The sequence below is a fragment of the Roseivirga pacifica genome (genome assembly GCF_900111145.1).
GTDB lineage: Bacteria > Bacteroidota > Bacteroidia > Cytophagales > Cyclobacteriaceae > Roseivirga > Roseivirga pacifica.
Genome location: NZ_FOIR01000001.1, coordinates 122843 through 180513, shown reverse-complemented (window position 1 = coordinate 180513; position 57671 = coordinate 122843). Strand labels below are relative to the sequence as shown.

The window sequence follows — 57671 nt, the reverse complement described above, 5'->3', positions numbered from 1 at the left end:
CTACATGCAGTTTTTCCATCAACAAAGTATTAGTTGCACTAAAACATGAAATATCGTCATTTCAGCAATTCATTAAAAACTGCTTGTGCGGCATATACGCGATTTTCTGCCTGATCCAGATGAATGGCGTTCGGAGAATCGAGCACAGCATCGTCCATCACCACGCCCCTTCTAACCGGTAGGCAGTGCATTATCTTTGCATTATTGGTCAAGGCCAAGTGTTCCATGCTAAATCGCCACGACTCATTTTGGCTTAAAATTTTACCATAATCCGTGTAGGAAGACCAGTTTTTAACATACACAAAATCGGCATCTTTTAGTGCCTCTTGCTGATTGTAGGTTACGTTCACTCCTTCAGAAAATTCTTGGGCCAAGTCGTAGCCCTCAGGGTGTGTTATGGTCAAATCGACATCGGCCACCTTCATCCATTCCACAAAAGAATTTGGAACGGCCTGCGGCAATGCTTTAACATGAGGTGCCCAAGTAAGCACTACTTTTGGTTTTTCGGTTTTATTCCACTTTTCCTTAATGCTCACCACATCGGCCAAGCTTTGCAACGGGTGTCGGGTAGCACTTTCTAGGCTCACAACTGGTACTCCAGCATATTTTATGAATGCGTTCAAAAGTTCTTCAGCGTAGTCTTCATCGCGATTGGCAAGACCGGGAAAGGTTCTAATTCCGAGCACATCGAAGTAGCGTCCCATTACGGCTGCGGCTTCTTTTATATGCTCGGCTTTGTTGCCATCCATTACCTTACCGTCTTCAAACTCCAGTGCCCAACCATCTTTTGAAATGTCGAGCACTACCGCCTCAGCGCCTAGGTTTCTAGCTGCCTTTAAGCTGCTCAGCCTTGTGCGCAGGCTAGGATTTAAGAATACTAAGCCAACACTCTTGCCGGCATAAGCATTCGGGTGGAACTGATTTGCTTTGAATTTTAGTGCCTGATCCACCAAACTGGGGAGGCTTTCGATGTCTTGTACTGAAGTAAATTTATTCACAATGCTAGTTTTCGTTATCCGCTAAACGGATGCTAGTGCTTCCTTTAATGCTTTAATAAATGGTGTGAGTTCTGCTTTGGTTACAGCCAGAGAAGGCAAAAGCCTTAAGGTGTTTTTATTACCTGCTGATCCGGTGAAAATATGGTAATCGAAAAGCAGTTTCTTTCTAAGTTCTGCAACTGGTTGGGCAAGCTCTATGGCCAGCATAAGTCCTTTGCCTCTCACTTCTTTTACGGCTGGAACTTTGCCCAGTTCTTCTATGAGCCACTCACCTAAATCGGCAGCGTTTTCCATTAATTTCTCCTGCTCAATTACTTCCAATACGGCTAATGCGGCCGCACAGGCTAAGTGATTTCCGCCAAAAGTTGTGCCCAACATACCATGTTTAGGCTCAATGTCTGGGGCAATTAAAACTGCTCCCACAGGGAATCCATTCCCCAGACCTTTAGCCAGGGTAATAATGTCTGGCGTTACACCACTTGACTGATGGGCAAAGAAATGACCAGTTCGGCCTGCGCCAGATTGCACCTCATCCAAAATGAGTTTTGCCCCGAAAGACTCACAAAGCGATTTGGCCGATGCCAAATATTCTGCCGTAGGCTCATAAATTCCTGCCACGCCTTGTAGGCCTTCAATAATGATGGCGGCCACCTCGTTATCCATAGCCTTTTCCAATGCTTCGGCATCATTCATTGGAACAAACACAATTTCATGGCCGGCATTGAAAGGAGCTACAATATTTGGGTTATCGGTAGCCGCTACAGCGCCTGAGGTTCTTCCATGAAAGCCCTTTTCCATAGCAATTACCTTCTTTTTGCCTGTTACAAAAGAAGCCAACTTTAGGGCGTTTTCATTTGCTTCAGCACCAGATGAACACAAAAACAGTTGATAATCATCATAGCCACTCAGCTTACCTAGCTTCTCGGCCAATGCTACTTGTAAGCTGTTTTGAACAGCATTTGAGTAGAAACCCAATTTGGTTAACTGGGCAGTAATTCTTTCGTTGTAATGCGGGTGATTATGCCCAATGGAAATCACCGCGTGGCCTCCGTAAAGGTCTAAATATTTTTCTCCCTTTTCATCCCAAAGCCAAGAGCCAGAACCCTTTACAGGTTCTATAGGATAGAGCGGGTATACATCAAATAGTTTCATTTTTACTGATTTAAAGTTTAAAAGCCCCCATCCAAAACTTCCCCCACGGGGGAAGACTTAACCGCCTGCTAGCATGAGCGCATTTTGCTGAATCTAGCAGGTGCCCCCTCTCCACGGAGAGGGGTTGGGGTGAGGCCTAAAAACGTGAAGCTTTTAACTTTAATCCTTCATCCTCATCAAAGCCAAACATGAGGTTCATATTTTGAACAGCCTGACCGCTTGCTCCTTTCAATAGGTTGTCAATTACCGACTGTACCATAAGGTAGCCGTTGTGCATTTCAAGCTGAATCACACACTTATTGGTGTTTACCACTTGCTTAAGATCCAAGCCATTGTCTGTCACAAAAGTGAATGGGTGGTCTTCGTAATATTCTTTATAAACCCGAACGGCTTCTTCCAAGGGCCACTCGCAATATTGATAGGCCGTAATCATAATACCACGGGTGAAATTGCCACGATAAGGGACAAAATTAATTGGCTGCTCAAACCACGGCTGATACACCATTAGCGTTTGACGGATTTCGTCTAAATGCTGGTGTGTAAAAGCTTTATAGGTAGAAATATTAGAGTCTCTCCAGCTAAAGTGGGTGGTTTCCGATGGGCTCATTCCTGCCCCTGTAGAGCCGGTAATGCCCGAAACGTGCACTTCTTTAAGCATGCCATTGTGTGCCAGCGGAAGCAACGCCAACTCTATGGCCGTTGCGAAACAACCCGGATTGGCGATAAAGTTTGCCGATTTGATCGCTTCCTTGTTCAACTCAGGGAGGCCGTAAACCTTCTCAGGGTCGAGTCGAAAATCGTGGCTTAAATCAATTACTTTGGTGTTTTCCGGCAGCTCGTTTTCTTCAAAAAACTTGCTCGAAGCACCATGCCCCATGCAGAGAAAGACCACATCTACAGTTTTGTCCAATTCTTTGCTAAAGCAAATATCGGTTTCGCCCAAAAGGTCTTGGTGCACCTGATTTACCGGCAAGCCAGCTTGGCTATTGCTAATAATCTGGGTAAGCTCAACCTGCGGGTGGTTTAGCAAAAGGCGAATAAGTTCTCCGCCCGTATAACCTGCACCACCAATTATTCCTGCCTTGATCATAACGTGTCGTTCAGTTGATGATAAATGGCGTTTTGGTTACCGAAAATCTTCGCAAAACCACGTACATCTTCACCTGTCCATGTATTGTTCATTTCACCATAGTGGCCAAATTTAGCTGACATCAAATCGTGCTCAGACTCAATTCCGTTGATTTGGAATCTGTATGGAAGCAGGGTGATAAATACTTTGCCCGTTACGTATTGCTGCGTACTGTCCAGCATAGCTTCCATGTCGCGCATTACAGGATCCAAGTATTGGCCTTCGTGCAACCAGTTGCCATAGAATGAAGATACTTGATCCTTCCAGTAGATTTGCCATTTGCTCAGCACGTGCTTTTCAAGCGCCTGGTGGCCTTTAATGGTTAGAATAGCGGCAGCAGCTTCAAAACCCACACGGCCTTTAATGCCGATTATGGTGTCACCAACGTGAATATCACGGCCAATTCCGAAAGGAGCGGCAAGTTTTTCAAGCGCCTGAATGGCCTCATAAGGTTGTTCAAATACCTGATCATTAATCCCTTTTAGTTCTCCTTGTTCAAAGTGAAGTGTTAGTTCTTCAGCATTGGTTTTGGTAACCTGGGTTGGCCAAGCTGCCTCTGGCAGCTGCCCATTAGAGGTGAGGGTTTCCTTACCGCCAACAGATGTTCCCCAAAGCCCTTTATTGATGGAGTATTCTGCTTTAGAGAAGTCCCACTCAATGCCTTTGTCTTTCAAAAAGTCAATCTCTTCCTGACGGCTCAATTTCAGATCGCGAATTGGTGTAATGATCTCCACATTCGGCATAAATGTTTGGAAGATCATATCGAAGCGAACTTGGTCGTTGCCGGCACCGGTACTGCCATGCGCAATGGCATTTACACCAAGTGCTTTGGCGTACTTGGCAATGGCCACGGCCTGACTCACACGCTCAGCACTTACTGATAACGGGTATGCTCCATTTTTCAATACATTACCGAAAACCAAGTACTTCACCACTTTGCTATAGTAATCTGCGGTTTCGTCTAGCGTTTTGTATGAAGCAACGCCCAAGGCTTTCGCCTTTTCCTCAATGCTTTTAATTTCTTCCGCATCGAACCCACCAGTGTTTACCAACACGGCATGCACGGTGTAGCCTTTTTCTTCGGCTAAATATTTTACGCAGAAAGAGGTGTCTAGGCCTCCGCTAAAGGCCAGCACTACTGACTTATTTTCCATTTTGCTTTTCTTTTTTTCGTTCTTCTCGCTTCAGCATGATGGCCTTTTTGAATTTTATCCATCGCTCGAAGAGTTTTAAATCTTTGTCTAGTTCTCGTTCAGTCCATTGAGTGCGCTTGGGTTTGCTGTTTTTTTCCCAAGCAGGGTTGTAGAGCATAGCCGTACAAATACAGTTGCTACGGTTTTTTGCCTTCAGAATGTCGTAATTCACGCAGGTTTGGCAGCCAGCCCAAAAGTCATCGTCTTGGGTAAGCTCTGAATAAATAACAGGTTTGTAACCCAGTTCAGAGTTGATTTTAAGCACAGCGGCTCCGGTAGTTAAACCAAAGATTTTAGCCTCAGGAAACTTCTTTCGCGATAGCTTAAAAATGGCTGCCTTAATATCTTTTGCCAATCCGTGACCACGGTACTCAGGATTTACAATTAGCCCTGAGTTGGCCACAAATTGTCCATGACTCCATACTTCTATGTAACAGAAACCTGCCCACTTGCCGTCTTTGGTTGTGGCGATTACCGCTTTACCTTCGGTAATTTTTTTGGCCACATACTCTGGAGTTCTTCGGGCAATACCGGTTCCTCTCACTCGGGCAGAGTCAGCAATTTCGTCTACAATGGTTTGAGCATAATGCACATCATCTGGTGTGGCTGCTCGTATGATAAACTGATTATTCATGTCTTGTTTGGTGTCGCAACGAAAGTGCTTGCGCATCAAAAACAGCTATGGAATAAATTTAACCAGCCGTTTTGGCTTTCGTGTTGACGAAGTATTAAACTTCTTGAAATAAAATATAAAATTGGGGTAATGAGTCCACCGCATAGGCGGACATAAAGTATGTAGGCGACTAGCGCCTATCTTGCCTAATCCTAAAAACAGCAACAACTGAGCTCATCGGGATTGATGTGCTTTGGTTATAAGATATGCTTGCTGCGTTTTTCATTTGAGGGAACAAAGGAAAGAAAAAGATTAGATTTCCAAATGCTTTTACTGAAATAATTATGCAAACGTATTGCAGCAATTTCAGCTAAAGAGAAACTGTCAAAAATCTATGCCCTGCAGAAGGACTAACCCTTTTTAAAAAAGATCATTAATAAGCGCATGCCGAAATAGCCGATAAAAGGCAGCAGCGCGGTTACGTAGGTGTAAAGCTCCCAGATTTCAGCGCTTTCCGGATCATTCACGAAGTTACCAGCCCAGTTGCCAGCCAGCATATAGGTTACAATTCCCCAAAGCAACCCTTGGGCAAAGCCTAAGTAAGCGCAGCCATAGTTGAACTTTTGAGGCACAGTACCTGTCTGGCTACTTCTTCTCACCAATAAAAAGTTGCTTGGAAACAAGGTGAGCAACACCCAAGTGAGCAAGTTGCCCCAAGGCATGCCTGCATTGCCCACAACAGGTTGGCTAAACCATGCTGGTGCAGTTGCCAAGGCTACTATAATTGTGATTTGTACTATTACAGAAATAAGAAAAAGAATATTTTTAGACTTCATTGAAAAACCCTCACCATGACATTAAACACAAAGCTAGCAAGCTTTTCAATACTCGTACTGTTTTTAGCTACATCGGCTCAAGCACAAATTAAGAAAGCCAGTAAAATTCCGGCCGTAGCCGATAAGGACTACTGGGCTTATATACCAGAGGCCAGTCAGGTAAAAGATGGCACCAAGGGCACCACGGTAAGTAATGATGCTTTTTACATGGCAAAATTCGAAGTAACCAACGCCATGTATAACGAATTTTTGATGAGCTTAACAGGTAGCGAGAAGCAAGAAAGGATGCGCAAAGTGAGTCAAACACAACTGGCTTTTCAGAACACTGAAAGGACAGCTTACGGAGAACACCCTGGCTTTGCTAACTTCCCCGTGGTTGACGTTAGCCTTGCCGATGCACAAGCTTTTGCAGCTTGGCTCACCAAAATTTACCATACTATAGAAAAGCGACCTTTTAAAAGGGTAAAGTTTAGTTTGCCGAATGAGCAACAATGGACGGTTGCTGCCAAGGGAGGTCAAAACACTGCGGTTTTTCCTTGGGGTGGCCCTTACCTCAGAAATGCCAAAGGACAAGCGCTTTGTAATTACTTGCGCTATCCGGAAACTGCCATTGTGAACTACTTGGATGAAGAAGAATACAAAGTTGACGTACAGCAAATAGCTCCGGAAATGGCTAATGCAGCCAGAATTGCCTCATACCCTGCCAACAACTACGGAATTTACGATATGGCGGGCAACGTGAGCGAACTAACGACCACGAATTTTATTGAGAGCAGAGAAGATATAACGGCTAAAGGCGGAAGCTTTGCACAAACAGGCTATTGGGCTCAAATATCAACCCGCCAGGCTTTTACCAAACCTAATTTTTATACTGGTTTTAGGCTAGTAATGGAAGTTATAGAAGAGTAAAAAACGCAGAACCTGCCAAATGGCTCTTACTTAGGAAAGTAGGAATTCAAGTTTCCATCAGAAAATTTACCCTAAGGGGAAAGACAGCATAGACTGCCTATCCCTTTAGGAAATTAAATCTTAGTTAAAGCTTGTGGAGTATCAGCCTCCAATCCATTCAGCTACGAATAGGTTGGTGTCCCTTGTTCCACCATTGTTTCTATTAGAAGAGAATACGATGTACTTACCGTCATTCGAGAAAACAGGGAAGGCATCAAAGGTTTCGTCATGTGTAATTCTCGTCAAACCGGTTCCGTCAATATTGATCATGTATAGGTTGAAAGGAAAACCGCGTTCCGATTTATGATTGCTCGCAAAAATGATCTTCTCACCAGATGGGTGGAAGAACGGTGCCCAGTTGGCTTGCCCTAAGTCCGTAATTTTCTTCGCATCAGAACCATCGGCATTGGCCACATACAGTTCCATTTGCGTTGGCATTACTAAACCTTCGGCCAAAAGGTCTTTGTATTCCTTAATTTCCTCATCGGTTTTTGGTCGCGAAGCTCTCCAAATCAACTTCTCTCCATCAGGCGAAAAGAAAGCACCACCGTCATAGCCCAAATCAGAAGTAATTTGTTTTACGTCCGTGCCATCAATATTCATGGTATAAAGCTCCAGATCACCAGTTCTCATAGAGGTAAACACCATTTTGTCGCCCTTCGGAGAAACGGTGGCCTCGGCATCATAACCTGGCTTGTTGGTCAGTTGCGCTTGGATGTTGCCCTCAAGGTCGGCCGTAAAAATGTCGAATGACTCGTAGATTGGCCAAACGTATTTGCCATCAGTTCTGCGCTCAGGTACTGGAGGGCAGTTTTCGCCACCTAGGTGAGTAGAGCCGTAAACGATGGTTTGGTTGCCCGGCAGGTAGTACGAACATGTGGTTCTTCCCAAACCAGTACTTACCATTTGTGGTCTATTATTCTTCAGGTCATCATTGCGCCAATCGGTAATAAAAATCTGATCGCAGTTTACGCCCCATTCAGCATAATCCGATTGAAATACCAAGTGCGTATCGTCAAAACTCCAATAGGCCTCCGCATTGTTTCCGCCAAAAGTAAGCTGCTTAATGTTTTTAAAGTACTTCATCTCTTCTGGGTGAAGTAGCAAAGAATCCGTTGCAGAACGGGCTTCGGTTTGCGTGGTTTGCTTGCCGTTAGAGCAGCTAAAAAGCACAGCAATAAAAAGTAGGATCAGGTATCTCATGGAATTAGCAATCAAATAATTAAAGGCGCGAATTTAATGATTATTATCTTTGAGAAGAATATCATTGCGCTTATGAAACTAACACGATCACTTTTTCTATATGCAGTTGCCGTATTTGCATTTTCCTGCACCGATTATACTACCGACAAAGAAATTAAAACCGAGCTAATGGAAGACATTGGCCATTTGGCTTCTGACGACCTCGAGGGCCGTGCTATTGGTACCGAAGGAGAACAATTAGCCGCTGAGTACCTTGCGAAACGCTTTGAAGCGAAAGGGCTTAAGCCAAAAGGAACCGAGGGCTTTTTTCAGCCATTCACGGTAAATAAACCTACCAACCCGCATGAAGAAGCCGTAATTGGCACCGATGGAGAAGGCGTTACTGGCCGCAATGTGGTTGGATATTTAGACAACAAAGCCAACAAAACGATTATTATCGGTGCTCACTTCGATCACCTGGGATATGGTAGCGAAGGCTCGTTACACCGTGGCAAAGTGGCCATACACAATGGTGCTGACGATAATGCCAGTGGAACCGCTGCGCTTATTCAGCTTGCTGGAATACTGAAAAAGAAAGATGTGGACGCCAACTTCCTTTTCATCGGATTTTCTGGGGAAGAAAACGGTCTTTGGGGATCAAACTATTATTCGAAGAACCCAACTATCGACCTTTCCAAAGCCAATTACATGATCAACATGGATATGGTTGGCCGATTGAACGAAGAAAACACGTTAGCGATTAATGGCGTGGGTACCAGTCCTGTTTGGCCCGATGCGTTGGAGCAAGTTAAGTCTGATAGCTTGAAACTCGTAACCTCTGAGTCCGGTGTTGGGCCATCTGATCACACTTCCTTCTATTTGCAAGACGTTCCTGTGCTACATTTCTTCACAGGTCAGCATGAAGATTACCACCGCCCAACTGATGATGCAGACAAAATCAACTATGAAGGCATTGTTACGGTAGTGCGTTACATCGAAAGACTAATTGAGGCAGTTGATAGCCCTGAGCAAATCGCTTTTACTAAAACCAAGCAAGACAATGCTAACTCTCCTCGCTTCACCGTCTCTTTGGGTGTAGTACCTGACTATCTTTTTGATGGTGAAGGCATGCGTATTGACGGAGTAAGCGAAGGAAAACCTGCCGCAGCTGCTGGCATGCAGAAAGGAGATATAGTTGTGAAGCTAGGCGACTCTACAATTGTTGACATGATGAGCTACATGCGTGCATTAAGTGGCTTTGAAGAAGGCGACCAAACCATGGTAGCATTTAAGCGTGGCGAAGCCGTGAAAACAGCAGAAATTAAATTCTAGTAAATTCAAGCCATGTTCTTCTTCAAAACCTTGCTGAGTTTTCTCAAAGACCGAGCCTATCGCAATCTGCTTGCAGGCTCTACTTTGGTACTGCTCGTTGGAATGGTGGTATACCATTACATTGAAGGATGGACATGGCTTGATTCTCTCTATTTTTGTATGATCACTTTGACTACCATTGGTTATGGTGATTTCTCCCCTCAAACCGACATTGGCAAAGCCTTTACTATCTTCTACATTATTATTGGTTTGGGTTTAATTCTATCCTTTATCAATACGGTGTATAACCACTTTAAAAAGGAGCGCCAAAAGGCACCATCCATTTTCCCATTCGGAAAGAATAAATCAGAGTAAGGAACTTTATTTCAGAATGAACGTTCTAGTTTCTCAATTTCAATTTTGGAACAATCATTCTAATATATAATAATGACCAAACTCAAAAACAAAGTAGCCGTAATTACCGGGGGGAGTACCGGTATTGGGCTGGCCTCGGCCAAAACATTTATTCAAGAAGGAGCCAAAGTGATCATCACTGGGCGTACTCAATCAACCTTGGACCAAGCTGTAAGCGAAATAGGTGGGGAAAACATTGAAGCGATTCAATCTGACACATCTAAGTTGGAAGAAATTGAAACACTAGCTAGCCAATTGAAAGACAAGTATGGTAAAATAGATATTCTATTTGCCAATGCTGGAGTAGCTTGGTTCGCACCAATTGAAGGTGTAGATGAAGCATTCTACAATGCTCATTTCGATATTAACGTAAAGGGCTTATTCTTTACCATACAGAAGCTTTTACCAATTATGAACGATGGTGGATCCATTGTCCTGAACGCCTCTTTGGTAGCACATAAAGGTTTTGCAAATGCCTCTATTTACTCAGCTACAAAAGCTGCAGTTAGAAGTTTTGCAAGAACCCTGTCATCGGAATTGGTACCGAGAAAGATTCGTGTTAACGTAGTAAGCCCAGGACCAATCGATACACCTATTTACGGTAAAATGGGCATGAGCGAAGAGGAACAAAAAGGCATGTCTACTTCATTTACGGAAATGGTGCCAGTTAAGCGTTTTGGCAATGCTGATGAAGTAGCTAAGGCTGCGTTATTCTTAGCGTCTGAAGATTCCTCGTTCGTTGTGGGTGAAGAAATACTTGTAGATGGTGGCTTAGGCACTATCTAGTTTGGTAATTCTGGAACGAACAGTTAATTTATTGTGGAGCCTTGAGGTGAGCGCGCTTAATTTTTCCTAATGACGTTTAATATAAGTTCCCTCAAGCTCCCTAAATTTACTGCCATGGCCAGAACAAAAGCCTTTGATGAACAGCAAGTACTCGATAAAGCATTAAACCTATTTTGGGAGAAGGGTTACAATGGCACTTCTATTCAAGATTTGGTGGATAGGCTTGGCATTAACCGTGCGAGTATTTATGATACTTGGGGCAATAAACATCAATTGTATCTGGCCTCTTTAGCGCGCTACCGGCAACATGCATCGCATTGGCTGTTAGCCCAAATACGCAGCGATAAACCCGCTCGCGAAATCATTCAGTCATTTCTCTACAACACTATCGAACAGGGGGTAAACGATGAGAAAAGAAAGGGTTGCTTTGTGGTTAACTCTTGCACCGAGCTTGCCAATCAGGACATAGATGTGCGTGGCATGGTAAAGGAGAATCGTGAGACTATGGAGAAGGTGTTCTCCGCTATAATTCAAGAAGGGCAAGAAACTGGCGAATTTAACACAGCGGCCGACAGCCTGACCTTAGCCAAATATCTTTATAATACCGTTACGGGTTTGCGTGTTTCTATGCAGGGAGACACCACCATTGAGGAGCTGAAAGCTGTTGCTGACATTTCACTCTCCACTCTTCTGAATACTTCTAATCAAACGAATTCATAAGAATCGCCTCAAAAGCGAACTTTTCGAATTCAATTTCATTTAGTTTAGTAGATAGAAATTTTACGCTTTGCAATACGACTTAATAATAATAGGTGGCGGCCCAATTGGGCTTAACTGCGCCATCGAGGCCAAAAAGGCTGGCCTGAATTACATTGTACTTGAGAAAGGGGTGTTGGTTAACTCTTTATACAATTTCCCAACCAACATGACATTCTTTTCCACTTCGAATTTATTGGAAATTGGTGGTGTGCCATTCATCGCACATAGTGATAAGCCTACCAGAAAAGAAGCACTAGAGTATTTCAGGAGGGTTCAGGAGAGCTGGGACCTGAACATAAAGTTGTATACCGAAGTAAAAGCCATGCAGTCGAATGGAGATGGTTATACTTTGGCAACCTCAAAAGGCACATTCGAAACCAAAAACGTAATTGTTTCAACTGGTTTTTACGATACTCCTCGCATGCTTAATATTCCTGGTGAGGATTTGCCAAAAGTGAAGCATTTCTACGATGATCCACATCCGTATGTTGACCAGAAAGTACTGGTGATTGGCGCGGCTAACTCTGCCTGCGATGTAGCGCTAGAAACATACTACAAAGGAGCCGAGGTAACCATGGCTGTGCGCGAAGCAGAGATTTACCCTAAAGTGAAATACTGGATTCGACCAAATATTGAAAACCGTATTAAGGAGGGATCCATCAATGCCTATTTTAATACGACCGTTGCCGAAATAAGGGAAGGAGAAGTGGTGCTAAATACCCCAAAAGGTGAAGTAGTCCTCGAAAACGATTTTGTTTTGGCCATGACAGGCTACAAACCAAATTATGCCTTGTTCGAAAAACTAGGTTTGCCAATAAGTAAGGATGAAAACAAAGCGCCTATTCACAATGAAGCGACTTTAGAAACTCCTTTGAATGGCGTATATGTCGCTGGTGTGATCAATTCGGGACTTCAAACCAGTAAGTTATTTATTGAAAACACAAGGGTACATTCCGAAATGATTATTAACGCCATTACTGCGGCTGTTCCGGATAAGGCTTAAGGTAAGTAAGGCTCAAAAATGAGCCCTACCTTTCACCTAAACCTAGCTAATCACAACTTGCTATGATGCTTTGGGCTACCTTAATGGCCAAGGCTTTACTGGCCTCGTCATTCTCACCACCAACATCTACATTTATTCTAAATCTCACCTTGCCATACTGTACAACTAATGCACCCATAGAGACAGGGCTAATTTTTGTTCGTGTCGCATCCCAAATAGCAATATCACCCACTTTTTCATCAATGTTTTGATAATTAAGTTTGGCAAAAACTCCAGTAAATCCCTGCGACATGTCGTACTGCTCTTCAGTAATTTCGCCAGCATCTAGCTTAGCTTTTAAGCCCTCTCTCAATTGAATCATTAATTTTTCACGTTCTTCATCTGTTAGTATTTTGTAAGTCGTTTTAAAATTCTCAATAGGATCCTCAGCTTTAATAATCTCCATACTATACAGTGAAATGGAGTTCATAAGTGGAAGCTCCATTCCTTGAAAACTGCCTTTTCTCCCAGTGTCCCAGGCATAATCCCTGCTATTCCATTCGGTACGCTTATTATTATCACTACCGTTTACTTCCAGCTCTTTTCCTTCCGTATCTACAAGGTTAAGTACCATTTGCTCGGTCAATAATTTACTCGGGAAATTGATTCTTTCCTCAAGGCACTTGCCGTTTGACACTGTAACAACATGACCAATAGCTGCATTTTCTGTACGGCCACCGCATGTCGATACGGCCAAGAGTATTGCTAATTGAACTGCCTTTATCATATTAATTACCGTTTGGCGCGTATTGAGACATGTTAAAAACTTGGTAACCTTCGGTGTTGAAAGTATAGCTTAGCGCAGGGTTCACTTCATGTGTGGTCATTGTCATGGCCATGTTGTCTTTTTTGTCAATCATGTGCATTTCGAGTACCATTCCACCTTCGGCACGTGCAAAGGGATTACCGCTCATGGTTGCCCCTTTACCCTGCATTCCCTTATACATGTTGCCCATTTGATTGGCTAATTGGCTTAGGGTAGGCGCTACCCAAAACGTCATTTTTCTGTTTGCGGTCTCATCTTCCAGTACATACTCATTGCATTCATAGCCAGCAACTTGCTTGGTTTTACCAGTTTGTTTTAACTGGGCTGATGACATCCAGTCCTCTTCTGTGGCCTCGTCCATACCTATGGCCTCATTCATATTGAAGCCGGTGGCCATTTTTGAGCCTTCGTTTTCCATAAAGTTGATGCTCTGCTCACCATCAATAATCATTAGGTTGAAAGCTTCGCCTAGACCACCCTCTTCATCCATAAACTTCATTCCGATGTAATCATTTTGGCTAAAGAAGTATTCGTAGAAAATGGTACCTACTTCTTTGTTCTTCTTCAAATCGTAAAATTTGAATTGGCTCTTCATGCTGCTGTTGAATTGATAACTCGGCTTAATGGCTATCTCTTGCCCACCAGTTCCTAATCCTATGAGTTCAGAGATGTCCACGGTTTCTGTGCTGTCATTCACCTCGGAATTGGCGCCTTTCTTCTTTTTCTTTTTTCGCTTGAAAAGCCCCTCAATCTTATCAAGACCTCCGTCAATGGTTTTATCAATCTTATCGTCTAAACGTTTTTCAGATTTTTCCTTTGCCTTACGTTTTACTTCGTCTTTCTTTTTTTCCTGTGCCAGAGCTGTGCTACAAATCACTACAGCCAAAAGCAGGTATATGATCTTTTTCATAATTATGAGTTTTGGTTAATCTTATTTAAGTCGTTTTACCAGCTCTACTCTGCGGTTTTTTGCTCGTCCATCTTCCGAGGTATTATTGCTTACAGGGGCATAGGGCCCCACGCCTGAACTTTCGAGTTGAGCTCTGTTTACACCAAATTCGCTGGTTAGCCTTTTGACCACAGCAGCCGACCTATTCTGGGAAAGTGTGAGGTTCGAAGCCACTGCACCAATATCATCCGTATGGCCTACTACATAGAGGTTTACAGATGGGTTCTTCTTTAGGTAGTTGGCAATTTCTTTTAGCACGCTATCCGACTCTGGCTTGATTTGCGCACTACCGGTGTCGAATGTGATGCCATACACAGAAATCATCCCTTCCTCATTTAGAGCAGATTCAAGGGTGTTTAAATCAACTTTTTGCTCCATTTCTTCGGCTTCCACTACATGAATTTCGTAACCCTGTTCGCCCAAACCGTAGCCAAAAACCATGGCTACATAGTAGGCCTTTCCATCTTTACTAAAGTTTGCAGCATGGTAAGCAAAGCGTTCTCCGTAATACACCGGAATTTGAAAACGTGCAGGTTCTAGTGCTTTCCAGAAAAGACCTATATCTCCGCATTCATCTCCATAGCAGCTAAAAATAGTTTCCGCCTCACTAGTTTGTAGTGCCTTTTTAAAGTTGGTAAACACTTCATAAACCGATGCTTTATCGGTTGGCATGGTATAGAATATTCTAAAAATCCGGCCTTCGGTTTTCTTGTCTTTGGAACTGGTATATGTTGAGTTAACAGAGCTCGTCACTAGCCGATATGGCTCAAACGATGTTTCTTCATATTGATAAATTGTGGCTCCTTCAAAGGCGGGAAAGAGCGGGTGATCTTTCTCTTCCTGAGCATTTAAAAAAGGACTACAGAGCAATAGGCAGATTAATAGGAATGATCTCATGCGTTTGGTTTTTCAGACCTTTATACCATTTACTAAACACATGTGAACAGTGAAAAGAAAAAGCCCCTTGCGGGGCTACTCTCAACTACCAATCAACTACTCGGAACAAGCGAAAACCTATAGCTTCCGCCTGTTCCAAATGCGTTTCCACCAGAGTCTTCAAGGTCGAAAACCAAGTCAACTTTAGTCTCAGAAATTATCTCGAGCCTTATAAAGACGCCATCGCTGCGTTCTATCAAGTTTGGGTCGTCAGGGTCGGGAAAGGTAAAAGTTCCCGAGGCTGGCCAAACATCACTATAACCGCTCGGTACGCCTACAGCAGTAAAGTTCCTTCTGTCTGTAAAGCTCAGCTCGAAATCGGCCCAAAAAACTGAAGCATCCAGCCCCTGAAATACTACACTACTTCCTGGGGCTATCTCCCAAGTTTTTGCCAATGCTTCAACTACTAGCTCTTGTGCTGTAGGTTCTTCATCACCACCTCCATTGCATGCCCAAACTGCTAAAGCCAAGCCGAGCATTATAAATTTTTGATTTAATCTTCTCATTGATTTTACTTTTAAAATTGGCTATCCCTAACTCTATTGCTTAAGAATTCGCTTGGTGCCTTGGTCTTCATCAGCTATTATTCGGAGTGTATAAATGCCTTGTGGAAGAGCCGCTAGACTCAGTTCAAAGGCATGTTGATTAGTGAATGTAGCTGTGCTTTGCACTACGCCTTGGGTATTATAAATGGTTGCTTTTACATGTTGATAGACTGTAGGCAGTTCTACCTGGAATATGTCTTGTGCTGGGTTAGGAAAAACAGAAATCCTATCGCTTATTTCAATCTCTTCTTCGGCACTCAGTACTTGTAAACTGAAACATTGAGAACGCGCTGTACATCCATTTACGGTTACGTCTACTGCGTAATCACCAAAAACCGTTGGCTTAAAAGTGATGCCCGTGGCACCAGCAACTGCCTGCCCTGTAGCACAATCAATCCACTGATAAATGGCATTCTCTGGTTCTGCTCTAAGGGTTGGCTCGTCTTTGTTGGACTCATCGAGCGTTATGCTTGGGTTGGGCTTGTCCAGTACGTTCAAGGACACATTTACGGTAGAATCACAGCCATATTGATTGACTAAAATTGCTTGATAATCACCAGAGGTGCTTAATGATTGATCGCCCAGTGTGAATGTTTCTCCCTCGCATATATCAACAGCGTTAAGGTTTACAACATCAGGAGTGTGGAAGTTTACTTGTACCTGAACCGTAGAATCGCAGCCTGCCTGATTCTCTAAAAAGAGCTGATACATGCCTGTTTGGGTAATCTCTGTTTCACCGAACTGGTAAATAGCGCCTTCACAAAGGTCTTGTTCATCTAGCACTACAAAGTCAGGCGTATTTACTTTTACATTAACAGTTACCAATGAATCGCAACCATATTGATTGGTTAGCAATTGCTCGTAATCGCCAGATTGGGTAATGGTTTGTCCTCCGAATTGATAATCCGTTCCTTCACAAATTTCTACTGCATCTAGCACAACCAAATCGGTTTCTCTAACAATGAGATTTACTGTTACTATAGAATCTCCACCAATTTCGTTTTTCAAATCGAGCCGATACGAACCCGATTCGGTTAATGTTTGATCACCAAAAATATACTCAGTGCCTTCGCATATTTCCACATCGCCAAGGCCTACAAAATCATCATTCGAAACGATTACCGGTTGAACTATGGTAGAGTCGCAGCCATACTGATTTTGCAGCATAAGCTCGTATTCTCCGGTTTCAGTAATTGTTTGTCCACCAAAGTCTATGGAATTGCCCACCCGTAAATTGATATCTTCAAGCATTACAAAATCAGATGGGTTTATGGTAAGACTTAACACCACAGTACTATCGCAACCCAAAGCCGACTGAAAAGTGTGGGTATAGGTTCCTGATTCAGAATAATATTGACCTCCGAATTCATAGTTGCCATCGTCCAGACAAACGGATTCTGACACTTCGTAGGTTTGTGCCTCGCATGAGCCAAACGCATAAACCTCTCCTCTGCCAGCATCATTAAAATAGCTATTGCTAGTACTGGGAGCTCCTACCAAAAGCAGGTTTTCGGTGTAAGCTAGGCCCGTTCCAAAAGCAGCAGGGCCAACACCGGCAAAACCATTTTTGGGTGGAATTACCTCGCCTTTGATAGTCTGTATTTCCTGCCAATCACCATGCTCACTTCTCTCATAAGCGTAAACAACACCAGATGCATTTACGGAACTTTCGGTATATGTCTGCCCCGGTGCAGCAACAAAAGCCTTGTCTCCATTAACCAGTATATTGTCTCCATACTTGTGATTTCCGCTCAAATCGGCCGGTGCTAAGACTTTAGCTTGCGACCAAATACCATCACTTTCTACCTCAAAAACGTAGACTTTTCGGTCAGAATTCGGTCCGCCTTCCATAGTGGCAAAAACAGTATTCCCAAAAATATCTACTTGGTAACCAAGCTGGTGAAAATCATCGTAGCCTGTATGTAAAAGCGTTTGTTTGTGCTCAATTTCCGTTGCCCCTTTTAGCTTATATATATCCAATTTCCCTGCCTGAACCTCTCTGGGGCTATAGCTGGAATAGGTGTAAACGTTTACGTTGAGGGTTACATAACTGTATTCTACCGATGACTGATCCCAACCAATCACAATTGATTTGTCGTCCATGGCAATGGCAGGCCCGGCAAAACCACTAGCACTAAACTCATTTTTATGTTTGAATATATCGCCCCGGCCAATTGGCCCTCCGCTTTCATTTTCTATTGTGGTTACTGTTCCCAAATCTAAGGTTGCTCTAATGCCCCAATCAATGGTGCCGTCAACGCCATAAACATCAAACACAATCAATTCATAACCAGAATCGCTATTGACAAACAGAGCCAAATGGTCCCCCGTAAAATCCATTGAAACATTGTCAATGCCAGTTCTACTAATTTCTGGCAACATGCTATGAAATTGCCAACTATCATCGGTCTGCTTTTGGTATAAGAATGCCAATGAAGTGTCCATGTTTCCGCCATTTGGTTCCCTTGCAATCACTATAAAATCCTTGCCTATAATGGCTTGGCCTGTGGCTTCATCAAAGGTGTGTCCAGTTGGTGGCTCCAGTTTACTTACTTCGGCCCAGTTGCCATTGGTGTGTTTGAATACATAAAAGATGTCATCATATCTGCGTAAGCCGTTGTCATTGATGTATTCTGGTGCACTGGCTACCAAATAATCTCCATACATGGAAAGCTCCGAACCAAAGCCTTTAAGTCGGCTATCTTCTCCCGTACCAAGGAAAGATATGGTTTGCGTAAACTGCTGTGCCCAAACATGAGTACCAAAGCCAAGCAGTAATAAAATGAGTAGATTTTTTCTCATAGAAGTTGGTTTAGTTTTTCAAAATTTTGATCAACTGAGTACCATCCGAACCCAATGAATCATGGGTTAATACCATGAGAAAAGTAGATGTGAACAGTGGTGAAACTTTTTTAAAAAATGCCTCACGCTCTGCGTTTTGCCTTTTATATTGTTGATGGAATAGGCTTTCAAACCACTTCAATGAACATTTCACTGTTTTCTAAATCGCTCAAACTTTGGGTGTTTGTATACATGCTTTGCACTACACTTGGGGCAAGTGCACAAAGCGACAATTTGGAAAGGGCCATGGTCAACAGTCGAAAAGTTTCGGAATTGCTAGCGTCAGAAAATCTAGGTGAGGCTGAAATGCTGCTAACTGAGACACTAAAACTGAGCCTGCCCGATACGCTTATTGCAATGCTCGAAAACCAATACAGTATGGTGTTGGGATATAAGGGCGAATTTGAGGCGGCAATTGACCATAACCACCAAGCGGTGAGGCTATATGCAAAGCATTTGGGCGAGAAAAACAAACACACCATAGATGCACTTTACAATCTTGGTGAGCTTCATGGTGGTGCGGGAAATTCTGATAGTCTCTTTTACTACCTAGAAAAATCCTTGGCACTTTATTACGAAAATTCTCCCAATGCATTTGCCGATATTGGATTGATACACAACAATCTTGCGACAAATTATCGTCATCGAGAATTCCATCGCAAGGCTACTTTTCACTTCAAAAAGGCAGTGGAAAATTGGGAGCGAGTAGCCGAACAAAACCCTGATTACCTAATTGTTGGCTACGAAAATCTAGGAGCTTATTTAGATACCGATGAAAGCTTGAGTTACCTACAAAAGGCGCTTGATATGAAGATAAAGCAGGGCACAAATCCCTTTAGGTCTTACATAGAAATTGCCAGTAAACATTCTTCATTCGAAAATTACAAAGAGGCCTTACGTTTTTACCATATAGGTGTAAAACTATTAAAACCACTTGCTGGTTCTCAAAAGGAAACCGGCTTTGATTACCAGTACGACTTAGCATCCACTTACTCATTAATTGCGCAATCTCATGAGGCCATGGAACACTACGATTCAGCTCAATATTACTACCAGGCCGCTTACGATGTGCCAACAATGAAGCATCACCCAACTTGGCAAACCCGCTACCTTACTGCGCAGGCAAACATTTTCAGATACAAAGGACAACACGAAAAGGCCGTAACCGAACTTCTTAGAATTTTACCGCGTACAGCCAACCCAAACGACTATATGTTTGGCTATGTAACCTACTCCTTGTCCAAGACTTACGATGCACAAGGCGATTACGAAAATGCATTGCTGTATAATCTGTTTTCGCTGAGATACGATGCGGATGGAAACAAAAGCCTAGCGCCCGATACAATCATTCGGGTATTTAATAGAAATGAACAGTCGCTGCAAAGCAATTCTGCAACACTATTGAGCAACCACGCACTCTACTTGAAACAACTAGCCAAGCAAAAACCGAACGAGGCTGAACAAATTCTGCAAGTGGCACGCCAAAATATTGAACAAGCAGTAGCTCATTTTGAGGAGGTGGGAGAAACTGAGTACGCTTCATTATTTTACAAAAGAGGCTTCGACAGAGCCATGTCTATTCAGCAGTCTATTTTGCTGGACCTTTTAGAAACTACTGGTCAAAAGAAATTTGGCGTGAGTGCATTCAAAGTGTCTGAACAAGCCAAAATTAACAAAACGCTGCTATACTTTAATGACCAAGAAGTGCGCACACTAGCCGAATTACCAGAAGATATTTATGAACGAGATAGAGATTTAAAAAAGCGTATTGCAAGTGTAGAGAGGAGTATTTTTAAGGAAAGCCAGAAGGAAGAAGCCGATAGCACCGCACTGAGAAATGCTTATAACGAGCTTTTTCAATTGCGGAAGGATAACCAAGTTTTTGAGGTGCAGCTTAAAGAAGGGTTTCCTAAATATTACGAGTTAAAACGAAATGTAACTCCTGTAGGCCTAACCGAAATTCAGCAACAACTTGGTAAAGAAACCGCTGCCTTAGTTTATTCTCTTCACGAAGACCTCTTCTTTATCTACACAATTACGCAACAAGACATTGTTGCGCGACAATTCGAAAATGCAGCTGCTGTAAGAGCTCAAATAGCACAATATCGTGAGTTGTTGTTAAATCCGGCATCAACTCCAATGGAGTATAGTAATGCAGCATTTGCGCTTCACCAATCACTAGTTGCCCCTGTTTCAAAACAGCTACAAGAGCATAAGGATCTGCTAATCATTCCCGATAAGGAAATCAGTACTATTCCGTTTGAAACCTTAGTGACCCAGCAAAAAGTGGAGAACAGCTTTTCTGGCTTGTCATACTTACTGCACAAATTTAGTGTTCATTACGCTTATTCAGCCACTCTATGGAATAAACAACTCAGCGAACCTGAGCATATGGCAGGTCAATTTTGGGCAGGTTTTGCTCCGGAATATTCTCAAACACAAGCGGCCAATTATAACATATACAAGGAGTGGGTCTCTATACTTCCCGGGGCACAAGAAGAGGTTGAGGAACTCTCAGAACTATTGGGCGGTGACCTTTATACAGGAGAAAAAGCTACAAAGTCAGCACTTTTAGAGGCAGGTAAAAACTATAAAGTGATGCATTTAGCTATGCACAGTACTATCAATAACGATCAGCCGATGTACTCTAGTTTTCTCTTCACGCCAGAGGTTGAAAATGACGAGGAACAATTGAGTGTTTCGGAGCTTTTTCATCAAAATTTCAATGCCGAACTGGTGGTGCTCAGCGCATGCAATACTGGCTACGGCCGCTTACTCCCTGGCGAAGGAGTGCTCAGTCTCTCTCAGGCTTTTACGGCTGCAGGCTGCCCAGCAACTTTAATGAGCCTTTGGATGGTTCCTGATAAGGAAACCAAAACGCTGATGAACAATTTTTATAAGGGCATAATGGCTGAAAAATCTAAAACAGCGGCACTTCATTCGGCAAAAATTGAATACCTGAAATATGCTAACAACGACCGGATGACACATCCCTTTTACTGGGCTGGGTTTGTACTATCGGGTAACGAAAACGCCATTGCAAAGGCGGGTAATTTTAACTTGTGGTTAGTTGCGTTGGCGGTACTCGTCTTGTTAAGCGGGACTGTTTTGTGGCGAAAAAGGCAGTTGAAATAAGGGTAAGGATACAATTATCACTCAATGGATTTTATCTCATCTAGTAGTTCAGATACTTTTCTACCAAGTACTGGATCTGTAGAAAGCCGTAAAGCATTATTCAATGCAATCTTTGCTGCGCCAATGTCCTTTTTCTTTAGATGGGCGAGCGCCAAATACCACTGCTTTTCCATGGCAAACTTGTTATCAACTGCCTCATCTTTTAAGGTAATTATACCCTTTTCTATTTCATCCATTGCTAGGTAACTTACCCCTATGTAAAAAGTAAGTTCACTTTTTAGGGTATCGCTTTTTAGTACTTCAAAGTCAGTAATGGCTTTTTTGTATTGCTTATTATCATATGCTAGAAAAGCCAAGCTCAGGAGACTTTCATCATTTTCGCCCCTACGGTTTGGCGCAATAATATTGGTGTAGGCTGTAAAATTTTCCGTAAACAGTGTTGGCCCACTAGGGCTCGAACCCGTCCTAAAGAAAAGCCAGCTAGCCGTAGCTAATAGAAGCACAGCTGCTGCCACACTAAGCCACTTGCTAATGGAAATGGTTGGTGAAGTTGCAGTGTTGCTCAACTTAGCTTCTTCTTCGGCTAAAAGCATTCTTAAATTATCCTCCACTTTTTTATCTACCACGGCAAGCAAATCTTGCTGCTGTGCTAGTGCTTCGGCAAAGACAGTGTCTTGCAATAAACGCGCTTCAACTTCAGCCGTTTCCGAAGCACCCAAGCTTCCGTTCAGATAATCCTCTATAAGTTGATAGTCTCTCTCGTTCACTGTTTTTTGTCCTTTGTGTTGAGCACCTCTCTTAAGTATTGCATGCAGCGTTTTTTTTGTGTTCTGGCTACAGCTTCGCTTTTATATTCCAGCTGTTCCTGAATAGCCTCCATTGAAAATTCACGATAATAAAACATCAGAATTATCTGCTTGCAAGGTGGCCCCAATGCATCTAGAGCATTCGACAATAGTTGTTTCCTGTGGCTCTCTTCGTATGCTTTTTCCAACTCCCAATCTTTAAAAGTCTCTGCAGGCAGTTCATCTATGTCGAGCTGTACTTTTTCGTCTCTTATTGTTTTTAGCAGCAAATTCTTACCAATGGCAAAGAGGTATGTTTTTACTGAAATATTTAATTCTGTCAGCTTCCCTTTTGCCACGTTTCGGTAGAAAATAATCACCGATTCTTGAAAGACATCGACAATTTTGTCCTGATCTACCCTAAAGCGAACAGCAGCCCAGCTCAAAAACTCAGGGCGAAGCTGTCTGTAAATAGCAGATATGACTGACTGATCTCCTTTGCAGATTCGTTCAATCACCTCATTCCCATCTGACAGGTTCGCTGAAGAACCTCCGCGTGTTTCAGCCATAAATTGCTACTTCTTAATATCCTTTATTGGTAAAATGTGAACACTGATGTTACAATTTAATCTATCACCGTTAATTGTGGGTGAAAGACCTTAAAACTTTTCGAGGGAGGTTTACTGCGGTTTAACCTTAGGAGCTCAGCTCATAGCTGTAAGGATAGGGTTCTTAGCCCGAAACACCCATAGTTGCGTGGCGGGGTTCTTCGGCTAAGCGCGGATCATGTACATACTGCAGCTTGCGCATGGAAATCATTTCGAGGCTTAGGAAATCGAATTCCTCCACAATTTTACCACGCAATTCATAAATACCTTTCCCCATAAAGGGATAGCGCGCAGCTACGGGCGGAAAGTGTGTAGTGTCAATAAAGCGCCCTTCACGATCGAGCCAAGTGCCAAATTGCATGCGCTTACCTTTAGCCGTATTGGTGTTTTTTATATGCACCAAATAGCCCACCATACACACCTCGTTGTTTTTATACTGAGCCATTTCCCGTGCCTTTACTTCTTGTTCAGGTTGTTCCTTCAGTAAATCAAAAGGGTTGCAAAGCGGAAAGCCCAGCAAGTCAATCTGGTCGAAGGCATCTTCCAGCCTATCGTAGCTTAGTTTGGGTATGCGGAAGCGCTTTACTTCAGGGTCGAAGAGTAGGCGTTCTGGCTTAGATTTTTTGCTATTGCCTAGCCTGAAATGCGCCTCCCAAAGCAGCTCCTTCTTGCCCAAGCCTGTAAAACGAAAGGCATCAATGCGTATCAACAGACTCAATTGATCGAGCGAAATAGGTACGCGCTTCATAAAATTATCGAAGCTTACAAACATGCCGTTTTCGTTTCTTTCATTAAGAATAGTATTGGCCGTATGTTGCTCCAGCTCTCCAATAAAACCCATGCCCATAAAAATGGTTCGGCCGTAAATTGTGCATAGGTACTCGCTATAATTTACACATGGCGCTTGTACATCGGCACCATGCATAAATGCTTCGTGTGCATATAGCTCCACTCTATAAAAACCTCCGCCATTATTAATGGTAGCCACCATGTATTCCAGCGGGTAATAGGCCTTTAAGTACAAACTCTGATAGCTTTCTACAGCATAACTGGCCGAGTGACCTTTGGCAAATGCATAACCCGCAAAGCTTTCTATTTGTCGCCAAATATCGAGTGAAAGGGCTAGCGTATGCCCCAAGTTTTTACAGTTTTGAAAAAACTTGTCCTTCACTTTTTGAAATTCCTCGCGCGACCGGTATTTGCCCGACATACCCCTGCGCAATACATCAGCCTCGGCTAAGGTGAGGCCTGCAAAGTAGTGGGCTACTTTAATTACATCTTCTTGATAAACCATTACGCCATAGGTTTCAGGCATAATTTCGCGCAGCTTTGGATGGGCTTCGTTTCGCTTTTCGGGCTGGCGAAAACGGAGAATGTACTGGCGCATCATGCCCGACTGCGCCACTCCCGGCCGAATGACCGAACTAGCGGCTACCAAGCCCAAATACTCGTCAACGCGCAGCTTTTTGAGCAGCATACGCATGGCGGGCGATTCCACATAAAAACAGCCAATGGCCTCGCCTTCCTTCAACATACTTTTTATGCATTCATCGCGCTTAAACTTTGGAATATCGTGAATGTCGATTGGTGGATGGTTGGGGTGGTTTTTCTGCACCACTTCTAGGCAATCTTTTATTTTACCCAAACCCCGCTGACTTAGAATGTCGAACTTATACAAGCCAATATCTTCGGCCACAACCATATCGAAATGGGTGGTTGGAAAGTTTTTGGGCGGAAGATCAGTAGCCGTGTAGTAGTGGATTGGCTTTTCGGAAATCAGTATCCCGCCTGCATGTATGCTCAGGTGGCTCGGGAAACCTTCTATGTATTGCCCGTAGCGAAGTACCAATTTTTGGGTGTCGTCTAGATCCTCATACTTAGTCGATTGAATATGATCGATTTCGTGGGGAGGCAGTCCAAGCACTTTGCCCAGCTCGCGAATTACCGCTCTAAACTGAAAGGTGCTGTAAGTAGCTAGTAGCGCAACATTGCCTTGTTTGCCCATGCCTGTGCTAAACTCTTCGAAGATAAAACGAGTAATATCTTCCCTGTCCTTCCACGAAAAATCAATATCGAAATCGGGTGGATTTTGGCGGTAAAGATTGATGAATCGCTCAAAGTAAAGATCGAGTTCAATCGGATCTACATCGGTGATGCGCAGCAGGTAGGCTACCACACTATTGGCGCCACTGCCACGCCCTACATAAAAGTAGCCTTGGCTACGGGCGTAGGCACAAATTTTCCAGTTAATAAGAAAATACGACATAAAGCCCTGTTGCTTAATTACGTCAAGCTCTGTTTTAATTCGCGCCCTAATTTTATCGGAAGGTTTAGGGTAGCGATAGGGTAGCCCCTTTTCGCAAAGCGATTCAAGTAATTGGTAGTCTTGCTCGGGCGAGTCGCAATAATTTTTTAGGTTTTTATTGAGGTGCTCGCCTTCAAAATCGAAATGGATGTGGCACTGGTTCAATAAATTTTCTGCTTGTTCGAGCATGTATGGATACGCTGAATAAACATCTTTCAATTCATCAACCGGATAAATGAAGTCTCCCGGATCAGCTTCTTCGTTTTTGGACAGTTTGCTGAGTAGTGTGTTCTTGTCGATAGCGCGCAGTAAGCGGTGCGCATTAAAGTCGCGTTTTAACACCACCCGCTCGTTCGTGTTGTCATCAACTTTGCTGCGAAATGTAGCTGTTGGCAAGGCTACCAATTTACGCTTGTCCATTTGATAAGGCGGATAAATAAGCTTGATCAGGTTTTGGGGTTTTACTCCAATGTATTCGGTTTCTTTTAATTCAAAACCAGTGTATTTAGCAAAGGGATAAATCACAAAAGCATGGTTGAAATCGGGTGCCCGTGCGGGGATCTTTGTTTTGGTATGTAGAAAATTGGAGAGGTAGTCGTTCAGCTCTTTAAAGCCTTCATTATTCTGAGCAATAGCCACAAAAAGTTGGTCAGCGCCATTTCTAAAGTCAATTCCCAAAACGGGCTTTATGCCATATTTAGGAGCCATTCGCACAAAGTTGATACTGGCCGCGGTGCTATTTATATCGGTTAGGGCAAAGGTACTTGCTCCTACTTGCTGCATTAATCCAAGCAAATCGGCAGTTCTTAGAGTACCATACTTAAAGCTGTAATATGAGTGGGAGTTGAGATACATTATGACCTTTATGCTGTGAATAAACCATTTTCCTTCTGCTTCAATGGCAGTTCACGAATTAGTTGCCATGAAGACCATGGATATTCTCTTCGAAGCACAGTGACATAACTCAACTCAAAACTTTCTTCAAACGGTTTATGATTGTATTCTGCCAAAGCATTTTGAAACTGTTTATTCGAAAGCTTTCTACCTATGGTGATATGAGGTGTGAAGTTGCTTCGAAGAAATCCTCTAGGAATTAGCAATAGATGCAATTGCAAGATTATTTTTCGGTATAACTCCTTTAATGAAACCTGATTACTGATTGAAATATAAAAGGTGTTATTCTCGGGGAAGAAGTTATAACCACTTAAGTCTACCCGAAAGACGGGTTGTTTCAGTAACAAATCAGACAAGGGGCTTAAAATTTCCGGCTCCCTTTCCTTTGGCTGAGGAAAATTGAACATTGAGATATGAGGTTTAGATACCAGGCTTAAATATTCCCCATTGACTCTCCCAAAATCTCGTTTAACCTTAACTATTTCGTGGTCTATAAAACTGGGTAAATTGATTAGTATGAAGTAATCATACACTTTCGAAAGCTTGTAAGGTATTCTCATAGCGATATTGTTAATGTCACTTACCTCCTCCTATTTGGTAGCAAGGGTGGTGGTTCTCCATTAAAAGGGTTGAACCTGTTAATGGTTTTGGCCTCCATACCAAAAGCGCGCAGTACACTACGGTCGCCATGCTTGTCGCGGATTTTGTCCATGGCATGGTATAGGTTGATGATTTCCTCATTATCATCGAAGAGGTTGATTTGCAAACCGCCCTCCACTAGGTGGCTAAACCGCACCCCAATCAGCCGTACCAATAGCCGTTTGTTATACAGTTTGTCGAAAAGCTCCATTGTTTTCGGAATCAATACATGGTCTGCCGAAGTGTAAGGAATCCGAGATTGTAAGGTATAAGTGTTGAAGTCGGAATAGCGCACTTTCACTGTTACACAAGCTGTAAGTTTAAGTCCGCGCCTAAGCTGAAAAGCCAGGTTTTCGGCCATGGCCAACAAAATCCCCCTTAGTTTGTGCACATCAATTGTGTCTCGGTCAAAGGTTCTTTCTGTAGAAATAGACTTGCGCTCGCTGTAGGGAATTACCGGAGAATTATCTAGCCCATTGGCCTTTTTCCAAATGCTTACACCATTTTTTCCCAGCACCTTCTCCATCAATTCCACGGGCATTTCCTGAATGGTTTGAATGCGCTTTACCCCAAGGCTATAGAGTGTTTGCTGTGTTTTGGGGCCAACCATTGGGATTTTGCTTACCGAAAGCGGTGCCAAAAATGGTTTTTCGCAGCCATAGTCTACCCTAATTTCATTGTCGGGCTTGGCCTCTCCTGTAGCCACTTTCGACACGGTTTTGTTTTTTGAAAGCCCAAAGGAAATTGGTAGTCCTGTTTGGTTCCTGATTTTCATTCTAAGCTCTTTAGCCATCTGATAGCTGCTAAAAAACTTGTCCATTCCTGTTAAATCGGCATAAAACTCATCAATAGAGGTTTTTTCGTAAAGCGGAACAGCCTCCTTAATAATTTCGGTAACCATTTCGGAGTGCTTTGTGTAGTTACCAGCATTTCCTCTAATCTGTATTGCATCGGGGCAAAGCTCTTTGGCGCGCTTCATAGGCATAGCAGAGTGCACACCGTAGGTTCTGGCCTCATAGCTACACGAAGCCACAACACCACGGTCAGACACCCCGCCAATAAGCACGGGTTTACCCACTAAGCGACTGTCGTACAGCCGCTCAACCGACACAAAAAATGTATCGAGATCGAGATGCAATATTGTATTCTCCACTGTTTAGGTTGTTACAGATTAGAATACAAATCTAATTATTTTAGTTTACTAATTTATTTAGTTTTATGGTAAAAAAATTAGAAACAAACGACAGAGTGATTAAAGTCTCATCTGAGGCGAGGCTTAATAGCGTATGGAATACATTGTTAAGCTTTTGTAAATGTTTTGCTTAAGACTTTTTGCATTTCATTCAACTCGTTAAAAAAGTTAGCTTTGCTTTCAGAATTAAAAGAGAGGAAATGCAATACTACAATTCAATCATTGAGACTATTGGTAACACACCATTAGTAAAGCTAAACTCAGTTAATAAAGGTATAAAAGGTACCATTCTGGTTAAGGTAGAATATTTTAACCCAGGTAATTCTATGAAGGACCGAATGGCGCTAAAAATGATTGAAGATGCCGAAGCTGCAGGTGTTCTTAAGCCTGGTGGAACCATTATAGAAGGTACTTCTGGAAATACCGGAATGGGCTTGGCGCTTGGTGCTATTGCAAAGGGTTATAAGTGTATTTTTACTTTGGCCGACAAGCAGTCACAAGAGAAAATTGATATTCTGAAGGCAGTTGGAGCCGAGGTAATTGTTTGCCCTACCAATGTGGAGCCAGAAGATCCAAGATCTTATTATTCGGTAGCTAAAAAGTTGAATCAGGATATTGCTAATTCTTTCTACCCGAACCAATACGACAACCTTTCCAATACAAAGGCGCACTATGAAACTACAGGGCCAGAAATATGGAAAGACACTGAAGGTAAAATCACCCATTATGCGGCTGGCGTTGGTACTGGTGGTTCTATGTGTGGAACAGCCAAATATCTTAAGGAACAAAACCCTGCGGTTATTTCAGTAGGAATTGATACTTATGGTTCGGTTTTTAAAAAGTATAAGGAGACTGGCATTTTCGATGAAAAAGAGATTTATCCATACTTAACTGAAGGGATTGGAGAGGACATTCTTCCTAAGAATGTTGACTTTAGTCTGATTGATAATTTTGTAAAGGTTACTGATAAGGACGGTGCGATTATGACCAGAAGACTTGCCCGAGAAGAAGGTTTGTTCTGCGGTTGGTCGTGTGGTTCTGCTGTTGCCGGAGCCTTGGAATATGCCAAAGAAAACCTTTCAGAAGATGATGTGATGGTGATAATTTTACCTGACCATGGCACGCGCTATTTAGGTAAAATTTATAATGATGACTGGATGAAAGCCCGCGGTTTTGTAGAGAACAGAAGCTTTGATACGGCATCGGATATTCTGAAATATCAAAACGGAAATGGTAAGCTTACTACCATTGATAAGTCGGCTAAAGTTGCCGAGGCAATCAAGCTGCTAACGAGTAATAGTATTTCTCAGCTGCCAGTAACGTCAGGAAAGGAGTTTGTGGGTAGCTTGACAGATACTAAACTGTTGGCTGGCCTAATTGACGATCCTGAATTAAAAGATAAAACGGTAGAAGAAGTAATGGATGCGCCATTCCAGTTTGTATCGGCCGATAATACGTTGGACGTGCTTTCCTCGGTAATCACTAAAGACAACCCTGCCGTAATGGTGCGCGATGAAGCTGACGAGGTGCACATTATCACGCGTCATGATCTGCTAAGTGCTATTACAAGTAACTAGGTAGTCAGTCATATTATAATATTGAAACCCTCCATCTGGAGGGTTTTTTTGTGTCTCCTCGCAAATTGATGCCAAATATATTTGAGTTGAAATATGATTATGTCGATATTTATTTGTGTCTGATTGGTGGTGAAGTTGGATGATCTGTTCTACAGAGAATTTGAAATCCTTGATTGTACATAAAAAATGCGCTATGCTATTTTCCAACTTCACCTCATTTAAGCCAATTAATTTTTTACTGCTCTTTGCCTCCTTGTTATTTGTCGGATGTGTTCAAAGTAGCAATACCGATAGTAGTACCTCGAAATTGCCATATGACGATCCTGAGTTTAAGGGCAAGATTGGGGAGACGTACGCAACTTCCGAGATGGATTGGCCAGAAATGCCATCGCCTCCTGAAGGAGCTCCCAATGTAATTGTAATTCTTTTGGATGATGTCGGTTTTGGGATGACCAGTACATTTGGTGGTTCAATTCCAACTCCTAACCTTGATTCACTTGCTCAAGAAGGGTTGAGGTATAATCGTTTTCATACGACAGCCGTTTGTGGTCCTACGCGTGCGGCTATTTTAACGGGTAGAAACCACCACCAGTCGGGTAATGGGTTTTTGGCGGAGTGGGCTACTGGGTACCCGAGTTACAACACGATGATTCCGAGAAGTACGGCTACTATTGGCAAGCTTATGAAGTACAATGGAATTAATACCGCTTGGTTTGGAAAGAATCATAATACGCCCGATTGGGAAACTAGTGCCGCAGGGCCGTTTGATCGTTGGCCAACCGCTATGGGTTTCGATTATTTCTATGGCTTTAATACCGGTGAAACGCATCAGTTTTATCCTGTACTATTCGAAAATACGGTGCCTGTGGAGCCGGAAAAAACGCCAGAAGAAGGGTATCACTTTCAGACTGATATGACCGATAAAGCCATTAATTGGATGAAACTACAAAAGTCCATTTCTCCTGATAAACCCGTGTTCATGTATTATGCGCCTGGGGCTATGCATGCGCCTCATCATGTCACGAAGGAATGGAGAGAGAAATTTAAAGGCAAGTTCGATCATGGCTGGGATAAGGAGCGAGAGATTACTTTTGCCCGCCAAAAAGAGATGGGTATAATTCCTGCGAATGCTCAACTCTCGCCACGTAACGAGAATGTTCCTCTTTGGGAGAGTCTAGATGATGACCAGAAGGAGTTTTATACGCTGCTTTATGAGAATTTTGCTGGTTACTTTGCTTTTACTGACCATGAGGTTGGCAGGCTGCTACGCGCTATTGGTGATTTACCAGATGCTGAAAATACCCTCGTAATGTATATAGTTGGAGATAATGGAGCGAGTAGTGAAGGTGGCTTAGATGGAACGGTGAATGAAATAAAGGCCCTTAATGGAATTCAGAGTACGATAGAAGAGAATTTAGAACGAGCCGATGATATCGGTGGGCCAGATACCGAGCCGCACTTTCCGATTGGTTGGGCTTTTGCTGGAAACACGCCATTTCCATGGGTAAAACAGGTGGCCTCTCACTTTGGTGGATCGAGAAACCCAATGGTTGTTACTTGGCCTAAGGTGATTAAGGATAAAGGAGGCATGCGATCTCAGTTTTTGCACGCAATTGATGTGGTGCCAACTATTCTTGAGGCTACGGGTCTCCAAATGCCGGCATATGTTGATGGTGTAAAACAAAAGCCTATTGCGGGCAAATCGTTCTATTCGACTTTTACCGATGCCGATGCTCAAGAAATTAGAACAACTCAGTATTTTGAAGTGCTTAGCAATCGTGCCATATATCATGATGGTTGGGTGGCAGCTCATCAGCATACCTTGCCATGGCGGCAAGATGTGGCTCCCGGTTATGAAAATGAGGTTTGGGAGTTGTATAATATTGAAGAGGATTTTTCTGAAGCCATAGACCTGGCTGATAAATACCCTGAAAAGCTAGAAGAACTGAAGGCAATCTTTGATCAAGAGGCTAGAAAGTATGAGGTTTATCCATTAGACGACCGTGGCGCTGAACGCTTGTCTGTTCCTAAGCCCTCACCGCTTGGAGACCGGAAAGAGTTTACTTTTTATGAGGGAGCCACAAGAATTCCTGAAACTGCAGCACCAAATACTAAGAACAAGTCGTGGACGATGGAGGCGCTTTTGGAAACGGACGCCAACCATAAGGATGGCGTGATAAATGCGCTTGGCGGTTTAGGTGCTGGTTATGTGCTTTATGTCCAGAATGGATATCCAACTTTCCTTTACAACTTCTTCGAGTCTGATGTAACTACCATTAAATCATCGAAAAAGCTTCCTGATGGAATGGCATCCGTAAAGATTGATTTTACATATGATGGTGGTGGTGTTGGAAAAGGAGGGCTTTTCACGCTGTACCTAAACAACGAGAAGGTAGGCGAGGCTCAGGTGGCCCAAACAGTGGCTGGTCGCTATGGTATAGATACTTTTGGGATTGGAGAAGACAGTGGTTCGCCAGTAACCAAAAACTACACTGCACCTTACAAGTTTGCTGGAAGAATTAATGAGGTAAGTATAAAGTTGAATGATTGACTCTGAGTCAACTAGGGATAAATGAGAAAGCTCTCCATTGGAGGGTTTTTTTATTAGTGTCTAATATGTGCAATTATTGACTTGATTTGAACCATTACCTGCTTGAAACATGTCCGTTTAACTAGTCAGAAGGCACTACTAAAGAAGGTTAAAAGAATAACACGGATAGTGCCAAAGTAATGTTCAACTTAAAAGTAATGAGCGATGAAAAAGACAGCAAAACGATTAGGACTAGCCATGTTGATGTTAATGATCGGTTTGACCGGTTTTGCACAAGTAAAAAGTGACTATAGCAAAGAGGCTGACTTCTCAAAAATAAGAACATACTCGTTTGCCGGATGGCAGCAAGAAAGTGGGGATGTAATCAATGAAATTGATCAGAAAAGAATACAGAATGCAATTGCTGCTGAACTGGAAAAATGGGGCTTGGGGTATAAGGAAGACAATGCTGATGCTGTAGTTACATTGTTCGCGGTTGTAGATACCAAGACGAGCAGGTCTTCTTACACCAACTTTAATGGTGGTTATGGTTACAGAGGCCGTTGGGGCTGGGGAGCAATGCCTTTAACTGCAACTACCCAGTATACTGAATATGACTATAGAGTAGGTACCCTAGTTATTGATATGTACGATAATAACGAGAAGGAGTTGATCTGGCAAGGAGTTATCTCCAGCACTGTAAAAGAAAATCCGAAAAACCGCGAAAAGCGGATACAGAGAAGAGTTGCTAAGTTGTTTAAGCAAATTCCAATAGAAGTGGTTAAGTAGTTGTTTTGGTTGAGTTGATTAAGGAGGGTTTTGCCCTCCTTTTTCTTTATGCGCTGTTCAGCAGAAGGTGGCTCTTGAAAAAAAATAAGGCACTATTTTTTTAATAAGTCCTGAAGAGTGATTCAAGCGTTGCTTTACAAGCGTCATGTAGCTAGTTGTTTAGAGTTGTGTTTCTCTTTTTTTGTATTAATTGGCTGTTTAGTTTTGTTATTTCTATTGCTTATATCCTTAAATCTGTTCAATTTAATATGAATTAACTAGGCTGGCATTCACAGTTGGCACAAACACTTAAAATATAAAATGATGAAAAAGAAGTTTTCTGCACTTGGGCTTTTGCTCATTGGCGCACTGTTGCTGCCAATGAAAAGCCAAGCACAAGAAAAGCCGAACATCTTGATAATTATGGGAGATGACGTTGGCTATTGGAATTTGAGTTATAATAACCGCGGTATGATGGGTTATAGAACCCCAAACATTGATAAGCTTGCTGCAGGTGGTGCGATTTTTACCGACTACTATGCTGAGCAATCTTGTACAGCAGGTAGAGCGGCACTAATTACCGGACAAATGCCCGTTAGAACGGGGATGACAAAGGTGGGTATTCCGGGGGCTGACTTAGGAATACAGCCAGAGGATCCGACTTTGGCAGAGCTACTTAAGCCTCATGGTTATGCTACGGGGCAGTTTGGTAAAAATCATTTGGGTGATAAAGATGAGTTTTTGCCGACAAATCATGGTTTCGATGAGTTCTTCGGAAACCTTTATCATTTAAATGCAGAGGAAACACCTGAAAACCCATACTACCCGAAAAATCCTGACTTTAGGAAGAAGTTTGGGCCAAGAGGCGTACTGAGAAGCACGGCAGATGGTAAAATCGAGGATACCGGGCCATTGACAAAAAAGCGAATGGAAACCGTGGATCAGGAGTTTTTAGGCGCTGCAAAGGATTTTATGCAGAGATCGGTAGATGATGATAAGCCTTTCTTTGTGTGGTTTAATACCACAAGAATGCACTACGTTACGCATGTTCCAGAAAATTACTCAGGAAGAACAGGTCTGGGAGAGTATGCAGATGGTATGGTTCAGCACGATGACCAGGTAGGTGACATTCTTCAGAAGCTAGAGGATTTAGGAGTGGCTGATAATACAATTGTTATTTATACTACAGATAATGGCCCTCACTTTAATATGTGGCCTGATGGTGGTATTACGCCCTTCAGAGGAGAGAAAAATACCAACTGGGAAGGTGGTTATAGAGTGCCGGCTATTATTAAATGGCCAGGAAAAATTCCTGCAGGTACAGTAGTGAACGAAATTGTGGCTGGCAATGACTGGATGCCAACTTTGATGGCAGCTGTTGGGGAGCCGAATATCAAGGAAAAGCTGAAGAACGGTCATTCAATTAACGGTACTACATACAATGTGCATCTTGACGGTTATAACCTTTTACCGTATTTGACAGAAGAGGTTAAGGTTACTAAAGATCAATATGGTGCTACAAATTGGCCAAGAAGAGAATTCTTCTATTGGAATGATGATGGTCAGTTGGTAGCCATGCGCTATGATAGATGGAAGTTGGTGTTTATGGAGCAACAGTCCTCAAAATTTGGAGTCTGGATGTACCCATTTGTTCAATTAAGAATTCCGCTTGTTTTCGATTTGCGGATGGATCCGTTTGAACGAGCGCAACACAATTCAAATAGCTATTATGAATGGATGGAAGGGATTATTCAGTTCGCTGGTGGTTCTAGTCAAGCTATCGCTGGGCAAATGATACAGACATTTGTTGAATTTCCTCCTAGACAAAGACCAGCTTCTTTCAATTTGGATGAGGTAATGCAGTCTTTGACTGAGGGTCAGAAAGGGAAGTAGTAAATAGGCTGTAAGACACAAAAAAGGCGACTAACTAGTCGCCTTTTTTGTGTCTTTTTAATCCAGGTGTTATTGAATAATTAATAATACATATTGTAAAAATTAATTATGGTGTTTTTTGATTTTCCTGCCATCAAAGAATAGCTCATTGTGATGTTTTATTAAGTGCTGTTAAACAATTAATTATAAGAGGTGGTTAAGGAGCGGAAGACAGTTAAAATAAGTTATTAGATTATTTGGCTTGTTTTTATGATGTTTTCTATTGTATTTATATGCTAGTGAAGTTGGAAGTTTTCAATCAAGAAGTCTTGAGTTGAAAGGTGAGCATGTACCAATTCTATTTATTAATAATAACACTATGAAAAACAAACTTTCAACACTAGGCTTTTTAATGCTCTGTGCACTGCTGCTGCCCCTGAACAGCCAGGCACAAGACAAGCCAAACATACTTGTGCTTTGGGGAGATGATATTGGTCAGTCTAATATCAGTGCCTACACAATGGGTATGGTTGGGTATCGCACCCCAAACATTGACAGAATTGCCAAAGAGGGAATGATTTTTACCGACTATTATGCTGAGCAAAGCTGTACTGCTGGTCGTTCTACTTTTATTCTTGGACAAAGTGTATTCCGTACTGGTCTAAGTAAGGTGGGGATGCCTGGCGCAAAAGAAGGTATTTCCGAAAAAGACCCAACCATTGCAGAGCTTTTAAAGCCCGCAGGTTATGCCACTGGTCAATTTGGAAAAAACCACTTAGGCGATCGTGATGAGCATTTACCAACTAACCATGGCTTTGATGAGTTTTACGGAAACCTTTATCATTTAAATGCAGAAGAGGAGCCAGAATTGCCAGATTATCCAACTGCAGAAGAGTACCCTAATTTTAGAAAAAAATACGGCCCAAGAGGCGTGATTCACAGTACTGCCGATGGCAAAATAGAAGATACGGGGCCATTGTCTAAAAAGAGAATGGAAACCATTGATGATGAGTCTTCTAAGGCAGCAATGGATTTTATTCGCCAAGCTGTGGCTAACGACACGCCATTCTTTGTGTGGTGGAATGGTACAAGAATGCACTTTAGAACACACGTAAAGGAAGAACACCGTGGAATCTCTGGCCAAAATGAGTACGGAGATGGAATGGTAGAGCACGATATGCACATTGGTTTGTTCCTAGACTTGCTTGATGAACTTGGTATTGCCGACAATACAATAGTGATGTACTCTACCGATAATGGGCCGCATAAAAATACATGGCCAGATGCTGGCGTGAACCCTTTCAGAGGAGAGAAAAATACCAACTGGGAAGGTGGCTGGAGAGTACCTGCAATGGTGCGTTGGCCTGGTCAAATAGCGGCTGGTTCTATAAGTAATGAGGTAATGAGTGGTATGGACTGGATGCCTACTTTCTTGGCTGCTGCAGGTCAGGGCGATGTTCCTCAAAAACTATTGTCGGGCTATAGTGCCAACGGTAGAGATTTCAAAGTGCATTTAGATGGGTATAACTTCTTGCCTTTCTTGACTGGTAAAGTAGATAAGGGGCCTAGAAAAGAGCTTTTCTATTTTTCTGATGATGGGGATTTAACAGCGTTGAGGTACAACGACTGGAAGCTGATCTTTATGGAGCAACGAAGCCCTGGTACATTGGCTGTTTGGGCTAATCCGTTTACTCCGCTAAGAGCTCCATTGATTTTTAATCTCAGAAGAGACCCTTATGAGTTTGCAACTGTAACATCTAACACTTACTACGATTGGTGGTTAGATCACGCGTTCTTGCTTGTGCCTGCACAGGATATTGTAGCGAATTTCTTGGGTACATTTAAAGATTACCCTCCAAGAATGAAAGCAGCTAGCTTCAGTCTTGACAAAGTATTGGATCAATTATCTACACCGAGTAGTAAATAGAATAGGTAGTTATATTAAAAGGCCAAACGGAAGCTCCGTTTGGCCTTTTTAGTTTAGAGGTGTCATGAGTTATACATTATTTAAAATCTGAATAATTCAATAATGTGTAATTTCTAGTGGTGTTAGTCTGTTTTGTTATTTGATGTATTTGTGTCTGTTTTTCAGTGGGTTGAGTGATGTTAATGGTTTGTTGAAGTAATCGTAAAACAGCTGGTGATACTATTCTGTTTGTTTTTATGATATTTTCTATTGAATTTATGTCAGAGCGAAGTTGGAAGTTTTCAATTGGCAGTTTGCTGAGTTGAAAAAAATTAGATGGTACCGATTCCTTATTCAAATTATATCACTATGAAAAACAAACTTTCAACTTTAGGCTTTTTATTGCTCTGCGCGCTGCTACTCCCCCTGAATGGGCAGGCGCAAGACAAGCCGAATATATTAGTAATCTGGGGAGACGACATTGGTTGGAGCAATGTAGGCTTTAACCACAGAGGTATGATGGGGTACGAAACCCCAAATATTGACCGAATTGCAGAAGAAGGCGCTTTATTTACCGATTGGTATGCGCAGCAATCTTGTACAGCAGGTCGTGCCGCATTTATTTTGGGTCAACACCCTTTCCGTACAGGTCTTTTGACTATTGGTATGCCTGGTGCCGAGCAAGGTATTAAAGACAATCAGCCAACAATCGCTGAGCTATTAAAGCCGCAAGGTTATGTTTCAGGTCAGTTTGGTAAAAATCACTTAGGCGACCGCGATGAGCATCTGCCTACAAATCATGGTTTCGATGAATTCTTTGGGAACCTTTATCACCTAAATGCGGAAGAAGAGCCAGAAGGGTACTATTACCCAAAAGACCCTGAGTTTAGAAAAAAATACGGCCCACGAGGCGTGTTGCACTCATTTGCTGATGGTAGAATTCAAGATACAGGACCATTGACTAGCAAGAGAATGGAGACTGTTGATCAGGAGTTCGAAAAAGCAGCCATAGAGTTTATTGAAAAAGCACATGCTGACGGGAAGCCATTCTTTGTTTGGTTGAGCGCAACGCGTATGCACGTGTGGACGCACCTGTCAGAAGAAAGTGAAGGAGTTACTGGCATTGGACTTTATCCTGATGGTATGGTAGAGCACGATAAAGCGGTTGGCCGTGTGTTAGATAAGCTTGATGAGTTGGGTATTACAGACAATACCATTGTAATGTACTCTACTGATAATGGTGCGGAAAAATTTACTTGGCCTGACGGTGGATCTACACCGTTTAGAGGCGAGAAAGGAACAACCTGGGAAGGTGGGTTTAGAGTGCCTGCTGCCATTCGTTGGCCAGGTGTTATCGATCCCGGAACGGTTTATAATGACATTTTCTCGCACGAAGATATGATGCCTACTTTGGTGGCCGCTGCGGGCGAACCAAATGTAAAAGAGAAGCTATTAAATGGTTATCAAGCCAATGGCAAAAACTTCAATGTGCACTTAGATGGGTACAACCTAATGCCATTCTTTAAAGGAGAAGTAGCCGAATCGCCAAGAAAGGAGATCTTCTATTTTGATGCGGGTGGAAATATGAACGCTATCAGATACGGTAACTGGAAGCTTCACTTCACCATTATGGAAGGTGCTATTAACACGGCTTATCGCAAGGCACCAAGCTGGCCTTTGGCTATCAACCTAAGGGCAGATCCTTATGAAGTTTCTTGGGAGTCTGGTATGTATACTAGATGGTACGGAGATAATATGTGGCTATTTGTTCCGGCTCAGCAGTATGCCGGCCAGTTCTTGTCTTCATTTGAAAAGTATCCTCCGGTTCAAGGTTCCTCTTTGTCTATAGATAAGGTGGTGCAACAATTAACGTCACCATCGAGAAACTAGAAGTAATTCATTAACAATAAAGTGGAGTGGCAGTCGCGAACGGCTGCTCCATTTTTTTACACCATCATTATGAAAAAACTATATACGCTTGCAATAATTTCTGGCTTGCTGCTCTTCGCTTGTTCTCCCAAAGAAGAAGCAATAAAAGAGCCTGCTGTCACATATTTGTCCTCTTGGAATGACGGTGCTACTAAGCGAGCTATCATGGACTTTGTAACAAAAACCACCACCGAAGGTAGCGCTGACTTTATTCCTGTTGCAGACCGGATTGCTACGTTCGATAATGATGGAAATCTTTGGGCCGAGCAGCCAGTCTATTTTCAATTGCTTTTTGCCATAGATCAGATTAAAACTATGGCTCCCGAGCATCCCGAATGGAAGAACGAGCAACCATACAAGGCTTTGCTTGAGGGTGATATTAAGGCTGCCTTGGCCGGAGGGGAAAAGGCTTTGTTGCAAATCGTAATGACAACACATGGCGGCATGTCGAATGATGAGTTTGCAGCTAGTGTAAAAAACTGGATTGATACCGCTACGCATCCAAAAACCGGTAAACACTACAACGAAATGATCTATCAACCCATGGTGGAGCTTTTGGAGTACCTAAGAGCCCATGATTTTAAGACATTCATAGTGTCTGGTGGAGGAGTAGATTTTATGAGGGTATGGGTGGAAGAAGCCTATGGTATTCCGCCATATCAGGTGGTGGGTAGCTCTAATAAGGCTCGTTTTGAAGTGGCGGAAGATGGAAGCACTTCCGTAGTGAAACTTCAAGAACTCAACTTTATCGATGATAAGGAAGGGAAGCCAGTTGGCATCTATCAACACATTGGGCAACGGCCGGTATTTGCATCCGGTAATTCCGATGGAGACTACCAGATGCTCCAATGGACTACTACGGCCAAAGGTTACCCACGATTTGGCCTATTGCTACACCATACCGATGCCGAACGTGAATGGGCTTATGATCGAGAGTCACATATCGGTCAATTAAATAAAGGGCTCGATGATGCACAGAAATTCGGCTGGACGGTAATAGATATGAAGAACGATTGGAAAAAGGTTTTTCCTTTTGATGAGTAATTGAAAAAATAGTATGCGTAAATCAGTTGTTGCCTTAGTGTTGTGTTTATTGACAGCCACGCCATTGTTTGGTCAGGATGCCAATAACCCTATTGATCCTAGTCCAACCGCTGGTTTGTGGAACAGGTTTTATGGGGACGAACAGTCTAAATTACAGTTCTTGGCTAATGTTACCTATGGGAAATGGTTCTATCGATTTACGGCTGAGGCGGAGTTCAATTATGACGAGGATAATAATAACTATACCAACAAATTTAGTGGTACTAACTTTTTGGTAGCTCGTTTATTTCAATCAGAAAACGGGCAACATCAGTTCGGTGTTGGTGCAGTGGTAAGCTACTTTAATAAAGGAAAGTTTGCTGCGGGTGGAAATTTTGTTTCTGTAAGTAAAGTAGGTGGATGGAAGTTTATTTCGCTGCTTACGCTACAGGGTGGTGCTGATGTGTTTACTATGGAGTTTCAGCCCGGCATTTATCACGACTTTAACAAAGGCTGGTATTTCAGGGGGCACCCAAGAATGCTCTTCAACTTTGAAACGGGTCGGCATGAGGTGCCTATAGGGGCTGGTGTTGGTAAGATATTTAATACCAATGGGCCCGTAGTTAATGTTTTTTTTGAGCCACAATACGACTTTCATAACTCTCTACCAATGCTTTATACCGGTATAAAAATGTTATTTTAAAATATTAATTAATGACTGCTCTAGAATCTATACAAGAACTGAAAACACGCATGTCGGCCTCTATTATTGGCCAAGATGCGCTCATTGAAAGAATAATATTGGTGTTACTGGCCAATGGCAACATGTTATTAGAAGGGCTGCCGGGCTTGGCAAAAACCCGTGCTATTAAAACATTGGCCAAACAGTTGGATTGTGGACTCAGTCGTATTCAGTTTACACCAGACCTTTTGCCATCCGATGTAACAGGTACCGAAATTTACCAGCCTGAGTCTGCAGAGAAGTTTCTTTTCCAGAAAGGCCCAATTTTCTCAAACCTAATTCTGGCCGATGAGATTAACCGTTCTCCGGCAAAGGTGCAGTCGGCTTTGCTCGAGGCAATGGAAGAGCGGCAGGTTTCTGTTGCCGGTAAAACCTACCCTATGGATCCGCTCTTTATGGTAATGGCCACGCAGAACCCCGTGGAGCAGGAAGGAACTTACCCTTTGCCTGAAGCCCAAATGGATCGCTTTCTAATGCACGTCATTATCAGTTATCCAGACGATGCCTCTGAGCTTAAAATTTTAAGACTGAACAGGGAAGAGCAGCATGCCGCGAAAGAGCAGGAGCATAAAAAACTTAGCCCTGAAGTAGTGTTCGAGGCACGCAAAGAAATTGCGAAAGTGAAGATTTCAGAGGCGATGGAAAAATACATTGTCGATATAATTTCTGCTACGCGCTACCCAGATAAGTATAACAAAGAACTCGATGCTTGGGTCGATTTTGGTGCCAGTCCGCGTGGGTCAATTGCCATCGACAGGGCCGCCAGAACACATGCTTGGATGCAAGGAAAGGACTTTGTGGAGGCCGATAATGTGAGGGCTATTGTGCATGATTGCCTTCGCCATAGGCTCATTTTAAGTTATGAGGCAAATGCTGAAGGGGTAACGCCCGATATGGTGTTGACCAAAATTTTGGAAGAAGTAGCTGTGCTAGCCTAAAACATACTGAATGTCTGGTCAGCCAAACAAATATCCTAAAGATGTATTCACCTCCTTAGAAGAGCTTTTAAGGATGGAGCACCTTGCGCATGTATTTTCGCTTAGCGGCAAAAAGCATAAGGTGAATACGGTGTTGGGTGGTAAGCATGCATCAAAGTTGCGTGGGCGAGGGCTCGATTTTGACGAAATTAGAAACTATGTAAAGGGTGATGATATTCGCAATATCGACTGGAAGGTAACTGCCAGAACGCAAGTAACGCATACTAGGGTGTTTACTGAGGAAAAAGAAAAGCCCGCCCTAATTGTGGTAGATCAGTCGAAGTCGATGTTTTTTGGTTCGCAAAAACGCACCAAATCTGTTGTGGCCGCTGAGCTTGCAGCTTTAATGGCCTTTAGAATACTGAAAGAAGGCGATAGGGTTGGCGGAGTGATTTTTGCCGATGAGGCCAGTGATATCATTTTCCCTAAAAGAGATAGAAAAAACATACTCCGGTTTTTAGAAAAACTGGTAGATAGAAATCGTGCGTTAGCATCAACCGATGCTTCGAGTTATCAAGAAGTGCTAAAGGATACGAGCCAGAAAATCAGAAATATTGTAACGCATGACTTTCTGGTAATTGTCATCAGCGATTTTATTCGGTATTCACCAGAGGTGATGAAGTATCTAGCCCAGATTGCCCAACATAATGATGTGGTACTGGCCAAAGTGTTCGACCCTATGGAGAGGGAGCTGTTGCCTTCTAAGTTTGTGGCAGGTAATGAGCACTTACAGCTTAATGTAGATGGTGCCAGCAGCAACCTGCGAAAGGACTTTCAGGAGGGCTACGATGCAGATTTATTGGCTTTTCAATCCCAAATGAAAAAGCACAGAATTCCAGTGTTTAATGTGAATACTGTGGCACCACTTGAGGAACAACTTAAAGAGATTTTTAAAGGAGGAAAGCGATGAGTTTGTACTTCGCGCATATTACTCAGCAAGCAGATTCTTTGGCGCAATCGGCTGTGCCTCTAGGGCAGCTTCAAGAGCCACCTCCGGTGTCCTTCACTTTTGAGGCAACAGGTTGGCATGTGTTGGCTTGGGTGCTTTTGGTGCTTGCAATCGTAGTCGCAGCCCTTTTCTATAGGAACTACAAAAGGAATGCCTACCGAAGAAATGCGCTAGAAGAATTGCGTAAGGTTGGTGATGGAACCCATCCGTTTCCGCATGCACTGGTGGTTTTGAAGAGTGTTGCCATTAAGGTTTTTTCCCGAGAAAAGGTGGGGGCATTACATGGTGAAGAATGGTGTGCCTTTTTAGAGAAAACTGCTAATGGAGTTTCCTTCTTAGCGTTTTCGAATGAAATACGGGCTTTGGTTTACAAAGATGAGGTGCCTAGCCAAGAGGTTCAGTCAGCTATTTTGTCTAACGCAAAAATGTGGGTGAAGAGCCATGCCAGATAATTTCGAAATAGCGTACCTATGGGTGTTTTGGCTGTTGCCATTGCCGCTGCTCATTTTTTGGTTGGTGCCACCTTTGCGCCTTCGTAGTGAGTCATTGGGTATGCCCGGCTTCGATAAGATGGCCAGTTACACCAATGAGAAGCCTCGGAGAGCAGCTTTGGTTAGAAGGCGAAACTTCCTGAATTGGGTGATGCTAATGCTTTGTTGGTTGTTGTTTTTGGCCGCACTTGCTTCTCCCCAGTTGGTGGGCGAACCAGAGAAGAAGGTAAAAACCTCACGGAATTTTTTAGTAACAGCAGATATCTCCTTTAGCATGGCCAGAGAAGATTGGGCCATTGATGGACGAAAATCTAGGCGTTGGGATGCGGTGAAAAACATAATGCACGATTTTATTGAGAAGCGAGAGGGCGATCGCATGGGCCTCGTTTTCTTTGGTTCTAACGCATACATTCAGGCGCCTTTCACCCCAGACTTGAAAACCGTAGATCAGCTTTTGGGAGAAGCAGATGTGGGAATGGCTGGTCAAATGACGCGTATTGGCAAGGCCATAAAGAAAGGTTTAAACATGTTTGAAAACGACACCATTGAAACTAAAGTGATGCTTTTGTTAACAGATGGTGGAGATGACGGAACTGATATTCTGCCGTTGGACGCGGCCGATATGGCTAAAAAGGATTCGGTGATCATTTATACTATTGGAATTGGAGACCCAGATGTGGCTGGCTCTGATCTGGATGAGCAAACGCTGATTGACATTGCTGAGCTAACCGAAGGCAGGTATTTCAGGGCAAAAGATGAACAAGAGCTTGCTGAAATTTATGATGAACTGGACAAGCTGGAACCCATAGAGTACGAGGAGGAGCAAAACAAGCCTGTAACCGTACTTTATCATTATCCATTGGCTGGTGCCATTGGTTTGCTACTGCTTTCGTCTTTAGTGTCGCCCATTTTTGCATTTGTACTGAATAAGCGAAGGGAGGCTTATGTTTAAGGATCTCTTTCCAGTAGTCTGGAGCGACTTTCACTTTTTGCGGCCAATGTTTTTGTGGCTGTTTATTCCTGTAGCTATCGTGGTTGTGCTCAGTTTGTTTGGGGGCAAAGAACAGGTGAAATGGAAGAAACATATAGCGCCACATTTGCGACCCTTTATGATTAATAAAGGGAGCGGGAGAACTCGGGCGCTCATGCAGGGTTTACTCATTTTTGGATTAGTGCTTGGCGTGATGGGGCTGTCTGGGCCTACATGGAAGCGCGTGGAAGAACCTGCAAAGCAACTAGAAACCCCTTTGGTAATTCTGCTCGATTTGTCACAAAGCATGCTTATTGAAGATATTCAACCTAGTCGATTGCAGCGTGCAAAGTTCAAACTGACTGATTTTTTGGAGGCGAACCCTGGGGCTAGGGTTGGGTTGATAGCCTTTGCAGGTACAGCGCACACAGTGGTGCCACTTACGCGCGATTACGACATTATCAAAAGTCATATAGAAAGTTTGAGTCCTTCGATTATGCCTGTGGCTGGGCAAAATCAGCGAGAGGCATTGGAACTAGCCGATTCGGTAATGAGTGTTACCGATGCACCCGGAACAATCGTACTTTTTGCTGATGATTTTACCCAAGATGACTTTACGCTTTACCAGAACTACCTAACCAGTCATGAACATAATATGGAGATTATGCCTATGAATACTCCTTCGGGAGGCGAAGTGCCTAATCCCGAGGGAGGGGAAGTTATTCATTCGCAATTGAATACCGATGTGCTAAGTCGTTTTGCCAGTTTGGAAAGGGTAAGGGTGAATGCACTAACGCTAGATGATAGTGATGTTCGGCTTATTGCTACCAAAGTACAGCAGAACCTAAAGTTTACTGAGAAAGGAGATGAAAAGGAAGATGAGTGGCGAGATGCAGGTGTCCTTTTTATTTGGCCTGTAGCATTGATCATGCTGTTGTGGTTTAGGCGAGGTTGGGTTGTTTATAGCTTGGTGATTATGGCTTTCACGAGCTCTTGTTCAAATAATGGGGCATTTAGCGATTGGTGGTATACAAAAGACTATCAGGGCCAGCAGGCCATGGATTCGGGTGATTTTGACACTGCGGCAGCGCTTTTTCAAGACCCTCTGAGAAAGGGTGTGGCGTATTTCAAGGCCGGAAATTATGATGAGGCCATCAAGGCTTTCAATCAAGATACTTCTGCCATGGGCGCTTATAACCTTGGTTTGGCTTATTACCAAAGCGGAGACTATCTGTCCGCACAAATGGCCTTTGGTGAAGCCGCAGAAATGGATCCTGAAAACGAGCTGGCCAAACAGGGGCAAGAACAGGCAGAACACCTTGCAGGAACAAATAGCTCGGCAGACCCGAAAGAGGCGGAAGAAACACCTGAAGAAGGGCCTGAAAACAATAAGCAAAACGATAGCATGGAAGACCTGAGTGGTGGCGGACAAGAGGCTACCAAAGAGGACATGGAGAAGGAGCGACTGGAAGAAACTGTGGCTACGGATATAATGAAGGCCAAAGAGTTGGATGAAGTGCCAGATGATCTCGGGGCTTCGTCTCCTCAGCAGCAAAACTTCAAGGTCTTACTGCAGCAAATTGATGATGATCCTGCCCTGTTTTTACAGAAGAAGTTTGAATATCAGATAAAGAAGCGGAACCAAAAGCAGAAAGGGAATGAGAACTAAGCGATTCTTTATAGCGCTCTTTATGCTGGTGGTGGGTGGTCAGCTGATTGCACAGCAATTCACTACTGAAATTGCCTTTAATAAGCGACAGGTTTATGTTGGTGAGCCCATGCAAGTAAGTGTGAGTATTTATACTTCGACTTGGTTTACCACTGGCGTAGATCCGGGAAATATTAAAGTGAACGGTGCTTTTACGGTGTTTTTCAGAACCATAAGTGTCTCTAAAAGCATTAATGGCAAAACACATCCCGGGGTTGAAATGATTTTCAATGTTTTTCCATTCGAGGCCGAGGATGTTACTTTTCCTTCTTTGGAAATTAATGTGGAATCGCCAGCTGAAGGCGACTTTGTAGGTAAGCCACATGTGGTGAAGACTAATGCGCGAACCATAAAGGTAATGCCAATTCCACCAGCTTTTAGTGCCGATAATTGGTTGGTGGCTTCGGGTTTATCTGTCAATCAAAACTGGGTTGGAAATACTGCTGAAGTAAAGGTGGGCGATGTGCTGGAGCGTACTATTACCAGGCGTGCCGATGCTACTTTGGCAGAGCTATTGCCGCCTATTCAGTGGGATAGTTTAAATAGCGTGAGCTTGTACCCAGGGCGTAGTTCGGTTAGTAACAACAAGTCGAAGACCGCCATAAGTGCTAGCCGCACCGAGGTGATGCGCTACCTTTTTGAGCAAGAGGGAGAAGTGATTCTCCCGGCTATGGAGTTCACTTGGTGGAATCCTTATCAGCAAAAGCTATTTAAGCGCACTTTGGCCGAAATGAAAATCAACGTTTTGCCTAATCCTGATTTGGGGATGCTGGCTTCGGTAAAAGACTCGCTGGCAGTTTTGGCGCAGCAGCAACTGGAGGCTGAACAAGTAGAAGGTCCCTTTACCATTCTTGGCTTTAGGCCAGAGGTTTTTGTCCTCATCGCTCTGCTTGCGGTGGGGCTAGTTTGGGCGTTATTGAAGCTTGTGAAACGAATTGCTGAGGTGCGAAGAAAATCGCACGAGGCCTATATACATTCAGAGTTGTTTTTCTTTAGAGCATTTACCCGTGCCATAAAGAATGGGGATGCTGTTCAGTCGCATTTGTACCGTTGGATTGACAAGCTTGAATTACCAGAACCTACAGTTGAGGCTTTGATTCGAGCATGTGGAAATAGCGAGTTGCAGGATCGAATTCATGGTAAAAGCCTTGTGTCAATACTTTCATCAATAAGTCTGGCAGAATGGAAGGAGCTTAGGGGAGGTTATTATGCTATGGTGGCGGACTCTGGCAATAAAGTAGTAACTGGTAGCTTGTGGATTAACCCATAATAATTAAAGAAGAACTCGATATTATTTAATATTTTAAGGTATGAGAAAAGTAAAAATTGCTGGGTTGGTTGTAGTAGCTGTTTTATTCAGCTTACCTGTTTTTGCACAAAGCGATGCAGATGAGTTAGCAAAAAAACTACAGAACCCGGTAGCCAGCTTGGTAAGTGTGCCATTTCAGTTCAACCAAGATTTTGGTATTGGCCCGAGTGATGGGAGTAGGCTGACAATGAATTTTCAGCCGGTAATTCCAATAAGTATAAGCGAAAACTGGAATTTGATCGGTCGGGTAATTCTCCCCTACATTACCCAAACCGATGTTTTTGGTCCAAGTGGAACCCAGTCTGGTCTTGGCGATGCCGTGCTGAGTGGTTTCTTTTCTCCTAAAGCACCTACAAAAGGAGGGTTGGTTTGGGGGGCAGGCCCAGCATTGCTGGTGCCTACGGCAACCGATGATGCTTTAGGAACGAAAAAATTTGGGATGGGGCCAACAGCTGTTTTTCTTAAGCAGGCAGGAACGCTCACAATAGGAACACTTGTAAACCACGTATGGTCTGTTGCTGGGGCTGAAGATAGGGCTGATGTAAGCAGCAGTTTTCTGCAACCTTTTGTTGCCCGAAACTTTGCTGGTGGCTACGCCATTGCGGTTAATTCTGAGCTTACCCAAAACTGGAAGACTGACTCGACTAACGGATCACTAAACATTGTAGGGTCTAAAGTGGTGACCCTCGGCAAGCAAATGTGCCAGGTAGCTCTGGGGCCAAGAATCCCGTATGGTAATGGCAATACTTCTGCTTGGGGGGTTAGAGCTGTTTTTGTGCTATTATTTCCTACTGCAGGCTAGTGTAGGGTTTAAGTGTTTTTGTTGTATCTTTTCCTTGTTAAAGTATTCACTTGAAGTGCCTTAGGACAACTGTATTTATCTGTTTCATTTCACTTGCCGGTTTACCTAAGGCGAATGGGCAGATCCTTATTTCGCTCATATTTGGTGATAAACTCAATTCGGAAAAAATAGAATTCGGGCTTGAAGGAGGCTTGGTAAATAGCCGAATTAGCGGTTTGGAGCCAAGCGAAGGTAAGTTGGGCTTCAACTTAGGCTTTTACTTCGACTTTATGCTTAAAGGTGACGACCGTTGGTGGTTGGCCACTGGAGTAATAGTGAAGTCGCCAATGGGTGCCGATGGCTTGGATGTTTATCCCACGGGAGATACAGATTTGGATGGTTTGTTGCAGAACGGAGAAGTGACTAGAAAAATTAGGTACTTCAATGTTCCGGCCATGATCAAGTATAGGTTTCCTAAGGGTTTTTTTGCCATGGGAGGACTACAGTTGGGCCTTTTGAGCAAAGCGTTCGATGAATTTTCTGCCGATGGGGCTGATGGAGATTTACTTTATACAAATAATATTAAGGAGGATTATAAAACCATAGATGCTGGGTTCTCTGGTGGTGTGGGCTATCGCTTAAGAGGTGGTAATGGCATGAATCTAGAGTTAAAGTATTATAGAGGTTTTGTGGATATTCTGAAGGGAAACCCTGGCGACCCGCAGTACAATAGTGCCCTATATGTGAATGTGGGAATACCAATAGGGGTAGGAAAGAAAAATGAAGCTAACTGATATGAGAGGTTTATTTGCTGTGTTATTCGTGGGGCTGCTGTTTTGCAGTGTTGCTGGTTTTGGACAAGGAATGGGTATGTCGGACAACCCGATTTACAAGCCCTACTACGACAGTTTAAAGCAAATGAACTACCCTTACAAGCTGCCAATTTTGGGTAAGCAAGCTTATAAAAGAGGATATGATATTCAGTATGCCTACGGAATAAGTGGCATCTACTTTACGCAGCGACAAGATATCGATATCCAAAGTATCCAAATTGGCTTTAACGGTAGTCAAATGGTTGACCTGAGCAGCTTTATAAAGTTTGGGCCAACCGTGGCAAATACTAATGCCTATACTGTTAGACCAGATATTTGGCTGCTACCTTTTTTAAATGTTTATGGAATTATTGGGGGTGGAACCACGGAGACAAATGTGAGCTTAATTGAGCCTATTGGCTTTGAAACTGTGCAGAATTTTAAGGCAGATTCATATGGTTTGGGCGTTACTTTGGCGGGTGCCGTAGGGCCAATCTTTTTGGCTTGGGATAACAACTACAACTTTGTAGATGTAGAGGCCATTGTAGAGCCAATGCCCGCGTTTAACAGTAGCTTAAGAATTGGCCATACAATTATGAGTCCTTCTAAACCTCAAAAATCTCTTTCTGTATGGGGTGGCGTGTTCTATCAAAGTCTTCAGAATGATACGAAAGGAAGTTTAAACCTAACCGAGATTTTCCCTGATTTTGGAAACGGTTTTGTGTTTGACTCACTAAGGGATTGGTCGGCAACGCTACCTCCAGCTCAGCGATTAGTGGTCAATCAGATTATTGATGCATTAGAAGAGATGAGCAATGGTGTGGATGTTGAAAATGCAACGGTAGATTATTTGTTAGAAAAGAAAGTTGCGGCTCCATTCAATCTCATTTTTGGTGCGCAGTATCAATTTAATAAACATTGGATTTTAAGAACGGAACTTGGGGTTTTTGGAAAGAGAAGCCAGTTTTTGCTCAATCTAAATTATAGAATACCTGGTTTAAAGAAGGTTAGGTAATTTGAAGAAGGTAATGGTTCTAACTTGAATAGTTGTATTAGATTTAAACAATTACTGATAAGAAACACTTATTATTATAATAATTACATCAACTCCTGATCACAAAAATTACACTATGAAAAATTTGAGAAAACTATTTGGCTTGGTACTACTACTGGCCTTTTTAAGTGCTCCGGCCTATTCGCAGATTAAGAGCGACTATAGTAAGGATGCAGACTTTACGGGTATAGAAAGCTACATGTTTGCCGGTTGGCAAGACAATAGCGATGAAATACTGAACGACATTGACAAGAAAAGAATCTTAGATGCCTTTAAGGCTGAAATGGACGCAAGAGGTCTAGAGCATAAAACCAGCGGTGCTGATGTGGTGCTAACGCTTTTTGTGGTTGTAGATTCTAAAACCAGTACTACGGCCTATACCGATTTTAACAGTACAATGGGTTATCGTGGTCGTTGGGGCTGGGGTTATGGCTATGGTGGAGTAGGCACTGTATCAGCCACTACAACATATTCTGAAAATGATTATTTGGAAGGCACCCTAGTTGTAGATATGTACGATGCGGATGGAAAGAATTTAATGTGGCAAGGCATTATCAAAAAGGTGGTTAAGAGCAACCCTAAGAAAAGAGAGAAGACAATCCCTAAGAATATCAATAAGCTGATGAAGAAGTTTCCGATAGAGGAAAACTAAATGCAGTTCAGGTTAAGCGAAAAAGGAGAGCAATTGCTCTCCTTTTTTTATGCCTAAAGTTCAGAGCCTCTGTAGCTCCTTTGTACTTGGTCAATTACTTGGCTGTAAATGCGATCGATAAAGCTAGAAAAGAGTACTTGTGCTGGTGGAGGTGGTAGCTCTTTCTCCTTAGTTAAAGCAAGTTCTTCTTTTGTGAGTGCTCGCTTGTCTCCATTATAACTAGCCCATTCGTGTATCCAAACATCTTCGCTTATCAGTTTTCTGTGTACAACAGTGCTGTTTGAATAAGCATCCTTAATTTCAAAGTTTAATACTCCAGAGGAAGCTAGTGTCTTTTTGTGTCTTGAGAATTCAGCTTCAACTGTTCCGTAAACATCGTGTGTTACATCTTCCTTATCGGTATATGTGCCAACCACCACGCTGTCTCGACTTACTTCTACCGTTTTAGATTCTATCAAAGCTTGTCCAAGCACAAAGTCATCAAACTCCATTAAAATTACCTGGTCTGGCTGAACGTCATATTGTTCTGCTTCGTCTGGCGTATAAAAGTCTAAAAATCGGTTTTGACTATAACTTTTGAAGTACTCGAACATCCTGTTTTCGAAGTACTCATTGGTCAATTCTAAGCTTCTGGAATGAATCGGAATTGGTTCGATTAACACTCGTAGTGTACCCATATAGCGTGCTTCGTCTAGCAATGAGTCTATTTTTGGTAGGTTATTTGAAAACCTCAGTGCACTTTGGAAATGTGTATAGGCCTGTCTTCCGGTTTCAATAGTTTTCATCGCTAGGGCATCTTTGCCCAATGCTAATTGTACGTTGGCAGCTTGCTGCGCAGCATTGTCCTGCTCTACCATGTATTCGGTAGGTGTAATTAAGTCCATGCAAGCCGGGCACCTTTGTATGTCTCTATAGTATGAGTTTAAAACAGCGTATTCGTTGAATATCTTTTCCCACTTATAAGTATCAGTGCTGCGCTTAAACTGTTCTATTCGTTTTAAACTATAGTTAGATGCTACTCTATAGCCATCAAGCAGTACATCTTTAGCTTTCTTGTTGTTAGGGTTAGCTTGAAGCCTGTTTACAGCGCGGTCAATGGCTGTTTGATAGTTTCCTTTATCAAAAGCATTTTTACCTGTGGCGCAAGCGGAAATTAATGCCGCCATGCTCATTATTATAAGCGTGTTTTTAAAAATATTCATGGCCTATACGTTTGGTTTAAAAACGGAGAGACGAAAATAGTGCCAATTAATTTTCTAGCCGATTTAGTTCTACGATTTTATCTCTCATTAATTGATACGTGCTTTGAGTAAGCTCGTCTAGGTTTGCTTCGGTTAGGCCTTGAACGGAAATCTCAGGAAGGCAGTAAGAATGAATTGTACCTGGTGTTAAAAGTAGGCTGCCTCGTTTCATAAGCTTGCCCGCGTTATGTATTACAACTGGCAAAATTGCAATTTGAGATTCAATAGCCAATTTGAATGGTCCGTATCTAAAGGGAAGTAGTGGCTTGTCTGTATTGTTTCGTGTACCTTCTGGAGCTACAAGTACACAGGTTCCTCCGCTAAGTAATTCTTTAAGCCTGTCAATACTCTCTTTGCGGCTTTCTGGGCTTGAGCGATCAACCCAAACTGCGAAGGCGGTGGTAATCCACCCAAATACCGGAATTTTCGATAGCTCTTTCTTACCCAAGGCAACTAGTGGTGAGTGGATAGCTATTGGAATTGCCGGGGCATCTAAAAACGAAGTATGGTTGATAACAAAAATATAAGACTTGCCTTTCTGTATTAAGGATTTGTTATGCCCTCTGAAACGGATGCCCGTAGCAAAGCTGAAGCAGTAAACCCATATACGAATAAAGAAATATGTTATATACCCCAGTTTTCTGGAGATAAGTACCGGGATAACCATGGGTAATGCCAGTATTAGCATAGGAATTACAAAGGCAATACCGCACCAGCCTGTGTATATGTATTGAATTAACTTCTTGAGCATTAGTTGTTTGTTGCTTGGGTCAAAATTATAAGGAAAATTCTGATAGACCAATATTGGTCATTCTTGCCATTTTCTCTCAATAAAACGTCCGAAAAAAGCTAAGTGAAAATTTGTTAAAATCGCTGTTTTAACAGCGTATGAAGGGGTTTTAAATGCATAAAACCAGTCATGTATTCAAATTACCCATTGGTCTCTGAATACAACCAGTGGTGTAGTAAGGTAAGGGCTTTAGCATTCTTAACTTTCTCTTTACAGACAACTAAATAATCTATAATGCTAAACTTTAAAACTAAGATCATCCTATTTTTTATGTTGCTTACGAGCAGCTTAATGGGACAGCAACGTACGGTGGAGGGTACTGTTGTTGATGAATTTGGATCTGGTTTGCCTGGTGTTTCTGTAGCACTAAAGGGAACCGGACGAGGACAAATTACCGATGCTAACGGTAAGTACTCACTTACTGTGAGTTCAAATGATGCTGTGTTGACTTTCAGCTTCTTGGGTTATGTAACCAAAGAAGAGGTAGTTGGTAACAGATCTACAATTAATGTATCGCTTCAGCCAGATGTGTTTGATGCTGGAGAGGTGGTAGTAGTAGCTTACGGTACTCAGGATAACAAGAGTATCACGGGTTCAATTAGTCAGTTAACTGCCGATAAAATTAAGGACAGACCTGTAAGTAGTGCAATCTCTGCACTTGGTGGTTCTGCTCCGGGTATTCAGGTTACAACTGCAACAGGTCAGCCGGGTGCTAACCCTGCAATCCGTTTAAGAGGTATCGGTTCTATCAATGGTAGTAACGATCCACTTTATGTTGTAGATGGTGTGCCTTTTAGTGGTAACATCAACCGTATTAGCCCAGACGATATTGAGTCCATCTCTACTTTGAAAGATGCTGCTTCAACGTCACTTTATGGTGCAAGAGCTGCAAACGGTGTGGTAATTATTACTACTAAGAAAGGTAAGCGTAATGCGCCACCAAGATTCAACTTTTCAACTAAGCAAGGTGTATCTGTAAGAGGTATTAAGGAGTATGAAAGACAAGATCCTTTGACTTTCTATCAAACTACTTGGGAGTCTTTAAGAAATGATAAGATTACACAGGGCGAAACTCCTGAAGATGCAGCAGCACAGGCTACTGCCGAGTTGATCGATTACTTGAAGTACAACGCAACTAATGTTGCTGATGATGATATCATCAGAACTGATGGTTCTATCAACCCTAATGCAAGCATTACTTATTCAGAAAATGACCTTGACTGGTTCGACCCAATTGAAAGATTAGGTTACCGTCAAGAGTATAACTTTAGTGCGCAAGGTGCTGGTGATAAAACAGACTACTTTGCATCAGTAGGTTACTTAAACGAAAAAGGGGTTTTTGAAAACTCTGATTTCGAAAGATTCACTTTGAGAACCAACGTAAACGTGAATGTTACAGATTGGTTAAAAGTTGGTATGAACAACTCTGGTGACTTGAGATTCCAGAACACTGTAACAAGTGGTGGTTCAGGTTTTGCCAACGCATTCTACAATGCTAGAAGAATGGGGCCTATCTTCCCTGTTTACGCTATCGATGCAAACGGTGATTACATTACTGATCCAGACCTAGGTGGTCGTGCTTTTGATAGAGGTGACGGTCGTTTCGGCCTTCCTGTAAGACCAAACAACACTTCTGGTCGTCATGCTCCTGAAGAGTCATTGTTGAACAACAACTACAACGAAAGCTTGTTCTTCAGAACTGTTTCTTACATTGAGGTTACTCCAATCGAAAACCTTAGCATTAGAGTAAACGGTAGTGTGGACCTTGGTACTTTCAACAACCAATTCTATGGTAACCCATACGTTGGAGATTATATTCCTGTAGGTAGAGCTAACAAAAGTGCAAACTTTGATATCACAACTAACTTCAACCAGTTGATCAACTATAGCTTTGACCTTGATGGAGCTAACCACTTTGACGTGCTTGTAGGTCATGAGAGCTACAGCGTGAAAAACAACGATTTCTCTGCTGGTAAAACAGGTTACATTGTATTGGATAACCCAGTATTAGATAACTATACTACTATTACTTCTGCTTCATCTCAAATCGATGAGTACAAGACAGAAGGTTTCTTCTCAAGAATTAACTATAACCACAATGAGCGTTACTATGCTTCTGTTTCATTCAGAAGAGATGGTACTTCAAGATTCTCTAAAGATGCTCGTTGGGGTAACTTCTGGTCTATCGGTGGTAGCTGGAGAATGAGCGAAGAGGACTTCATGAGCACAGTTAGCTGGGTTGATGAATTGAAAGTTAGAGCTTCTTACGGTGAAACTGGTAACGATAACGTTGGTGGTTACTACCCTTCTCAAACTTTGTACTCTTCTGGTAGAAACAACAGAGACAACGCTGGTTTCTACAGCTACAGTGTTGGTAACAACAACCTTCAGTGGGAGAAAAATACTTCTTACGATATCGCAGCAGACTTTGAGTTGTTCGGTAAGTTGAGAGGTACTATTGAATACTTCAACCGTTTCTCTGATAACCTATTGTTCTCAGTGCCAATCGCTCGTGAGTCTGGTTACACTTCTCAGAACAGAAACATCGGTAGAATGGTGAACAAAGGTTTAGAATTTGACGTGAATGTTGATGTGCTTAAGTCTGGTGACTTTGAGTGGAATGTAGGTTTGAACGCCACAATGTTCTCTAACGAGATTACTAAACTTCCAGAAGACTCAAGAGAAACAGGAATTATTAACGGCACTAAAAAATTACTAGAAGGTCGTTCTATTTACGATTTCTGGTTGAGAGATTGGTATGGTGTTGATACTGAAACTGGTGAGCCTCTATACACTTATGATGGCGAGGCTGATAGTGATGGTGACAACTATTACAAGATCATCGGTCAAGATACAGTGACTAACTCTATCAACTATGCTAAGTATACTTACAGTGGTTCTTCTATCCCTGATGTATACGGTGCTATTACTAACACATTCTTCTACAAAGGCTTCACTTTATCAGTATTGTTCTCTTATAGCATTGGTGGTGACATCTACGATTCTAACTACCAAAGCTTAATGGCTACTACTGATGGTAGCGCAATGCACGTAGACTTAGCAGACAGATGGCAGCAGCCTGGAGATGTTACAGACGTACCTAAGGTATCTGTAAACAACAACTCTAACATTACTGCCTCTTCAAACAGATGGTTAACAGATGCTTCTTACTTAAACCTAAGAAACATCAACTTGGCTTACGAATTCAGCCAGTCAACGGTTCAGAGCCTTGGCGTGTCTGGTCTTAGAGCTTACGTTTCTGCAGAAAATCTTTTCTGGATTAGCGGAAGAAAGGGTATGAACCCTATGGAAACGTTTAACGGAACTCAGAACGTGGGTCTTTACCCTCCTTCAAGAGTTATAACACTTGGTGTTAACCTAAACTTCTAATTGAAATACGATGAAAAAAGTATCAAAAATATTATTACTCCTAGCTGTCTTTGCGGTTTACGCATGTAGCGAAGACTTTCTAGATACTAGCCCAACCGATCAGCTTGGTGCAGATCAGGTGTTGAGCACGATCGAGAACCAAAGAGCTGCTTTGGAAGGAATTCACCGCCATATGTATGGTGTAGGTGGTTCTCAAGATGAGCGTTCTGGTTACGGAAACATGATGATCAACTATGATATGCTTGGTCAAGATGTTGTTAACCCTGAGCGTGGTAGTGGTTGGTTTATTAGTGTTTACCAGTGGATTGAGCACAGACTAAACTCAAGCTCGTTGGTAGAGCATACTTATGACTACTATTACTCAATGATTGCTAATGCCAACAATATCATCAACTCTATTGATAATGTTACTGGTAGCGATGATGAGAAAAACAATATTAAAGGGCAGGCTTTGTTCTACAGAGCGTTTGCACACTTTAATATGGTTCAGCTTTATGGTGGCCGTTATGTGCCTGGTCAAGCTAACAACCAATTAGGTATTGTTATCAATCTTGATGACCTTTCTAACATTGGTGAAGGTAAGGCACGTTCTACTGTAGAGGAAGTTTACACGCAAATCGATACTGATTTGAATGCTGCGCTTCAAGCGTTGAATGCTTCTTCTGTATCTGCTGGTAGCGATAAGTCTCAAATCACTTCGAACATTGTGAACGGACTACTTGCAAGAGTAGCGCTTACAAAAGGTGAGTGGGCTAATGCAATTACTTTCGCTCAGGCTGCAAGACAAGGTTTTGACCTTACTGACATCAACGATATCACTAATGGTTTCAACAACTCAGGTACTTCAGGTTGGATTTGGTCTAGCCAGGTAAACCCTGACCACGGAACTTACTTTGCTTCGTTCTTCGCTTATATGTCTTACAACTACAGCTCATCGCACATTAGAAATGACCCTAAGTGTATTAATGCTGACTTGTACGACATGATGCCTGATACTGATGTAAGAAAAGGTTTCTGGGCAGTTGAGCAAGATGATATCGATGCTATTGATATCCCTAGCAACTTTAGAAGATTCCCTTACATGAACACCAAGTTCGAGGCGCTTCCAAGTGGTACTTTGGGTGATGGTGACGTTGTACTAATGCGTGTAGCTGAAATGCTTTTGATTGAAGCTGAAGCTAATGCTCACTTAGGTAATGACGGTGCCGCACAAGATGTACTTTTCGAGCTTGTTAGCGAAAGAGATCCAAGTGCAGTAGAAAGCACAAATACTGGCCAAGCATTGCTTGATGAGATCTTAGTTCAGAGAAGACTAGAGCTTTGGGGTGAAGGTTTTAATTTCCTTGATCTTAAGCGTTTGAACCTTCCTTTGGAAAGATCTACAAGAGGTAGCTTTAGCATTACGCAAGCGCGTATCTCTGAAATGCCAGCTGGAGGTAACGAATGGAATTTCTTGTTCCCAATCAGCGCATTGAACGTGAACAAAGAATTGGATCAGAATCCATAAGCAAAAACGTACGTTAAGTACTATAGCAATAATAAAACCCCGAGCGAAAGTTCGGGGTTTTTGATTTTATGGTGGTGAGGGATAAGTGTTTGGGCGAATGAAAAGAATTTCAAAGATTTTGGCCAAAATGTTTTTTAAAGTCGAGCTGGTACTTAGTTTTGACTCGAATTTAATGAACAACTGGTAGTGCTCGGTCATCCACGACACTACCTCTAAAATTGGATGAAACCTAACTCTTTGCTTGCAACCCTGGCTTTACCGTCAGGGTTTCTTTTTTCATTCCTAATTCTTCCGGCCGACTTAACATCTTCATTTTTCCTTTTGTCAATACTTTGCTGTTGCTTTCTGTCTATAGATGCTATATTTCAAATTGATAGGATGCGTGTCGTCCACCATGTTTTTTTGAGAAAGAAGAGAGACTATATCGCCATTGCTTTGTTGCTTTGTTTGGTTGCGCCTATTGGAGTTACCTATGTAGCCCTTAAGGTGCGCAAAGAACAAGTCCGCGAAGAAGTCAAAGCAACTATTTTGGCCGGTGTAGATCGCGGAGAGCTTGTTTTGCATAAGTTCTTGAAATCTGAAGTGGATGACTTAGTAGACTGGGAGCACGACCGTGAGTTTAAGTACCAAGGCCAGAGCTACGATGTGGTTGAGGTTGAAGATCACGGAGATTCGGTTCATTACTACACTTGGTGGGATAAGGTCGAAACTAAACTAGATAATCAACTTGATGAA

General features: G+C 42.6%; 48 protein-coding genes (2 of these 48 running past the window's edge). 28 read left to right on the top strand and 20 right to left on the bottom strand.

Annotation, left to right across the window (positions count from 1 at the left end; all coding sequences use genetic code 11):
- The 7 genes from argB to BMW98_RS00800 all read right to left on the bottom strand — a co-directional run.
- Nucleotides 1-19, bottom strand: the 5' portion of a protein-coding gene (gene argB / locus BMW98_RS00830) for an acetylglutamate kinase (protein WP_090256494.1). Its footprint begins 767 nt before the window's first position; 19 of the gene's 786 nt are visible here — the first part of the coding sequence; the start codon lies at nucleotides 17-19; its stop codon lies beyond the left edge, outside the window.
- Between the two features lie 37 nt (nucleotides 20-56).
- On the bottom strand, nucleotides 57-998 hold the full coding sequence (locus BMW98_RS00825) for an N-acetylornithine carbamoyltransferase (RefSeq protein ID WP_090256493.1): 942 nt from the start codon (nucleotides 996-998) through the stop codon (nucleotides 57-59).
- A gap of 21 nt (nucleotides 999-1019) precedes the next feature.
- On the bottom strand, nucleotides 1020-2150 hold the full coding sequence (locus BMW98_RS00820) for an aspartate aminotransferase family protein (RefSeq protein WP_090256492.1): 1131 nt from the start codon (nucleotides 2148-2150) through the stop codon (nucleotides 1020-1022).
- Nucleotides 2151-2286: 136 nt separating this feature from the next.
- A complete protein-coding gene (gene argC / locus BMW98_RS00815; RefSeq protein ID WP_090256491.1) occupies nucleotides 2287-3240 on the bottom strand; it encodes an N-acetyl-gamma-glutamyl-phosphate reductase in 954 nt (317 codons plus the stop codon).
- Nucleotides 3237-4433 (bottom strand): argininosuccinate synthase, encoded by a 1197-nt coding sequence (locus BMW98_RS00810; protein WP_090256490.1) that lies wholly within the window; start codon nucleotides 4431-4433, stop codon nucleotides 3237-3239. Before BMW98_RS00810 ends, argC begins: the two co-directional genes overlap by 4 nt.
- Nucleotides 4423-5142 (bottom strand): GNAT family N-acetyltransferase, encoded by a 720-nt coding sequence (locus BMW98_RS00805; protein ID WP_394802200.1) that lies wholly within the window; start codon nucleotides 5140-5142, stop codon nucleotides 4423-4425. The genes BMW98_RS00810 and BMW98_RS00805 overlap by 11 nt, the downstream gene beginning before the upstream one ends.
- A gap of 353 nt (nucleotides 5143-5495) precedes the next feature.
- Nucleotides 5496-5921: a hypothetical protein gene (locus BMW98_RS00800; RefSeq protein WP_090256489.1), complete on the bottom strand. Its 426-nt coding sequence runs from the start codon at nucleotides 5919-5921 to the stop codon at nucleotides 5496-5498.
- Nucleotides 5922-5936: 15 nt separating this feature from the next.
- Between BMW98_RS00800 and BMW98_RS00795 the strand changes: the two genes are divergently transcribed.
- Nucleotides 5937-6830, top strand: a complete 894-nt coding sequence (locus BMW98_RS00795) for a formylglycine-generating enzyme family protein (RefSeq protein ID WP_090256488.1) — start codon at nucleotides 5937-5939, stop codon at nucleotides 6828-6830.
- 141 nt (nucleotides 6831-6971) lie between these two features.
- Here the strand turns inward: BMW98_RS00795 and BMW98_RS00790 are convergent, their stop codons facing one another.
- Nucleotides 6972-8072 (bottom strand): TolB family protein, encoded by a 1101-nt coding sequence (locus tag BMW98_RS00790; RefSeq protein WP_090256486.1) that lies wholly within the window; start codon nucleotides 8070-8072, stop codon nucleotides 6972-6974.
- A gap of 72 nt (nucleotides 8073-8144) precedes the next feature.
- Between BMW98_RS00790 and BMW98_RS00785 the strand changes: the two genes are divergently transcribed.
- The 5 genes from BMW98_RS00785 (at nucleotide 8145) to BMW98_RS00765 (ending at nucleotide 12324) form a co-directional block, all read left to right on the top strand.
- A complete protein-coding gene (locus BMW98_RS00785; RefSeq protein ID WP_090258168.1) occupies nucleotides 8145-9383 on the top strand; it encodes a M28 family peptidase in 1239 nt (412 codons plus the stop codon).
- Between the two features lie 12 nt (nucleotides 9384-9395).
- The gene (locus BMW98_RS00780; RefSeq protein WP_090256485.1) at nucleotides 9396-9737 is read left to right on the top strand and encodes a potassium channel family protein; all 342 of its coding nucleotides are present in this window, start codon (nucleotides 9396-9398) and stop codon (nucleotides 9735-9737) included.
- Nucleotides 9738-9809: 72 nt separating this feature from the next.
- Nucleotides 9810-10562, top strand: a complete 753-nt coding sequence (locus tag BMW98_RS00775; protein ID WP_090256484.1) for an SDR family oxidoreductase — start codon at nucleotides 9810-9812, stop codon at nucleotides 10560-10562.
- A 114-nt stretch (nucleotides 10563-10676) separates the two neighbouring features.
- Nucleotides 10677-11282 carry a TetR/AcrR family transcriptional regulator gene (locus tag BMW98_RS00770; protein ID WP_162844630.1) on the top strand — a complete coding sequence of 202 codons (606 nt, stop codon included), beginning with the start codon at nucleotides 10677-10679 and terminating at the stop codon, nucleotides 11280-11282.
- A 67-nt stretch (nucleotides 11283-11349) separates the two neighbouring features.
- Nucleotides 11350-12324, top strand: coding sequence for a YpdA family putative bacillithiol disulfide reductase (locus BMW98_RS00765; RefSeq protein ID WP_090256482.1), 975 nt, complete (start codon nucleotides 11350-11352; stop codon nucleotides 12322-12324).
- Nucleotides 12325-12370: 46 nt separating this feature from the next.
- Here BMW98_RS00765 and BMW98_RS00760 read toward each other — a convergent pair whose 3' ends face one another.
- The 5 genes from BMW98_RS00760 to BMW98_RS00740 form a co-directional block, all read right to left on the bottom strand.
- Nucleotides 12371-13090 (bottom strand): hypothetical protein, encoded by a 720-nt coding sequence (locus tag BMW98_RS00760; protein WP_090256481.1) that lies wholly within the window; start codon nucleotides 13088-13090, stop codon nucleotides 12371-12373.
- Nucleotide 13091: 1 nt separating this feature from the next.
- Nucleotides 13092-14039, bottom strand: a complete 948-nt coding sequence (locus BMW98_RS00755) for a hypothetical protein (RefSeq protein WP_090256480.1) — start codon at nucleotides 14037-14039, stop codon at nucleotides 13092-13094.
- A gap of 21 nt (nucleotides 14040-14060) precedes the next feature.
- On the bottom strand, nucleotides 14061-14975 hold the full coding sequence (locus tag BMW98_RS00750) for an OmpA family protein (protein ID WP_090256479.1): 915 nt from the start codon (nucleotides 14973-14975) through the stop codon (nucleotides 14061-14063).
- Between the two features lie 92 nt (nucleotides 14976-15067).
- Nucleotides 15068-15520: a hypothetical protein gene (locus BMW98_RS00745; protein WP_090256478.1), complete on the bottom strand. Its 453-nt coding sequence runs from the start codon at nucleotides 15518-15520 to the stop codon at nucleotides 15068-15070.
- A 33-nt stretch (nucleotides 15521-15553) separates the two neighbouring features.
- Nucleotides 15554-18361 (bottom strand): T9SS type A sorting domain-containing protein, encoded by a 2808-nt coding sequence (locus BMW98_RS00740; protein WP_090256477.1) that lies wholly within the window; start codon nucleotides 18359-18361, stop codon nucleotides 15554-15556.
- Nucleotides 18362-18478: 117 nt separating this feature from the next.
- Here BMW98_RS00740 and BMW98_RS00735 point away from each other — a divergent pair, with 117 nt between their 5' ends.
- Nucleotides 18479-21535 (top strand): CHAT domain-containing protein, encoded by a 3057-nt coding sequence (locus BMW98_RS00735; protein WP_090256476.1) that lies wholly within the window; start codon nucleotides 18479-18481, stop codon nucleotides 21533-21535.
- A gap of 17 nt (nucleotides 21536-21552) precedes the next feature.
- Here BMW98_RS00735 and BMW98_RS00730 read toward each other — a convergent pair whose 3' ends face one another.
- The 5 genes from BMW98_RS00730 to dinB form a co-directional block, all read right to left on the bottom strand.
- Nucleotides 21553-22302, bottom strand: a complete 750-nt coding sequence (locus BMW98_RS00730; protein WP_090256475.1) for a hypothetical protein — start codon at nucleotides 22300-22302, stop codon at nucleotides 21553-21555.
- A complete protein-coding gene (locus BMW98_RS00725) occupies nucleotides 22299-22889 on the bottom strand; it encodes an RNA polymerase sigma factor (protein WP_090256474.1) in 591 nt (196 codons plus the stop codon). The genes BMW98_RS00730 and BMW98_RS00725 overlap by 4 nt, the downstream gene beginning before the upstream one ends.
- 163 nt (nucleotides 22890-23052) lie before the next feature.
- On the bottom strand, nucleotides 23053-26088 hold the full coding sequence (locus BMW98_RS00720) for a DNA polymerase III subunit alpha (protein ID WP_090256472.1): 3036 nt from the start codon (nucleotides 26086-26088) through the stop codon (nucleotides 23053-23055).
- A gap of 8 nt (nucleotides 26089-26096) precedes the next feature.
- Complete coding sequence (locus BMW98_RS00715; RefSeq protein WP_090256471.1) at nucleotides 26097-26687, bottom strand: 2'-5' RNA ligase family protein; 591 nt, start codon at nucleotides 26685-26687, stop codon at nucleotides 26097-26099.
- Nucleotides 26688-26707: 20 nt separating this feature from the next.
- Complete coding sequence (gene dinB, locus BMW98_RS00710; protein ID WP_090256470.1) at nucleotides 26708-27919, bottom strand: DNA polymerase IV; 1212 nt, start codon at nucleotides 27917-27919, stop codon at nucleotides 26708-26710.
- Between the two features lie 239 nt (nucleotides 27920-28158).
- On the opposite strand from dinB, the gene BMW98_RS00705 reads away from it, so the two are divergent.
- The 18 genes from BMW98_RS00705 to BMW98_RS00620 all read left to right on the top strand — a co-directional run bounded on the left by BMW98_RS00705 (nucleotide 28159) and on the right by BMW98_RS00620 (nucleotide 50008).
- The gene (locus BMW98_RS00705) at nucleotides 28159-29535 is read left to right on the top strand and encodes a cystathionine beta-synthase (RefSeq protein WP_090258167.1); all 1377 of its coding nucleotides are present in this window, start codon (nucleotides 28159-28161) and stop codon (nucleotides 29533-29535) included.
- Nucleotides 29536-29728: 193 nt separating this feature from the next.
- Nucleotides 29729-32086, top strand: coding sequence for an arylsulfatase (locus BMW98_RS00700; RefSeq protein ID WP_090256468.1), 2358 nt, complete (start codon nucleotides 29729-29731; stop codon nucleotides 32084-32086).
- A 204-nt stretch (nucleotides 32087-32290) separates the two neighbouring features.
- Nucleotides 32291-32854 (top strand): DUF4136 domain-containing protein, encoded by a 564-nt coding sequence (locus BMW98_RS00695; protein WP_090256467.1) that lies wholly within the window; start codon nucleotides 32291-32293, stop codon nucleotides 32852-32854.
- Between the two features lie 303 nt (nucleotides 32855-33157).
- The gene (locus BMW98_RS00690) at nucleotides 33158-34726 is read left to right on the top strand and encodes a sulfatase-like hydrolase/transferase (RefSeq protein ID WP_090258166.1); all 1569 of its coding nucleotides are present in this window, start codon (nucleotides 33158-33160) and stop codon (nucleotides 34724-34726) included.
- 358 nt (nucleotides 34727-35084) lie between these two features.
- On the top strand, nucleotides 35085-36632 hold the full coding sequence (locus BMW98_RS00685) for an arylsulfatase (protein WP_222843590.1): 1548 nt from the start codon (nucleotides 35085-35087) through the stop codon (nucleotides 36630-36632).
- A 348-nt stretch (nucleotides 36633-36980) separates the two neighbouring features.
- A complete protein-coding gene (locus BMW98_RS00680) occupies nucleotides 36981-38501 on the top strand; it encodes an arylsulfatase (RefSeq protein ID WP_090258164.1) in 1521 nt (506 codons plus the stop codon).
- Between the two features lie 69 nt (nucleotides 38502-38570).
- A complete protein-coding gene (locus tag BMW98_RS00675) occupies nucleotides 38571-39584 on the top strand; it encodes an HAD family hydrolase (RefSeq protein WP_090256466.1) in 1014 nt (337 codons plus the stop codon).
- Nucleotides 39585-39597: 13 nt separating this feature from the next.
- Nucleotides 39598-40266 (top strand): hypothetical protein, encoded by a 669-nt coding sequence (locus tag BMW98_RS00670; RefSeq protein WP_090256465.1) that lies wholly within the window; start codon nucleotides 39598-39600, stop codon nucleotides 40264-40266.
- Nucleotides 40267-40277: 11 nt separating this feature from the next.
- Nucleotides 40278-41243 (top strand): AAA family ATPase, encoded by a 966-nt coding sequence (locus BMW98_RS00665; protein WP_090256464.1) that lies wholly within the window; start codon nucleotides 40278-40280, stop codon nucleotides 41241-41243.
- Between the two features lie 10 nt (nucleotides 41244-41253).
- Complete coding sequence (locus tag BMW98_RS00660) at nucleotides 41254-42192, top strand: DUF58 domain-containing protein (protein WP_090256463.1); 939 nt, start codon at nucleotides 41254-41256, stop codon at nucleotides 42190-42192.
- On the top strand, nucleotides 42189-42683 hold the full coding sequence (locus tag BMW98_RS00655) for a DUF4381 domain-containing protein (protein ID WP_090256462.1): 495 nt from the start codon (nucleotides 42189-42191) through the stop codon (nucleotides 42681-42683). Before BMW98_RS00660 ends, BMW98_RS00655 begins: the two co-directional genes overlap by 4 nt.
- A complete protein-coding gene (locus BMW98_RS00650; RefSeq protein WP_090256460.1) occupies nucleotides 42673-43674 on the top strand; it encodes a VWA domain-containing protein in 1002 nt (333 codons plus the stop codon). The genes BMW98_RS00655 and BMW98_RS00650 overlap by 11 nt, the downstream gene beginning before the upstream one ends.
- Nucleotides 43675-43867: 193 nt before the next feature.
- Nucleotides 43868-45361: a VWA domain-containing protein gene (locus BMW98_RS00645; protein WP_245733451.1), complete on the top strand. Its 1494-nt coding sequence runs from the start codon at nucleotides 43868-43870 to the stop codon at nucleotides 45359-45361.
- On the top strand, nucleotides 45351-46670 hold the full coding sequence (locus BMW98_RS00640) for a BatD family protein (protein WP_090256458.1): 1320 nt from the start codon (nucleotides 45351-45353) through the stop codon (nucleotides 46668-46670). The genes BMW98_RS00645 and BMW98_RS00640 overlap by 11 nt, the downstream gene beginning before the upstream one ends.
- Before the next feature lie 40 nt (nucleotides 46671-46710).
- Entirely contained in the window at nucleotides 46711-47511 is an 801-nt protein-coding gene (locus BMW98_RS00635; RefSeq protein WP_090256457.1) for a DUF2059 domain-containing protein, read from the top strand.
- Between the two features lie 50 nt (nucleotides 47512-47561).
- Nucleotides 47562-48284, top strand: coding sequence for a porin family protein (locus BMW98_RS00630; protein WP_245733449.1), 723 nt, complete (start codon nucleotides 47562-47564; stop codon nucleotides 48282-48284).
- Nucleotide 48285: 1 nt separating this feature from the next.
- On the top strand, nucleotides 48286-49317 hold the full coding sequence (locus BMW98_RS00625; RefSeq protein WP_245733447.1) for a hypothetical protein: 1032 nt from the start codon (nucleotides 48286-48288) through the stop codon (nucleotides 49315-49317).
- Nucleotides 49318-49432: 115 nt separating this feature from the next.
- Nucleotides 49433-50008: a DUF4136 domain-containing protein gene (locus BMW98_RS00620; protein WP_090256454.1), complete on the top strand. Its 576-nt coding sequence runs from the start codon at nucleotides 49433-49435 to the stop codon at nucleotides 50006-50008.
- Nucleotides 50009-50061: 53 nt separating this feature from the next.
- On the opposite strand, the gene BMW98_RS00615 is transcribed toward BMW98_RS00620, so the two are convergent.
- Complete coding sequence (locus BMW98_RS00615) at nucleotides 50062-51210, bottom strand: hypothetical protein (protein ID WP_090256453.1); 1149 nt, start codon at nucleotides 51208-51210, stop codon at nucleotides 50062-50064.
- A gap of 46 nt (nucleotides 51211-51256) precedes the next feature.
- Nucleotides 51257-52000, bottom strand: coding sequence for a lysophospholipid acyltransferase family protein (locus tag BMW98_RS00610; protein WP_090256452.1), 744 nt, complete (start codon nucleotides 51998-52000; stop codon nucleotides 51257-51259).
- A gap of 273 nt (nucleotides 52001-52273) precedes the next feature.
- Here BMW98_RS00610 and BMW98_RS00605 point away from each other — a divergent pair, with 273 nt between their 5' ends.
- The 3 genes from BMW98_RS00605 to BMW98_RS00595 all read left to right on the top strand — a co-directional run.
- On the top strand, nucleotides 52274-55429 hold the full coding sequence (locus BMW98_RS00605) for a SusC/RagA family TonB-linked outer membrane protein (protein ID WP_090256451.1): 3156 nt from the start codon (nucleotides 52274-52276) through the stop codon (nucleotides 55427-55429).
- Nucleotides 55430-55439: 10 nt separating this feature from the next.
- A complete protein-coding gene (locus BMW98_RS00600) occupies nucleotides 55440-56936 on the top strand; it encodes a RagB/SusD family nutrient uptake outer membrane protein (protein WP_090256450.1) in 1497 nt (498 codons plus the stop codon).
- Nucleotides 56937-57338: 402 nt separating this feature from the next.
- Nucleotides 57339-57671 carry the 5' portion of a hypothetical protein gene (locus BMW98_RS00595; protein ID WP_090256449.1) on the top strand. It continues 204 nt past the right edge of the window, so the window shows 333 of its 537 coding nt (coding positions 1-333); it begins with the start codon at nucleotides 57339-57341; its stop codon lies beyond the right edge, outside the window.

Coding starts and splice junctions, on each gene's coding strand:
- BMW98_RS00820 (WP_090256492.1), bottom strand. CDS start 2,150: ATGAAACTATTTGATGTATACCCGCTCTATCCTATAGAACCTGTAAAG.
- argC (WP_090256491.1), bottom strand. CDS start 3,240: ATGATCAAGGCAGGAATAATTGGTGGTGCAGGTTATACGGGCGGAGAA.
- BMW98_RS00810 (WP_090256490.1), bottom strand. CDS start 4,433: ATGGAAAATAAGTCAGTAGTGCTGGCCTTTAGCGGAGGCCTAGACACC.
- BMW98_RS00805 (WP_394802200.1), bottom strand. CDS start 5,142: ATGCGCAAGCACTTTCGTTGCGACACCAAACAAGACATGAATAATCAG.
- BMW98_RS00800 (WP_090256489.1), bottom strand. CDS start 5,921: ATGAAGTCTAAAAATATTCTTTTTCTTATTTCTGTAATAGTACAAATC.
- BMW98_RS00795 (WP_090256488.1), top strand. CDS start 5,937: ATGACATTAAACACAAAGCTAGCAAGCTTTTCAATACTCGTACTGTTT.
- BMW98_RS00790 (WP_090256486.1), bottom strand. CDS start 8,072: ATGAGATACCTGATCCTACTTTTTATTGCTGTGCTTTTTAGCTGCTCT.
- BMW98_RS00785 (WP_090258168.1), top strand. CDS start 8,145: ATGAAACTAACACGATCACTTTTTCTATATGCAGTTGCCGTATTTGCA.
- BMW98_RS00780 (WP_090256485.1), top strand. CDS start 9,396: ATGTTCTTCTTCAAAACCTTGCTGAGTTTTCTCAAAGACCGAGCCTAT.
- BMW98_RS00775 (WP_090256484.1), top strand. CDS start 9,810: ATGACCAAACTCAAAAACAAAGTAGCCGTAATTACCGGGGGGAGTACC.
- BMW98_RS00770 (WP_162844630.1), top strand. CDS start 10,677: ATGGCCAGAACAAAAGCCTTTGATGAACAGCAAGTACTCGATAAAGCA.
- BMW98_RS00760 (WP_090256481.1), bottom strand. CDS start 13,090: ATGATAAAGGCAGTTCAATTAGCAATACTCTTGGCCGTATCGACATGC.
- BMW98_RS00755 (WP_090256480.1), bottom strand. CDS start 14,039: ATGAAAAAGATCATATACCTGCTTTTGGCTGTAGTGATTTGTAGCACA.
- BMW98_RS00750 (WP_090256479.1), bottom strand. CDS start 14,975: ATGAGATCATTCCTATTAATCTGCCTATTGCTCTGTAGTCCTTTTTTA.
- BMW98_RS00745 (WP_090256478.1), bottom strand. CDS start 15,520: ATGAGAAGATTAAATCAAAAATTTATAATGCTCGGCTTGGCTTTAGCA.
- BMW98_RS00740 (WP_090256477.1), bottom strand. CDS start 18,361: ATGAGAAAAAATCTACTCATTTTATTACTGCTTGGCTTTGGTACTCAT.
- BMW98_RS00735 (WP_090256476.1), top strand. CDS start 18,479: ATGCCTCACGCTCTGCGTTTTGCCTTTTATATTGTTGATGGAATAGGC.
- BMW98_RS00725 (WP_090256474.1), bottom strand. CDS start 22,889: ATGGCTGAAACACGCGGAGGTTCTTCAGCGAACCTGTCAGATGGGAAT.
- BMW98_RS00720 (WP_090256472.1), bottom strand. CDS start 26,088: ATGTATCTCAACTCCCACTCATATTACAGCTTTAAGTATGGTACTCTA.
- BMW98_RS00715 (WP_090256471.1), bottom strand. CDS start 26,687: ATGAGAATACCTTACAAGCTTTCGAAAGTGTATGATTACTTCATACTA.
- BMW98_RS00705 (WP_090258167.1), top strand. CDS start 28,159: ATGCAATACTACAATTCAATCATTGAGACTATTGGTAACACACCATTA.
- BMW98_RS00700 (WP_090256468.1), top strand. CDS start 29,729: ATGCTATTTTCCAACTTCACCTCATTTAAGCCAATTAATTTTTTACTG.
- BMW98_RS00695 (WP_090256467.1), top strand. CDS start 32,291: ATGAAAAAGACAGCAAAACGATTAGGACTAGCCATGTTGATGTTAATG.
- BMW98_RS00690 (WP_090258166.1), top strand. CDS start 33,158: ATGAAAAAGAAGTTTTCTGCACTTGGGCTTTTGCTCATTGGCGCACTG.
- BMW98_RS00685 (WP_222843590.1), top strand. CDS start 35,085: ATGAAAAACAAACTTTCAACACTAGGCTTTTTAATGCTCTGTGCACTG.
- BMW98_RS00680 (WP_090258164.1), top strand. CDS start 36,981: ATGAAAAACAAACTTTCAACTTTAGGCTTTTTATTGCTCTGCGCGCTG.
- BMW98_RS00675 (WP_090256466.1), top strand. CDS start 38,571: ATGAAAAAACTATATACGCTTGCAATAATTTCTGGCTTGCTGCTCTTC.
- BMW98_RS00670 (WP_090256465.1), top strand. CDS start 39,598: ATGCGTAAATCAGTTGTTGCCTTAGTGTTGTGTTTATTGACAGCCACG.
- BMW98_RS00665 (WP_090256464.1), top strand. CDS start 40,278: ATGACTGCTCTAGAATCTATACAAGAACTGAAAACACGCATGTCGGCC.
- BMW98_RS00660 (WP_090256463.1), top strand. CDS start 41,254: ATGTCTGGTCAGCCAAACAAATATCCTAAAGATGTATTCACCTCCTTA.
- BMW98_RS00655 (WP_090256462.1), top strand. CDS start 42,189: ATGAGTTTGTACTTCGCGCATATTACTCAGCAAGCAGATTCTTTGGCG.
- BMW98_RS00650 (WP_090256460.1), top strand. CDS start 42,673: ATGCCAGATAATTTCGAAATAGCGTACCTATGGGTGTTTTGGCTGTTG.
- BMW98_RS00645 (WP_245733451.1), top strand. CDS start 43,868: ATGCAGGGTTTACTCATTTTTGGATTAGTGCTTGGCGTGATGGGGCTG.
- BMW98_RS00640 (WP_090256458.1), top strand. CDS start 45,351: ATGAGAACTAAGCGATTCTTTATAGCGCTCTTTATGCTGGTGGTGGGT.
- BMW98_RS00635 (WP_090256457.1), top strand. CDS start 46,711: ATGAGAAAAGTAAAAATTGCTGGGTTGGTTGTAGTAGCTGTTTTATTC.
- BMW98_RS00625 (WP_245733447.1), top strand. CDS start 48,286: ATGAGAGGTTTATTTGCTGTGTTATTCGTGGGGCTGCTGTTTTGCAGT.
- BMW98_RS00620 (WP_090256454.1), top strand. CDS start 49,433: ATGAAAAATTTGAGAAAACTATTTGGCTTGGTACTACTACTGGCCTTT.
- BMW98_RS00615 (WP_090256453.1), bottom strand. CDS start 51,210: ATGAATATTTTTAAAAACACGCTTATAATAATGAGCATGGCGGCATTA.
- BMW98_RS00610 (WP_090256452.1), bottom strand. CDS start 52,000: ATGCTCAAGAAGTTAATTCAATACATATACACAGGCTGGTGCGGTATT.
- BMW98_RS00605 (WP_090256451.1), top strand. CDS start 52,274: ATGCTAAACTTTAAAACTAAGATCATCCTATTTTTTATGTTGCTTACG.
- BMW98_RS00600 (WP_090256450.1), top strand. CDS start 55,440: ATGAAAAAAGTATCAAAAATATTATTACTCCTAGCTGTCTTTGCGGTT.